This window comes from Pseudoalteromonas sp. SWXJ133, from assembly GCF_015864365.1.
Lineage (GTDB): Bacteria > Pseudomonadota > Gammaproteobacteria > Enterobacterales > Alteromonadaceae > Pseudoalteromonas > Pseudoalteromonas arctica.
Genome location: NZ_JADYXJ010000029.1, coordinates 1 through 57671, shown reverse-complemented (window position 1 = coordinate 57671; position 57671 = coordinate 1). Strand labels below are relative to the sequence as shown.

At 38.7% G+C, this 57671-nt stretch carries 54 protein-coding genes, 1 rRNA gene and 2 pseudogenes (1 of these 57 running past the window's edge); 26 read left to right on the top strand and 31 right to left on the bottom strand.

The genetic code is table 11. The features are described 5' to 3' along the window. The 4 genes from I6F40_RS17540 to I6F40_RS17525 all read right to left on the bottom strand — a co-directional run. Positions 1–566 carry the 5' portion of an AAA family ATPase gene (locus I6F40_RS17540; RefSeq protein ID WP_166377458.1) on the bottom strand. 556 nt of this gene lie to the left of the window's left edge, so the window shows 566 of its 1122 coding nt (coding positions 1–566); its start codon is at positions 564–566; its stop codon lies off the left edge, out of view. Beyond that, complete coding sequence (locus I6F40_RS17535; protein WP_166377459.1) at positions 566–1744, bottom strand: DUF262 domain-containing protein; 1179 nt, start codon at positions 1742–1744, stop codon at positions 566–568. Before I6F40_RS17535 ends, I6F40_RS17540 begins: the two co-directional genes overlap by 1 nt. A 252-nt stretch (positions 1745–1996) precedes the next feature. Beyond that, on the bottom strand, positions 1997–2248 hold the full coding sequence (locus I6F40_RS17530) for a Rho-binding antiterminator (RefSeq protein WP_166377460.1): 252 nt from the start codon (positions 2246–2248) through the stop codon (positions 1997–1999). Between the two features lie 10 nt (positions 2249–2258). Next, the gene (locus I6F40_RS17525) at positions 2259–3098 is read right to left on the bottom strand and encodes a DUF417 family protein (RefSeq protein ID WP_166377461.1); all 840 of its coding nucleotides are present in this window, start codon (positions 3096–3098) and stop codon (positions 2259–2261) included. 286 nt (positions 3099–3384) lie between these two features. On the opposite strand from I6F40_RS17525, the gene I6F40_RS17520 reads away from it, so the two are divergent. Further along, positions 3385–4851, top strand: a complete 1467-nt coding sequence (locus I6F40_RS17520) for a DASS family sodium-coupled anion symporter (protein ID WP_197193271.1) — start codon at positions 3385–3387, stop codon at positions 4849–4851. Positions 4852–5343: 492 nt separating this feature from the next. Then, a pseudogene (locus tag I6F40_RS17515) lies at positions 5344–5562 on the top strand (GNAT family N-acetyltransferase); the annotation flags it as partial. 2 nt (positions 5563–5564) lie between these two features. Here I6F40_RS17515 and I6F40_RS17510 read toward each other — a convergent pair. Together I6F40_RS17510 and I6F40_RS19765 are read right to left on the bottom strand one after the other, a co-directional pair. Continuing rightward, entirely contained in the window at positions 5565–6200 is a 636-nt protein-coding gene (locus tag I6F40_RS17510) for a trimeric intracellular cation channel family protein (protein WP_004334621.1), read from the bottom strand. A gap of 439 nt (positions 6201–6639) precedes the next feature. Then, complete coding sequence (locus I6F40_RS19765) at positions 6640–6738, bottom strand: hypothetical protein (RefSeq protein WP_231609386.1); 99 nt, start codon at positions 6736–6738, stop codon at positions 6640–6642. Positions 6739–7023: 285 nt separating this feature from the next. Between I6F40_RS19765 and xdhA the strand changes: the two genes are divergently transcribed. The 8 genes from xdhA to puuE are packed head-to-tail and all read left to right on the top strand — an operon-like array spanning position 7024 to position 16085. Continuing rightward, positions 7024–8523, top strand: a complete 1500-nt coding sequence (gene xdhA / locus I6F40_RS17500) for a xanthine dehydrogenase small subunit (protein ID WP_166377465.1) — start codon at positions 7024–7026, stop codon at positions 8521–8523. Beyond that, on the top strand, positions 8510–10849 hold the full coding sequence (gene xdhB, locus I6F40_RS17495; RefSeq protein ID WP_197193270.1) for a xanthine dehydrogenase molybdopterin binding subunit: 2340 nt from the start codon (positions 8510–8512) through the stop codon (positions 10847–10849). Before xdhA ends, xdhB begins: the two co-directional genes overlap by 14 nt. Next, on the top strand, positions 10842–11732 hold the full coding sequence (xdhC, locus tag I6F40_RS17490; protein WP_197193269.1) for a xanthine dehydrogenase accessory protein XdhC: 891 nt from the start codon (positions 10842–10844) through the stop codon (positions 11730–11732). The genes xdhB and xdhC overlap by 8 nt, the downstream gene beginning before the upstream one ends. Beyond that, positions 11729–12229: a 2-oxo-4-hydroxy-4-carboxy-5-ureidoimidazoline decarboxylase gene (uraD, locus tag I6F40_RS17485; protein ID WP_165723394.1), complete on the top strand. Its 501-nt coding sequence runs from the start codon at positions 11729–11731 to the stop codon at positions 12227–12229. The genes xdhC and uraD overlap by 4 nt, the downstream gene beginning before the upstream one ends. Further along, positions 12226–12564, top strand: a complete 339-nt coding sequence (gene uraH / locus I6F40_RS17480; RefSeq protein WP_197193268.1) for a hydroxyisourate hydrolase — start codon at positions 12226–12228, stop codon at positions 12562–12564. Before uraD ends, uraH begins: the two co-directional genes overlap by 4 nt. Positions 12565–12566: 2 nt before the next feature. Next, complete coding sequence (gene guaD, locus I6F40_RS17475) at positions 12567–13931, top strand: guanine deaminase (RefSeq protein WP_197193267.1); 1365 nt, start codon at positions 12567–12569, stop codon at positions 13929–13931. A 5-nt stretch (positions 13932–13936) separates the two neighbouring features. Continuing rightward, positions 13937–15148 (top strand): urate hydroxylase PuuD, encoded by a 1212-nt coding sequence (locus I6F40_RS17470; protein WP_197193266.1) that lies wholly within the window; start codon positions 13937–13939, stop codon positions 15146–15148. Position 15149: 1 nt separating this feature from the next. Beyond that, entirely contained in the window at positions 15150–16085 is a 936-nt protein-coding gene (puuE, locus tag I6F40_RS17465) for an allantoinase PuuE (RefSeq protein WP_166377471.1), read from the top strand. Positions 16086–16153: 68 nt separating this feature from the next. Here puuE and I6F40_RS17460 read toward each other — a convergent pair whose 3' ends face one another. After that, positions 16154–18655 carry a S8 family serine peptidase gene (locus I6F40_RS17460; RefSeq protein ID WP_197193265.1) on the bottom strand — a complete coding sequence of 834 codons (2502 nt, stop codon included), beginning with the start codon at positions 18653–18655 and terminating at the stop codon, positions 16154–16156. 575 nt (positions 18656–19230) lie between these two features. Between I6F40_RS17460 and I6F40_RS17455 the strand changes: the two genes are divergently transcribed. From I6F40_RS17455 to I6F40_RS17440, 4 genes are read left to right on the top strand one after another with little or no spacing between them, the layout of a single operon-like run. Beyond that, positions 19231–20733: a curlin gene (locus I6F40_RS17455; protein ID WP_197193264.1), complete on the top strand. Its 1503-nt coding sequence runs from the start codon at positions 19231–19233 to the stop codon at positions 20731–20733. A gap of 42 nt (positions 20734–20775) precedes the next feature. Beyond that, positions 20776–21174, top strand: coding sequence for a curli production assembly/transport protein CsgE (locus tag I6F40_RS17450; protein WP_197193263.1), 399 nt, complete (start codon positions 20776–20778; stop codon positions 21172–21174). Then, on the top strand, positions 21164–21589 hold the full coding sequence (locus I6F40_RS17445; protein WP_166377474.1) for a curli assembly protein CsgF: 426 nt from the start codon (positions 21164–21166) through the stop codon (positions 21587–21589). The genes I6F40_RS17450 and I6F40_RS17445 overlap by 11 nt, the downstream gene beginning before the upstream one ends. Next, the gene (locus tag I6F40_RS17440) at positions 21589–22362 is read left to right on the top strand and encodes a CsgG/HfaB family protein (RefSeq protein WP_166377475.1); all 774 of its coding nucleotides are present in this window, start codon (positions 21589–21591) and stop codon (positions 22360–22362) included. Before I6F40_RS17445 ends, I6F40_RS17440 begins: the two co-directional genes overlap by 1 nt. Positions 22363–22435: 73 nt before the next feature. On the opposite strand, the gene I6F40_RS17435 is transcribed toward I6F40_RS17440, so the two are convergent. The 6 genes from I6F40_RS17435 to I6F40_RS17410 all read right to left on the bottom strand — a co-directional run bounded on the left by I6F40_RS17435 (position 22436) and on the right by I6F40_RS17410 (position 27267). Then, positions 22436–23125: a response regulator transcription factor gene (locus I6F40_RS17435; RefSeq protein WP_166377476.1), complete on the bottom strand. Its 690-nt coding sequence runs from the start codon at positions 23123–23125 to the stop codon at positions 22436–22438. 247 nt (positions 23126–23372) lie between these two features. Beyond that, positions 23373–23894 carry a hypothetical protein gene (locus I6F40_RS17430; protein ID WP_166377477.1) on the bottom strand — a complete coding sequence of 174 codons (522 nt, stop codon included), beginning with the start codon at positions 23892–23894 and terminating at the stop codon, positions 23373–23375. 55 nt (positions 23895–23949) lie between these two features. Next, positions 23950–25488 (bottom strand): EAL domain-containing protein, encoded by a 1539-nt coding sequence (locus I6F40_RS17425; RefSeq protein ID WP_166377478.1) that lies wholly within the window; start codon positions 25486–25488, stop codon positions 23950–23952. 79 nt (positions 25489–25567) lie between these two features. Continuing rightward, positions 25568–26203: a GDSL-type esterase/lipase family protein gene (locus tag I6F40_RS17420; protein WP_197193262.1), complete on the bottom strand. Its 636-nt coding sequence runs from the start codon at positions 26201–26203 to the stop codon at positions 25568–25570. Between the two features lie 8 nt (positions 26204–26211). After that, positions 26212–26721 carry a DsrE family protein gene (locus I6F40_RS17415; RefSeq protein WP_197193261.1) on the bottom strand — a complete coding sequence of 170 codons (510 nt, stop codon included), beginning with the start codon at positions 26719–26721 and terminating at the stop codon, positions 26212–26214. An 84-nt stretch (positions 26722–26805) separates the two neighbouring features. Then, the gene (locus I6F40_RS17410) at positions 26806–27267 is read right to left on the bottom strand and encodes a flavodoxin family protein (protein ID WP_166377481.1); all 462 of its coding nucleotides are present in this window, start codon (positions 27265–27267) and stop codon (positions 26806–26808) included. A 76-nt stretch (positions 27268–27343) separates the two neighbouring features. Here I6F40_RS17410 and soxR point away from each other — a divergent pair, with 76 nt between their 5' ends. From soxR to I6F40_RS17390, 4 genes are all read left to right on the top strand, one after another. Then, complete coding sequence (gene soxR / locus I6F40_RS17405) at positions 27344–27829, top strand: redox-sensitive transcriptional activator SoxR (protein ID WP_166377482.1); 486 nt, start codon at positions 27344–27346, stop codon at positions 27827–27829. Positions 27830–28352: 523 nt separating this feature from the next. Continuing rightward, on the top strand, positions 28353–29972 hold the full coding sequence (locus tag I6F40_RS17400; protein ID WP_166377483.1) for a methyl-accepting chemotaxis protein: 1620 nt from the start codon (positions 28353–28355) through the stop codon (positions 29970–29972). 195 nt (positions 29973–30167) lie between these two features. Further along, entirely contained in the window at positions 30168–30809 is a 642-nt protein-coding gene (locus tag I6F40_RS17395) for a hypothetical protein (RefSeq protein WP_166377484.1), read from the top strand. Further along, positions 30799–31884 carry a rhomboid family intramembrane serine protease gene (locus I6F40_RS17390; RefSeq protein ID WP_166377485.1) on the top strand — a complete coding sequence of 362 codons (1086 nt, stop codon included), beginning with the start codon at positions 30799–30801 and terminating at the stop codon, positions 31882–31884. Before I6F40_RS17395 ends, I6F40_RS17390 begins: the two co-directional genes overlap by 11 nt. A 213-nt stretch (positions 31885–32097) precedes the next feature. Here I6F40_RS17390 and I6F40_RS17385 read toward each other — a convergent pair whose 3' ends face one another. Continuing rightward, complete coding sequence (locus tag I6F40_RS17385; RefSeq protein ID WP_231609385.1) at positions 32098–32616, bottom strand: transthyretin-like family protein; 519 nt, start codon at positions 32614–32616, stop codon at positions 32098–32100. 26 nt (positions 32617–32642) lie between these two features. Next, positions 32643–33026 (bottom strand): DUF1294 domain-containing protein, encoded by a 384-nt coding sequence (locus I6F40_RS17380; protein ID WP_166377486.1) that lies wholly within the window; start codon positions 33024–33026, stop codon positions 32643–32645. 52 nt (positions 33027–33078) lie between these two features. Between I6F40_RS17380 and I6F40_RS17375 the strand changes: the two genes are divergently transcribed. Beyond that, positions 33079–33609: a hypothetical protein gene (locus I6F40_RS17375; RefSeq protein WP_166377487.1), complete on the top strand. Its 531-nt coding sequence runs from the start codon at positions 33079–33081 to the stop codon at positions 33607–33609. 62 nt (positions 33610–33671) lie between these two features. On the opposite strand, the gene I6F40_RS17370 is transcribed toward I6F40_RS17375, so the two are convergent. After that, positions 33672–34214, bottom strand: a complete 543-nt coding sequence (locus I6F40_RS17370; RefSeq protein ID WP_165723047.1) for a carboxymuconolactone decarboxylase family protein — start codon at positions 34212–34214, stop codon at positions 33672–33674. 113 nt (positions 34215–34327) lie between these two features. Between I6F40_RS17370 and I6F40_RS17365 the strand changes: the two genes are divergently transcribed. Further along, positions 34328–34912 (top strand): TetR/AcrR family transcriptional regulator, encoded by a 585-nt coding sequence (locus I6F40_RS17365; protein WP_166377488.1) that lies wholly within the window; start codon positions 34328–34330, stop codon positions 34910–34912. A gap of 246 nt (positions 34913–35158) precedes the next feature. Here the strand turns inward: I6F40_RS17365 and I6F40_RS17360 are convergent, their stop codons facing one another. The 6 genes and pseudogenes from I6F40_RS17360 to I6F40_RS17335 form a co-directional block, all read right to left on the bottom strand. Further along, positions 35159–37279 (bottom strand): methyl-accepting chemotaxis protein, encoded by a 2121-nt coding sequence (locus I6F40_RS17360; protein ID WP_166377489.1) that lies wholly within the window; start codon positions 37277–37279, stop codon positions 35159–35161. A gap of 104 nt (positions 37280–37383) precedes the next feature. Then, the gene (gene arsJ / locus I6F40_RS17355) at positions 37384–38601 is read right to left on the bottom strand and encodes an organoarsenical effux MFS transporter ArsJ (protein WP_197193260.1); all 1218 of its coding nucleotides are present in this window, start codon (positions 38599–38601) and stop codon (positions 37384–37386) included. A 24-nt stretch (positions 38602–38625) separates the two neighbouring features. Further along, on the bottom strand, positions 38626–39636 hold the full coding sequence (locus I6F40_RS17350; protein ID WP_166377491.1) for an ArsJ-associated glyceraldehyde-3-phosphate dehydrogenase: 1011 nt from the start codon (positions 39634–39636) through the stop codon (positions 38626–38628). Positions 39637–39705: 69 nt separating this feature from the next. Continuing rightward, positions 39706–40976: pseudogene (locus I6F40_RS17345) on the bottom strand (IS4 family transposase). 89 nt (positions 40977–41065) lie between these two features. Further along, complete coding sequence (locus I6F40_RS17340) at positions 41066–41422, bottom strand: metalloregulator ArsR/SmtB family transcription factor (RefSeq protein WP_197193259.1); 357 nt, start codon at positions 41420–41422, stop codon at positions 41066–41068. A gap of 162 nt (positions 41423–41584) precedes the next feature. After that, complete coding sequence (locus I6F40_RS17335; RefSeq protein ID WP_197193258.1) at positions 41585–42013, bottom strand: organic hydroperoxide resistance protein; 429 nt, start codon at positions 42011–42013, stop codon at positions 41585–41587. Positions 42014–42136: 123 nt separating this feature from the next. Between I6F40_RS17335 and I6F40_RS17330 the strand changes: the two genes are divergently transcribed. The 3 genes from I6F40_RS17330 to astB all read left to right on the top strand — a co-directional run bounded on the left by I6F40_RS17330 (position 42137) and on the right by astB (position 45684). Next, the gene (locus tag I6F40_RS17330; protein ID WP_197193257.1) at positions 42137–42571 is read left to right on the top strand and encodes a MarR family winged helix-turn-helix transcriptional regulator; all 435 of its coding nucleotides are present in this window, start codon (positions 42137–42139) and stop codon (positions 42569–42571) included. Positions 42572–42616: 45 nt separating this feature from the next. After that, positions 42617–43705 (top strand): L-dopachrome tautomerase-related protein, encoded by a 1089-nt coding sequence (locus I6F40_RS17325; RefSeq protein WP_197193256.1) that lies wholly within the window; start codon positions 42617–42619, stop codon positions 43703–43705. Positions 43706–44337: 632 nt separating this feature from the next. Beyond that, the gene (astB, locus tag I6F40_RS17320) at positions 44338–45684 is read left to right on the top strand and encodes an N-succinylarginine dihydrolase (RefSeq protein WP_197193255.1); all 1347 of its coding nucleotides are present in this window, start codon (positions 44338–44340) and stop codon (positions 45682–45684) included. 80 nt (positions 45685–45764) lie between these two features. Here the strand turns inward: astB and I6F40_RS17315 are convergent, their stop codons facing one another. Continuing rightward, positions 45765–46619: a mechanosensitive ion channel family protein gene (locus tag I6F40_RS17315; protein WP_197193254.1), complete on the bottom strand. Its 855-nt coding sequence runs from the start codon at positions 46617–46619 to the stop codon at positions 45765–45767. Positions 46620–46894: 275 nt separating this feature from the next. Here I6F40_RS17315 and I6F40_RS17310 point away from each other — a divergent pair, with 275 nt between their 5' ends. Further along, positions 46895–47575, top strand: coding sequence for an SDR family oxidoreductase (locus I6F40_RS17310; RefSeq protein ID WP_197193253.1), 681 nt, complete (start codon positions 46895–46897; stop codon positions 47573–47575). A 132-nt stretch (positions 47576–47707) separates the two neighbouring features. Here I6F40_RS17310 and I6F40_RS17305 read toward each other — a convergent pair whose 3' ends face one another. Continuing rightward, complete coding sequence (locus I6F40_RS17305) at positions 47708–48046, bottom strand: carbon starvation protein CstA (RefSeq protein WP_165729431.1); 339 nt, start codon at positions 48044–48046, stop codon at positions 47708–47710. Positions 48047–48239: 193 nt separating this feature from the next. Further along, entirely contained in the window at positions 48240–49673 is a 1434-nt protein-coding gene (locus tag I6F40_RS17300; RefSeq protein WP_165741040.1) for a toll/interleukin-1 receptor domain-containing protein, read from the bottom strand. A 418-nt stretch (positions 49674–50091) separates the two neighbouring features. On the opposite strand from I6F40_RS17300, the gene I6F40_RS17295 reads away from it, so the two are divergent. Next, positions 50092–51405: a M20/M25/M40 family metallo-hydrolase gene (locus I6F40_RS17295; protein ID WP_197193252.1), complete on the top strand. Its 1314-nt coding sequence runs from the start codon at positions 50092–50094 to the stop codon at positions 51403–51405. An 89-nt stretch (positions 51406–51494) separates the two neighbouring features. Here the strand turns inward: I6F40_RS17295 and I6F40_RS17290 are convergent, their stop codons facing one another. From I6F40_RS17290 to I6F40_RS17280, 3 genes are all read right to left on the bottom strand, one after another. Then, the gene (locus I6F40_RS17290) at positions 51495–52292 is read right to left on the bottom strand and encodes a response regulator (RefSeq protein ID WP_197193251.1); all 798 of its coding nucleotides are present in this window, start codon (positions 52290–52292) and stop codon (positions 51495–51497) included. A gap of 152 nt (positions 52293–52444) precedes the next feature. Then, on the bottom strand, positions 52445–53161 hold the full coding sequence (locus I6F40_RS17285) for an SIR2 family NAD-dependent protein deacylase (protein WP_197193250.1): 717 nt from the start codon (positions 53159–53161) through the stop codon (positions 52445–52447). Further along, entirely contained in the window at positions 53158–54174 is a 1017-nt protein-coding gene (locus I6F40_RS17280; RefSeq protein ID WP_197193249.1) for a Kelch repeat-containing protein, read from the bottom strand. The genes I6F40_RS17285 and I6F40_RS17280 overlap by 4 nt, the downstream gene beginning before the upstream one ends. Before the next feature lie 358 nt (positions 54175–54532). Here I6F40_RS17280 and I6F40_RS17275 point away from each other — a divergent pair, with 358 nt between their 5' ends. Further along, complete coding sequence (locus tag I6F40_RS17275; protein WP_197193248.1) at positions 54533–54721, top strand: hypothetical protein; 189 nt, start codon at positions 54533–54535, stop codon at positions 54719–54721. 121 nt (positions 54722–54842) lie between these two features. Here the strand turns inward: I6F40_RS17275 and I6F40_RS17270 are convergent, their stop codons facing one another. The 3 genes from I6F40_RS17270 to rrf all read right to left on the bottom strand — a co-directional run bounded on the left by I6F40_RS17270 (position 54843) and on the right by rrf (position 57452). Then, positions 54843–55718, bottom strand: coding sequence for a sensor domain-containing diguanylate cyclase (locus tag I6F40_RS17270; RefSeq protein WP_197193247.1), 876 nt, complete (start codon positions 55716–55718; stop codon positions 54843–54845). 639 nt (positions 55719–56357) lie between these two features. Then, complete coding sequence (locus I6F40_RS17265) at positions 56358–56993, bottom strand: methyltransferase family protein (protein WP_197193246.1); 636 nt, start codon at positions 56991–56993, stop codon at positions 56358–56360. 344 nt (positions 56994–57337) lie between these two features. Further along, positions 57338–57452: ribosomal RNA gene (gene rrf, locus I6F40_RS17260) — 5S ribosomal RNA — on the bottom strand. Positions 57453–57671: the final 219 nt, after the last annotated feature.

The window sequence follows — 57671 nt, the reverse complement described above, 5'->3', positions numbered from 1 at the left end:
GAAATAGAGTTCTGATGCATTAAAGCGTTAATTGAGACTTTCTCATCGCCATGTTCAGCTAAGAAATGCGCAGTATATTCACCGGTTTTTCCAAGCGAACGTTTCTTATTAACAGCATACTCAGAAACAGAATAAATGCTTTTAGGACTAATTCTTTCTGCAGATAAATACTGAAATGATGAAGTAAATAACGCCTGTTCGAAAACATTAGGACTTAACAAGCTATTTTTTTCATCCAATGGCTGCATATCAGAATTTTCAAAATATAAAAATCTGGATTTAAGAGTTGAATTATTAGACCAGTATAATTCAATATCTACAAACTCATCCTCACCATCACTAAAAAGCAAATCCTTTCCATTACCAATACTTGCGTAATCACCGGCTAAGGACAAACCTGTACTGGGGAAAATATGTTTTTCAAACGACTGGCGAAGTAGCAATAATGATTGAAGAGCCGAAGATTTCCCCATACCATTTAAACCTGTAAACAAGGTAAGATTTTCTAAATCAAAAGTAGCTTCTTTTATTGATTTGAAGTTACATAAGCTTAGACGTTCTAACATTAAAAAATCCTCTTTGAATACTTTTCGATAATGTTTCTCATACCTTCAAATCGAGATTGAACATTATCAGTATTAGCTGTTGAAATTGTAATTGCTGTTAAGAATTGAGGCTCAAGTAACAAGCTTTTAAACTCTTGCTTAAATTGCATACTATTTGATTTGAGAATAGCTCTCTCTTCAAAATTAAGAGTCGCTAAATTCACGGATACTGTTTCAAATAATGGTTTATTAACGACTCGATTTTGATATGATTCTGCGAATGTTCTTCTGAACGCATCTCGACCAAATAAGTCATATGCATCTTCCATTGAATCTAAAAAGCTAGACTTTAACCTTATTATTTCAGTTTCACTCAGCTCACCTAACTTGATCATGGCTGAATCTAAAAATTTGGGGAGTGAAGATTTATACGTGGAGATATCAAACATTCTAAAAGCCATGTGCCTCAGCACCAGCTCTTGATGAGACATCCTCTTACTTTTGTTACCTATGACGTTTTTAAATGAATTTTCTTGAACAATTTCAGTTAAAAATTTAGAAGCAATACCCTTCTTAACTGATTGGCTCATAGCATGTCTAATTTCTTGATGATTTAACTTTAACCCGCCTGTGTTAATTCGATTAAATAGCGAATATTTCATCACTAATGGAGTCCCTGGTTTTATTAGATAAACCGATGTTTGAAATTCATCAATTCTTCTTTTTAAAGATCGTGGTAAATCGTCATAATAAAAACCTTCATACTCATTGAGGAATTCTAAATTAGTTAAGGCTAATTTTTTAGTTTTTACAAAGTTAACTATCGCAGATAACCTCTGTAAACCATCAACAACTTGCCAACGGTCTTCATTTAAGGCATCAAAATAAAAAGCAGGGATCGGTAGTCGAATTAAAATAGACTCAATTAAACGGCTTTGAGCTTGCTTACTCCACAAATCAGGTGATCGTTGAAAGTCAGGCATCAAATCTATTTCGTCGTATTTAAGCCTCTCAATGATTGCGCCTAAATTAGGATTAGATATAGATACATCAACTTTCTTTGGGTCAAATGGCTCTGTCTGATCAAATACCTCTTCAGATTCACCTAAGTCTTCATCCTCGAGATCTATGGAATTCTGTTCATCCAAATCTATTGAGTTATTAAAAGAATCAAGAGATGTAACTTTTTCATCAGCCATAACTGTATCTAATCCACTTTAAATTTAAGGTATTATATTCATTGATAGTTTTTAATAATATCATAACTTGAGGCAAGTTAATTAAACAAATATATGCCTGACTGTGGCTTTAGAAAGACACGTTGAAGCAAGTTTTGGCCTAAAACGTACTGTCTATGTGAGTAAGCCTCAACTTCCGCATAGAAAAGTGTTGCGAGCCGATTGATACAGGCTCGCTGAGATGTTTATGATAAAAACGAATGAATGAGGTATTTACTTTACATCAAAGTTCACGTGGTCAAAATATGGATTTTTCTCACGCGCTTTAAGTACACTGATCGTAGTGAGAACAATGAGTTGCAGTTCGTTATTTACGTTAACAACTATGCATTCGTCTCTATTAGCATTGCGTTTTGTGTCAGTTGCTACGCCACATACACCATCGCCATTTTTTAATATAAGCTCAATGCTTAAACGATGCATACAGGCAATTTCGATGTAGTCGTATTGGTGGCAACTGATCATAAAGTTCTCTTTATTTAGTCGGTTTAAAAATCATTAAAAAAGCGATAACAACAAGGTTGCCTACATACCATAAATCTTTAATTACAAACTGCCCTAAGCGTTCTAATAAAGTGCTTGAGCTAAATGCACCGGTTGCGGTAATTAAGAACGTTTGGGTCATCATAAACACGCTTAAACACGCTAAGCCACTTACAATAATTAGCTTTTTATTATTTAAAAATAGCCCTAAGCCTAATAACACAGCAAATAATACATCAAACCCGCCAATCACGTTAGATGCGCCTTGTACGCTAAATACCGTGTATAACCACGACATAAACGGTGAAGTTTCTACTAAACTTACAATGCCTTTTGCTTCAAACTCATAAAACTTCATGCCGCCAATCCACAGTAAAACCATAGCAACCGGTATAAAGTTTAAAAGTACATGTTGTTTGTCGGTAAGTTTGTCTTTATAAAATAAAAACAAATATAAAGGCACTACAGCAAAGTATTTAATTATGCCCTGCCCGCTACCAATGATTGGAAAGCCGCCAAGTTGCGCCATCCAACGGTTGCTGGCAAATAATGTTAGTAACGGGACGATGCTAATTACAATAGCTAACACGAGTGCCGCTGTAGGCTTTATTAATTTAAAATGCGCAGCTAAGGTTGTTGCCACTAGTGCAAGCATAGTTGAGCCCGCCAATAAGCCTAATGTATTTACACCTATTAACGCATCAAGCTCATAAAAGCTAAATGTAGCCGTTAACGTATTAGGATTTGCACCTAACGCAAACGATAAGCCAAGCAGTAGAAAGCTCAATGAGAGTAAAAAAGAAAGTGCGTTGTTTGTGTGTTTTAAGTTCATTGTATTTCCAAGTATTCGTTAAGACTTACAAAGACCTTACAAGCCGATAAAAAAATTCAAGCTAATTATTAAAAAATTAAGAGCTGATTAAGCACAATGTAAGCTCTCATAGGGTAATTTAATCATTCACTTTAGTTTATGGTTTATTACCTCTTTATTAATAAAATTAAATAAGTCTAATATTCATATGATGTGCGTCACCTTTTTTATTATTAAATGAAGTAAAATAACGTTGCCTTTTCAATACACAGAATGCATGCATTTCTAAAACCTAGGGACATTTTTAATGAAGGGTACTGATATTCGGGTTACCTCTGGACTGATTTCTATAGCCATTGTTTTATTACTTTGGTTTGCTGTACCGCCTCCGCAGGGTGTTACCGAAAACGCATGGCATTTGTTGGCTTTATTTGTTGGTACTGTAGTTGCCATTATTGGTAAAGCAATGCCGATTGGCGCCATTGCTATTTTGGCTATTACCTCTGTTGCGTTAACGGGCGTAACTAATGACAGTCCTTCTGGCGCTATTAAAGATGCATTAAGTGGCTTTTCTAATTCATTAATTTGGTTGATTGGTATTGCTATTATTATATCTCGGGGTTTAGCTAAAACTGGTTTGGGAAATCGCATTGGCTATAATTTTATTTCTCTTTTTGGTAAAAAAACAATTGGTATTGGTTACGCACTCGCACTTTCTGAACTTGTTATAGCGCCTGTAACGCCAAGTAATACCGCGCGAGGCGGCGCTATTATTCACCCAATTATGAAGTCGATAGCAACAAGCTTTGGCTCGTCCCCTGAGGAAGGCACATCTCGTAAAATTGGGCACTACCTTGCTTTAGTGAGCTACCATATAAACCCTATTACATCAGCTATGTTTATTACGGCAACTGCGCCAAACCCGCTAATTGTAAAGCTGATTGCTGATGCTACCGGTGCAAATATTAGTATTACTTGGGGTACGTGGGCGCTCGCAGCGCTTGTTCCTGGTTTGCTATGTATTGCCCTTGTGCCTTTGGTTGTTTATGCCATTTACCCACCTGAAGTTAAAAGTACGCCCGACGCTAAAACCTACGCAGAATCTAAATTAACTGAAATGGGCCCAATGAGTTATGGCGAAAAAATAATGGTGGGTGTTTTTGCTATGCTGCTTGTTTTATGGGCCGGCGTACCTGCAATGATTTTAGGGGCTGACTACGCGGTTAATACCACAGCAGTGGCTTTTTTAGGTTTGTCGGTTTTATTAGTGACTGGTGTATTAAGCTGGGACGATGTACTTAAAGAAAAGTCTGCGTGGGATACCGTTGTTTGGTTTTCAGCATTAGTAATGATGGCCACTTTTTTAAATAAACTAGGTTTGGTAACGTGGTTTTCAACACTTGTTGAGAGCAACATTGCGCAACCGGGCTTTGACTGGATTGTATCGGCCATTATATTGGTAGCTGTGTATTTTTATGCTCATTACTTTTTTGCTAGTACCACAGCACATATTACTGCTATGTTTGCCGCATTTTACGCCGCAGGTTTGGCGCTTGGCGCACCGCCTTTATTTTTAGGTTTACTGTTAGCTGGCGCTTCATCACTCATGATGTCGTTAACGCATTACGCGACAGGCACATCTCCCATAGTGTTTGGCTCAGGCTATGTATCATTAAAAGACTGGTGGGTAATGGGCCTTATAATGAGCGTTATTAATTTAAGTGTATGGGGAATTATTGGCGGGCTTTGGTGGAAAGCACTTGGGTATTGGTAGTATTGCCTTTGTTAGTTTGGCTTGCACATTTATTGCTGCGTACTTGAGTTTAGTACAAACTCAAGTACTTCAGCTCTAAAAATATAAACATTAGCGCTGTTATAAGGGAGTATCATTGTTTTTAAATTCATAAAGGCATATATTCAGACCGAGACTACTTATTAAGCCTCAGAAAACTGACTATGGTTGAACACTTAGAAAATGCCGGGTTATTTTTAATACCAATTCGCTTAATTAAGTAATCTATTTTGAGGCTGGAAAAACGTGTTGATAGCTAGGCAAAAAATTCGCTATTTAGTTGTTCTAAATGAGCATTTTTTAACGCAGGTAGCGACACGTTTAGCCCCGCAAAATGATTAAGTATTATTGCGGATTGGTATAACTGCGTAACAGCATGTTTTAAGGCTTGATAATCAATATGACTGCTCTCATCTTATAGTTATAAATGAGGTACCAATTGGTACTTTAAAATACTAAACGCACGCTCAATACGTTGAAATAATGCAATTACAAATACATCCACTGCATCAAAATAAAGGGTATGGGAAAGCGGTTATTGAACAAGTTATTACAAGTGCGCAGTCAAAACCGATTAAACTCACAGTACTTAAAAACAACCCAGCATTAGAACTTTATAAGCGGCTGGGTTTTACTATAGCGGGTGAGGATAATTACGAGTACCACATGCAAACGCGGGCTACTCGTAGCTAAAATTAGTCGCTTTGATCTCTGAAGTCTTTTTTTCTGAAAATAGTTAAATGCCAACCCCAATGCAAAGAGCCTAATCTTAAAAAAATAGTCGTGAAAAATGAGCCTAAAATACACCAAATGTAATCTACATTAAGGCTAAATAAAGCAGCATAAACTGCACCACCCGCTAAACACGCAGAGGCGTATGGTTCGCTGCGCATAACAGTTGGTACCTCACGGCAAATTACGTCACGTATTAAACCACCAAATATACCTGTAGTGATACCCATGGTAATTGCGACCACCATGCCAGAGCCATTAATGAGTGCTTTTTCTATCCCCATAATATTAAATAACGCCATACCAACAGCGTCTACCAATAAAAAGTAGTAATTATTAACGCGCGGTAAGTATCGAATAAATGCAATTGTTGCTATAACGGCCCCGTAGGTCGAATACAAATACTCCGGGGTAGCAATCCAAAATACCGGTTTGTTTAAAAGTATATCTCTAAGGGTACCGCCCCCTAGTGCTGTAACGGTTGCAACCACTACTACGCCAAAGCCACTAATGTTTTTTTCATACCCAAGCAATGCCCCTGCAACAGCAAAAAATGCGACACCGAGTAATCCTAGTACCATAAAGTATTCAGCAGTCATGGTAATTCCTTTTTAAAATTTATAAGGAGTTGTTTCAACTTACGTGCCAAAAAACATCCCTTAAAAGTTGAATTAACTTTGAAAAATACATTTAAAAACAACGCTGTAATTCACACTGAATGCAGTTTGAGGTTAGGTTTTATGAAAGGTAATATTTGAGAAGGTAATTATTTTAAAAGTAGGTATTTTTTACACGTTGTTTATAAGTAGGCCCATAAATTAAGCTAGCGCTATTTATACACTCAAAGTAAGCGAGATAGCCTACAAAAATTGACTCAAAGATTAATAGGCTAATACCTATCCAACTTGCAGAATCACATAAAAAATAACGCTGACATCTACCCTAATTTTATTGTTGACGTAGGTCGGATAAATGGCGAAGCCATGCCATCCGACAATTAATTTATAAACAAAAAGTAACAGTTTATTGTGTTGGTAATTAGAGTGAGTGTTCTCCTAATTTTTCGTTGCTTATTGGTATTATACGGCCATTAAAAAACATGTCCCCTTGGTCAGGTTTAACCACACCATAAAGCATTTTCATTAATGTGCTTTTACCAGCCCTATTTTCCCCTTTAGATTTAAATAGTAAAAGCATTCACTTTACCGTGCTTTATTTTTTAAGGCTACGCCGTTATTACCTATGCCTCGATAATTTAGCCGCCCAAAACCATTAACTGACCAAGCGGTCAACAATGGCATAGTAACTGCAATAAACTTACTAATATTAAAAAGTATTTTTGTTACCCGTGCGCAAACAACAAGAAAAAACATACGCCAAGCCTTTATGTATCAAGGCTTTATAAAAATTAAGGGGGTCTGTGTGATTCAATTTTTATTAAATAACACGCCAATTGAAGTACAAGAATGTTCGCCAAGTCTCACCATTTTGGACTGGCTACGCACCAAAAAAGGGAAAGTGGGCACCAAAGAAGGGTGTGCAACTGGCGACTGTGGCGCGTGCACAATTTTAGTGGGTGAAGAACGTATAAATGCAAACGGGCAAACTAGTTGGCAATACAAAACAATGAACAGCTGTTTATTGTTATTAGGTAATGCGCATGCAAAACATATAGTAACGGTAGAGGCTGTGACTACTGGCTTATACCCAAACTTAACCGATTTACACCCCGTACAACGTGCACTGGTGGAGTGTCATGGTTCGCAATGTGGTTTTTGTACGCCGGGTATAATAATGAGCTTGTTGGCTCTTTATATTAATGAACCAACGTACCCTGGTAAAAAAGCGGTTATTCATTCACTTGGTGGTAACTTATGCCGTTGTACAGGTTATAGCCCAATATTACTTGCAGCCGAAAAAGCCTATAGCTATGAACGTAAAGCTGAACCGTACTCAGCAATGGCCGCCCAATTTAAAGCATCACTTAATACGCAATATGATAACGATATTCCATTTTTAAAAAATGGTCCTCGCAAATTTTACTTACCACAAACTGCCCAACAACTTGTTGAGCTAAAAGCGCTTTATCCTTATGCACATTTAGTTGCTGGTGGCACCGACTTTGCCATTGAGCTTAGCCAAAACATGCTCTTACCGGATGTAATTATCTCCCTTAGCCAAGTAAAGGATCTTTGCACCTTGGCAGATAATAACGGTGAGTTACACATAGGTGCAGCGCTACCTTATAGCCAATTTGTTGAGGCATTTTATAACCATTACCCAGAGTCAAAAGAGCTATTTGAACGCTTAGGATCAAGCCAAGTACGTAACAGCGGCACACTAGGTGGCAGCATAGGGAATGCCTCTCCGATTGGCGATCCAGCTCCCCTTTTAATCGCTCTTAATGCATCAATGGATTTATTAAGCAGCGCTGGTTCGCGCACTATTAAAGTTGCCGACTACTTTATTGATTACAAAAAAACAGTTCTTAAAAGCGATGAAGTAATTAGTAAGTTCACCATCCCAAAGCGCCCAGAGTCGCTAAAACTGGCCTGTCATAAAATATCAAAACGCTTTGAAGACGATATATCTACCGTGTGTTTGGTGCTTGCTATAGAGCATTCACAAAACATGATTACTCAAGCCCGCTGCGCTATGGGCGGTATGGCAGCTATTCCTAAGCGCGCGCAGCATATTGAGCAAAAGCTGGTATCTCAATCATTACAAGTAAGTAGTTTTATAGACGCAGCAACGGCTATTAACGATGACTTTACGCCCATGAGCGATGTAAGAAGCAGTGCGCATTATCGCATTACGGTAAGCAAAAACTTATTACAACGCATTGGTATTGAGTTTTGTGAGCCGCAAGCACGCAACAATAACAACATTGCCATTACGAGGATCTCACATGCGTCACTTTGAAATGGATAAACTAAAAGCCCAAGGTGGTAGCGTTGGGCAATCTAAATATCACGAAAGCGCTATTAAACAAGTTTGTGGCAGTGCAAATTTTGCCGACGATAACCCTGAGCCTTACGGCTGCCTGCATGCCTACCCAGTGCTCGCCCCTGTTACAAGCGGCTTTATTAAATCAATTGATACAAGTCTCGCACTGGCAGTTGAAGGCGTTAAACGTATTTTATCGGCCGAAGATGTTCCGGGTAAATTAGATATTGGCCCGGTATTTCCAGGTGATGTACTGCTGACCAGTCATGAAATTCAATACCACGGACAACCTGTGCTGGTAGTAGTTGCCGACACCTATGAAATAGCGCGCCGCGCTGCACGTTTGGTGGTTATAGAGTGCGAGCAAACTACGCCCATACTTGATATTAAAGAAGCCATTAGCAAAGAGCACTGGGTGAGGCCGCCCCATTCACTTAACCGTGGTAACAGCGAACAAGCCATTAATAACGCAGCCCACCAGCTTAAAGGCGAAATAAACATAGGCGGGCAAGAACACTTTTATTTAGAAGGCCAAATAGCGCTGGCGCAACCTGATAACGACGGGGGCATTCATGTTCAGTGCTCTACGCAACACCCAACAGAGGTTCAACACTTAGTTGCTAAAATTTTAAAAAAGCCATTTAGCTTTGTAAACGTAGAAACCCGCCGTATGGGCGGTGCTTTTGGTGGCAAAGAAACCCAAGGCTCACCATGGGCATGCCTTGCAGCCCTTGCGGTTTACCACCTTGGCTGCGCAGTAAAAATGCGCCTAGCCCGCAGCGACGATTTTAAATTAACCGGTAAACGCCACCCTTTTTATAATCAATACCATGTTGGTTTTGACGAAAATGGTTTAATAGAAGGTGCCGACATTACCGTAAACGGATTTTGTGGCTACTCGCCTGATTTATCGGATGCAATTGTAGATCGCGCCATGTTTCATGCCGACAACGCCTACTACTACCCAGCCGCCACAATTAGAGGTAATCGCTGCAAAGTAAATACCGTAAGCCATACCGCATTTAGAGGATTTGGTGGCCCGCAAGGAATGATTATGGGCGAGCTAATAATGGACGATATAGCAGCCAAATTAGGTAAAGATCCGCTTGAAATCCGAAAACTTAATTTATACAAGAAAGGCCGCGACACCACGCCGTACCATCAAACCGTGGAGCAACATATTTTAATAGATATGATAAGCCAGCTTGAGAAATCGGGTGACTACTGGGAACGTAAAGAGGCTATTAAAGCCTTTAATGCCACATCGCCTATTATAAAAAAAGGCCTTGCAATGACGCCAGTTAAGTACGGTATTTCGTTTACTGTACAACACTTAAACCAAGCTGGCGCGCTGGTGCATGTTTATAGCGATGGCTCTATACATTTAAACCATGGTGGCACCGAAATGGGCCAAGGGCTCAACACCAAAATTGCGCAAATTGTGGCCCATGGCTTTGGGGTCGATTTTAACACGGTAAGTATTAGTGCTACGCGTACCGACAAGGTACCAAACACTTCACCAACAGCGGCCTCAAGCGGTACCGACTTAAACGGTATGGCGGCGCTAAATGCAGTAAACACAATAAAAGAGCGCTTAATAAACTTTATTACCGAGCACTTTGAAGTAGACAGCCAAAGTATTACATTTAAAGATAACCTCATTACTTTTAGTAAAGGGGAAATTAGCTTTAGCGAACTTGCAAATCTTGCTTACATGAATCGTATATCGCTTTCATCAACGGGTTATTACGCCACACCAAAAATTCATTACGACAGAGCTAAAGGCGAAGGCCGCCCATTTTTTTACTACGCTCACGGCGTAGCACTGAGTGAAGTAGAAGTAGATACGCTTACGGGCGAAAACACGGTAACCCGCGTTGATATACTGCACGATGTAGGCAGTTCAATTAATCCAGCACTTGATATAGGGCAAATTGAAGGCGCCTTTGTGCAAGGTATGGGCTGGCTAACAACCGAAGACTTACAATGGAATAATAAAGGCCAGCTTGCAAGCTTTGGCCCAGCCAACTACAAAATACCAGCTATTGGCGATACCCCTGCCGAATTTAACGTCAATCTTTATAACTCAGCAAATCCAGAAACCACCGTGTTTAGATCAAAAGCCGTAGGCGAGCCGCCATTTATGCTGGCCTTTAGTGTATGGAGCGCCATTCGTAATGCAATAAGCAGTGTGGCTGATTACAAATACACCGCCCCACTGGATACACCCGCAACCCCAGAGCGAGTATTGAGTGCAATTGAGCAAACCGCTAGCTGGTTTAAGGAGAATCAACATGACTAATTTAAATGAGTCGTTTCAGGGTTTTCATACTCAAAACTGGGCGCAGGCTATAAACGAGCACGAAAAAAGCGGCACTAATTATGTTATTGCCACGGTGCTTGGCACAAATGGCTCAACCCCACGCGGCACAGGCTCAAAAATGGTAATAAGCGGCGAGCATATTTACGACACCCTTGGCGGTGGCCACCTTGAATACGTAGTAATAGAAAAAGCCCGCGAACTACTTGCCAAAGGCGAAGCCGCCCAAGTAATTGAGCAATTTAACCTAGGTGCAAATTTAGGCCAGTGCTGCGGCGGGGCTGCCACCGTTATGCTTGAGTGCATGCAATGCGAGCGCTTTACCCTCGACATTTATGGCGCAGGCCACGTAGCACAGGCGCTTATTGGTATATTGGCACAACTACCTATACGCATACGCTGGATAGATAGCCGCGCCGATGTATTCCCGCAATCAATCCCTAATAATGTAGTAAAAGTGGTTGATGAAGAGCCAACAGAACAAGTAAAACGTGCGCCTAAAGCTAACAATTACTTAATACTGACCCATAACCACCAGCTCGACTTTGCACTCACCCAAGCAATTATTAAACGCGCTGATGCCAATTGGCTGGGCGTTATTGGCTCTGACACTAAAGCAAAACGTTTTAAACAACGCCTAGCACATCGCGATTTTACAGCCGATCAAATACAACAAATGACCTGCCCTGTTGGGCTTAAAAATATTGCGGGCAAATTACCAATGGAAGTGGCTATTTCGATTAGTGGACAGCTAATTGGCCTTTATCAGGCTATGCAAACCCAAGCGCCAAAACGCCAAGGCTTGCAATGGCGCACACTAAAAAATGCCTTAATTAGCACCACGCAGGAGGAAGTAGACGCATGAGTAGCTTACAAATAAATACGCTAAATGATGCACAAGCAAAACAAGCACTTGAGCATTGCTGCGCGGCCCCTAACTGGGTGGCGGGCATGGTAAAAGCAATGCCATTTAAAAGTGCTCAACAGCTGTTTGAATGCGCACAAAGCATATGGGATAGCCTTGGCGAAAGCGACTATTTAGCTGCCTTTGAAGGCCACCCGCAAATAGGTGATTTATCAACCCTTAGCAAAAAATACGCTGCTACCGCACAAAAAGCGGGGCATGAGCAATCAGGTATGAGCAAAGCAAACGAAGCCGTACTTACCAAAATGATTGCCCTTAATAAAGAGTACCTGAACAAGTTTGGCTTTATATTTATTGTGTGCGCCACCGGTAAAACAGCCGAGCAAATGCTTGAACTCATAGAGCAGCGCATACACAACACCCGCAGCACAGAGCTTAATATAGCCGCGGGCGAACAAGCTAAAATAACAAAAATAAGATTGGAGTCACTGCTATGAATAAAAGCCCTATCACCACCCATATACTCGATACGAGCACCGGAAAACCAGCAGCAAACGTTGCTGTTAAGCTATTTAAACTTACAAATAACGAATGGGTGCAACTAACCCAAGGCACAACCGATAGCGATGGGCGTATTACCGACTGGCTAAATACAGAAGTAGAATTTGCAACCTATAAGCTAGTATTTGATTTAGATAGTTATTATCAAAATCAACCTACCCCAGCGTTTTACCCAGAGGCGCAAATTACCTTTAGATTACAAGATAAAAAGCATCATCATATTCCGTTATTACTTAGCCCATTTGGCTACTCAACGTACAGAGGCAGCTAATAATGAGCACGCAAAACAATAATAACTTAACAGTAGTTTGTGCCAACATACTCGATTTTGTAGACGACCCTGCCATAGCAGGCGACAACGCCCATCGCTATTTTGAAAAAGGCGCGTTAGTTATTCAACAAGGCAAAGTAGTTAAGCTTGGTTACGAGCAAGACATACTGCCAAGCTTAGATAAATCAGCCACTATTATTCGCCACGATGGCAAATTGGTTATGCCCGGCATGATAGACACCCACATACACTTACCACAAACCGAAATGGTGGGGGCGTACGGCGAGCAACTGCTAAGTTGGTTAACCGAGTATGCGTTTCCGACAGAGAAAAAATTTACGTGTAAGCATTATTCAAAAGAGATCTCTAATCGCTTTTTAGACGAGCTACTGCGTAATGGCACAACCACTGCCCTTGTATTTGGCACTGTGCACCCGCAATCGGTTGATGCGTTTTTTAAAGAATCACAAAAACGCAATTTACGTATGATTGCCGGTAAAGTAATGATGGATCGTAACTGCCCTGACGACTTATCTGATTGCGCGCAAACAAGCTATGACGAATCCAAAGCCCTAATAAAAAAATGGCACAATGTTGACAGGCTAAGCTACGCAGTTACACCGCGTTTTGCCCCCACATCAACCCCTGAGCAACTTCAAAAATGTACTCAGTTGCTTGAAGAATACCCAGACACCTACCTGCATACACACTTATCTGAAAACAAAGACGAGTGCGAATGGGTAAAAGGGTTATTTCCAGAAGCCGAAGACTACTTAGGCGTGTACGAGCAAGCAAAGATGGTACGCAAACGCTCGGTTTTTGCCCATAGTATTCATTTATCTGAGCGCGAGCTTTGCTGCCTTGCAGATAACAATGCGGCTATATCGCACTGCCCTACCTCAAACCTGTTTTTAGGCTCAGGACTTTTAAATTTAAAAGCCTGTGAAGAGCACGGCATAAACGTAGGCATGGGTACCGATGTAGGCGCAGGAACAAGCTTTTCTATGCTACAAACAGGTAACGAAGCTTACAAAATCCAACAGTTACAAGGTCAAAAATTTTCAGCATTTAAAGGCCTGTATTTAGCAACACTCGGCGGTGCTAGAGCACTTGATTTAGAAGGGACAATTGGTAATTTTGAAGCCGGCTGTGAAGCCGATTTTATTGTAATGGATTGTTCGGCAACTTCGTTTTTAAAATTTAGAATACAACATGCCAAAACCCTGCATGAAAAACTATTTGCAATGATGATGTTAGGCGACGACCGCTGCATTGAGCAAACCTACATTATGGGTAAAAGCGTGTATAAGCGCGATGATAGCAATCAATTTTCAGACACCCGCTCACCGGTATTAGAAGAGGCTTAACTGTTATGGAAAACTATTTATTTGAGCTTGCTCATTTAGTACTGCGTTATTTTCATGTTATTGCTGGTATAGCCTGGATTGGCGCTTCATTTTATTTTGCATGGCTTGATAACAACCTACAAACACCACCGCAATGGAAAATAGATAAAGGCATAAAAGGCGATTTATGGGCCGTGCATGGTGGTGGCTTTTACGAAGTGGCTAAGTATCAAAATGGCCCTGAACAAATGCCTCATACCCTGCATTGGTTTAAGTGGGAAGCGTACACAACCTGGATCACCGGTATATTACTATTTAGCTTACTTTATTATGTTGGCGCCGATGTGTACTTAATTGATAACAGCAAAAGTGAGCTAAGTAAATTTGTAGCTATTGGCGCATCACTTGGCTTTATTGGCTTAGGTTATGGTGTTTATCGTTTATTGTGTAAAACCCCGCTCGTTGAAAACGGCAAAATGTTTATTGCTGTGGTTATTGGTTTATTAGCTCTGTGGACTTTTGGGGTTGATCAATTATTTAGCGACCGCGCTGTGTATATTCATGTAGGTGCACTTATTGGCACGTGTATGGTGGGTAATGTGTATCACATTATTATGCCAGGGCAACGCTATATGGTAAGTGAAGTAGAAGCCGGCCGTATACCCGAATCGCTCCCAGGACTAAAAGCCAAGCAATGCTCGATACATAATAACTACGCCACGTTACCTGTGGTATTTATTATGCTTAGCAATCACTTTCCTTACACGTATAGCCACAACTTTGGCTGGCTTATTTTAATTGCGCTGTTTGGTATTGGTATGTGGATACGCCATTACTTTAACTTAAAACATCAAGGCGTTAATAAACCTTCAGTACTTATAAGTGGTATTGCAGCATTTTTTGCCCTTATGCTAGCAATAGCACCTTGGCCCAGCAGTACAACAAATGCAGGCGAAAACGCGCCTTTACAAGCAAGTATTACCGACGCACAAGCGTGGGATATAATCAGCAAACACTGTACGCAGTGCCACAGCGAAACACCTACCTCTGAGCTTTTTCAAACAGCGCCACTTGGCTTTAAACTCGACTCAATTGAACAGGTGAAAAAGTCGCAAGTACTTGTGCATACTCGCGCCGTAATAACTAAAGACATGCCACTGGCTAATATGACAAAAATGACAGACGCAGAGCGCGAAGCGTTAGGACTTTGGTTAACCTTGTTAAATAAGGATAAATAATATGGCTGATCATATTAAAACTGATTACCCACGAGACTTAATTGGTTATGGCCCACATGCGCCTCATGCAAATTGGCCCAATAAAGCACGTATTGCCGTGCAAGTGGTATTAAATTACGAAGAAGGCGGCGAAAACTGCGTGCTGCATGGTGATGCAGCCGCTGAAACGTTTTTATCAGAAATAGTCAGTGCCCCGCATGTTGAAGACCGCCATATAAGCATGGAGTCTATTTACGAATATGGCTCACGCGCGGGCGTGTGGAGGCTACTGCGTTTATTTAAAAAATACGATATACCGGTCACCATTTTTGCAGTGGCGATGGCCCTTGAGCGCCACCCCGATATAGCTAAAGCCTTTGTTGAAGCGGGCCACGAAATTGCAAGCCATGGCCTGCGCTGGATTAATTATCAAAATATAGATAAACAAACCGAGCGCGAGCATATGCAACAAGCCATTGATGTAATTAAAAAGCTCACAGGTAAAAAGCCCAAAGGCTGGTATACCGGCCGAACTAGCCCAAATACCGCAGCCCTTGTAGTTGAGAATGGCACATTTTTATATGACGCCGACGATTACAGCGACGACCTACCTTTTTACAGTATTAAAGAAGGTAAGCCACAGTTAATAGTGCCCTACACACTTGATGTAAACGACATGCGCTTTGCTGCAGTGCAGGGTTTTAATGCAGGGGATCAGTTTTATAATTATTTAAAAGATGCCTTTGATACGCTATACGAGGAAGGCGATCCAGAAGGTGAAAACACCCCAAAAATGATGTCGATAGGTTTGCATTGCCGCTTAATTGGTCGCCCAGGAAGAATAAAAGCACTAGCACGGTTTTTAGAATATGCCCGATCGCATGAGCAGGTTTGGTTTGCCACGCGCGAGCAAATCGCCGAGCACTGGCTTAAAACTCACCCGTATAAAAAAGCATAGTTTATATTTTTTAAAACATAAAAAAGCCCAGCAAAGCTGGGCTTAAATTACTTTAGGAGTAGTGAAATTTATTCAAAAGAAACGGTGATGATATTCGAACACACATTTTCTGTTACACATAATTGGTAATCGTACGATGGTAATGTAGCTCCACGTACGTAATCACGGTAGCGTCCGTTATCTGCAGTGGTATCAACTAACTCACCATTACGGTAAACGCTTAATGACTCTGCACCCACTTCTTCCCAGCTAAGTTCTACACGCATCGTACCTAGGCGTGTTTTGTTAGCGCGTTTTAAGTTCAGTTCAAGGGTCACGTCACTTACAACAACGGCTTGGGTAAATGTATCTGTATTACCTTCACTGTCAGTAACAGTTAGTTCTACATCGTAACTACCCGATTGCGCATATGCATGCACAGGGCTTGAATCTGTTGATGTAGCGCCATCGCCAAAGCTCCAGCTCCATTGTGTAATGTCGTTATTGGCATCATTGCTTGTATCTACAAACGAGGCTGTTAAACCTTGCGTATCAACAGTAAAGCCTGCACGTGGCGGTTGTGCACTTACTTCGCCTATAGCGCTAAGCGTAAGTGACCAGCCATTAATTGTACCTGTATCAGCGGCTGCAGTATCTTCTACATGAAGAGTCCAGTCACCATTTGCTACTTCGCCATTGAATGCACTAGACGTGAAGCTCTTAACAATATCATCGTTACTACCACCAACATTGCTTTGCAATGTTACCTCTGTACCTTGTGCAGATATTAGTTTTACAACTAAGTCACCAGAGTAAGTATGAGTAATATCAACATCGGCGGTTGTGCCAAATACGGTTAAATCATCAGAAACATTAATTACTGAGCTAATCCCCTGTGGAGAATTATCTGGAATTGCTACGCTACCAGTACTGCTGTAGGTAAAGTCATTTAACCCTAATGGTTGTATCATTAATTCAACCGATTGCTGTTTAACAATATCACCCGCAGTGGCCGTTACGGTAAACTCGTAATCTCCCCACTGAGTATCAGTATCGGTTTCAACATTTAGTATCACGTCATCACCAGGGCGCGCTGTAAGCGATGATAAATAAGCACCACCTAATGTTGTTGATAATTCAAGCGTTACTTCCTCATCCCACTCGGCAATTGAGCCAATTGTAAATGTATAGCTTGTAGCCTCTCCAGCTATAATTTGTTGGGTAAGCGGGCTAGCTGATATTTTAAAACCAGGAGTTGGATCCGCATCAATAAGTGCTTGGTTAACATTAAGTCGCGTACCGGCTACCGTTTTCCCCTGCAGTGCAGCATTAGCATCGCCCGAGCTCATTAATAAATCTTTAAGTTCTTGAGTAGATAACTCTGGATTAATAGATAAAACTAGCGCAGCTGCGCCAGCAACATGCGGTGTTGCCATTGACGTACCAGAATACGATGCATAACTTTCACCCGGTGTAGTAGATAAAATAGCAGTACCTGGTGCGCCCATATCAACACTGGTTAAGCCCCAATGAGAGAACCACGAAATATCATCAGTTTGGTTAGTACTTGCAACCGATAGAACACTCGCATTTTCGTAATTTGATGGATAATGTGGGTTTACATCGTTATCAATAGTATCGTTACCTGCTGCAGCTACAAACAGTAGTTCGGCAGCTTCACTTGATTCGATTGCATCAGCCAGCGCTTGGCTATAGGCACCGCCACCCCAACTATTATTTAATACGCGGATGTTAACACCAGAGTTTTTTAGGCCAACCATGTAATCAATACACTTGATTGCATCTGATGTTGATCCATTACCTGCTGCATCTAAAAACTTACAACCAACAAGTGATACTTCATGATTTACACCCACTACACCCACAGAGTTATTACCACTCGCACCTATAGTTCCAGACACGTGCGTTCCGTGACCTTCATCATCCATAGGGTCGCCACTATTGGTAATCGCATTGATACCATGAATATCATCGATAAAGCCATTACCGTCATTATCAATACCATCGCCTGCGATTTCAGAGGTATTTACCCACATATTGCTCGCTAAATCGCTATGGCTATAATCAATACCTGTATCGATTACACCAACAACTACATCACGACTACCAGTAGAAATAGTCCACGCTTCTACAGCATCAATATCAGCGTCTGCCGTACCACCGGTCTGACCTTCATTATTTAGGCCCCAAAGCTCATCAAAACGAGGGTCGTTAGGTGCGCTCGCAATACTTACTCGGTAATCTGGCTCAACATATTCAATAGCTTGATGAGACTTTAAACGCTCAATAGCTTCTTTAGTGCTCATGCCAGACACTTTAAATTTAGCAAGGCGACCTGAGAATAATGATGTGAAGTTATCATCAACTTCATCATTATTTAAATCTGTAATTTTTGCTTTAACCAAGCTTCGTGCTTGTTTACGCATTTGAGGTGTTGCATTTTTTTTATATTTAACAATAACAGAGTCACTGCTTGCAGCTGCTTGTGGAAGAGCTCCTGCATCAGGTAATTTAGCCGAAGCCAAACAAGGTAGTAAAGCAAGCGTAATAATAGATAATTTTGTTTTCATTGTTCTATCCATAGTTGGGTTAGCTTAGATGGTCTAAGCGCGCTCTTTTACTATTTCGAGTACAAGGGATCACGTGGCATATGATTAGGAAACAACCAAACGAATCATTAAACAAGCTAAAAAGTTAAAACGATGTAAAAACCAGCAGTTTTGACCAGTTAATGTGCAAAAAAAACACTAAACACAGACGTTTTAATGAAATTAATACTCAACTATTTACCTAATACTTGATCATTAATTTTTACTGCTTTTTATGGTGAATTTATAAAAAACACAAAGAAACGCTATAACACCATGAAAAATAGAAACTAAAAAATTGGTAAAAAATAATGATTTAAGAAATGCTATTAGAGGAATACAGTAAATAGGCAGTTAATAATTAACAATTATTAAACGTAAGTTAAAAGACAACAAACCGCTTAGTAATAATTATTAGCTACATCGTAAATTTTACTTAAAGAGCTTTTCAAGCGGATCACAAAACATTATATCGGCACGGCATGCTGACACAGCAAATAACTTATAAAACCTATAAAATTTAAGGTATTTGGTTTTAACATTTCAAGGAGAAAATAATGACGTTGAACAAATCACTTTTAAGCTGCGCAGTTGCGATTGCAATGGGTACTAGCTTTGCATCTTATGCAGATACATCAAGCAAATCAGCATCTAGCTCAGAACTTAGTACTAAAGTGTCTGTAGCAAGTATTGAAAACTCGATGACTCTAATACAAACTTTTAATGAAAATACCGCACTGCTTACACAGGATGGTGATAGCAATACCATACTTGTAACAACGACCGGTAATAATAACGAAACTGAAGTTGTTCAGAGTCAATCAGGTAATTATGCTGAGATAACAACTATCGGTGACAATAACTTACAAGTATACAACCAAGACGGCGTTGCTAATGGTTTAATCTCTGAAGTGACTGGTAATAATAACATGCTATTGGTTTCACAATTTGGCCAAGGCATTTTAGTAAATAACGAAGCCATTAATATTGTAACTGGTGATGATAATATCATTGATGTTGAAAAAGGCACTGGTGGCCACTGGTTCTACAACATGGATATGCAAGGTAACGCAAATGAAATTACCTCACTACAAATAGGTGAATGGCATGAAGCTGAAATCACTATGCTTACAGGTGACCAAAATACTCTTGATTTAGTTCAAGACGGATATTGGAACACCTTTAAAGTAAGCAGCCTTCAAGGCAATGAAAACGAACTTGATATTGAACAAGAAGGCGATCGAAACACAGCTACATTTACTTCTATCTCAGGTGATGCTAACGAACTTTTAGTTGAGCAAGATGGCGATGTAAATGCGGTAACTTTTGCTACGGTTGTTGGCGATGATAACGAAATTGATTTAGACCAAGAAGGAGCAATGAATACCATTGAATCTAACTTGTTTGAAGGCTCAAATAACGAAGTTTCTGTAACGCATGTTGGTTCTGAAAACTTATCAACTATAGATGTTATTGGTGATAACAACGAATTAACAGCAACACAAATAGGCGACTTAAACGAAACTTATATGGGCGTGATTGGCTCTGATAATGAGTTTATGGTTAATCAAGTGGGTGATTTAAACTCAGTTCACTTAGCTAACTTTAATGGTTCTGATAACGATGTTGATTTAGTGCAATCAGGCGATGAAAATGCCGTACTTGTTCAATCGTCATATCCAGATGTATCGCTTACATCTAACGATAACGACATCGATATTGCGCAAGATGGTTCTCAAAATGAAGCAATTGTTACCCTTGCTGGTATTTTAGACAGTAACAATAACCAGATTGATATTGCCCAAAATGGCATGTTAAACCTTATTGATATGATGGTTGAAGGCAATAACCACAGTATTGATATTTCACAAACAGGTGAAGGTAACTGGGTTACTGGCGTTGAACAATCAGCATTTTTAGTTGGTGGTGAAAGCGTATCGTTTAGCGTTACTCAAATTGGTAACGACAATATTGTTGAAGGCTCTGTAATTGGCTTTAACAGCACAGTTTCTGTTACTCAAATTGGTGATGGAAACGCAGCAACAATTACTCAAATGTAATTGTTGAGGTGGGGAGAGCGACCCTCTCCCCTATTTTAAATTATGAAAAAAAATATTAACTTTAATAGTTACTTACTCACACTCTTCCTATGTTTTTCTGGGGCTGCTCATGCTGCTGATGAACTAGAAATAGATGGCTTATTACTCGACAGAAGTATCAGCCGCTTTGGTCATCAATTTTATTATGAATTTTCAAACTACTGGCGAGATTTACCCTCAACAGCTGGTTTTAATATCGAAATAAAAGAAACCGTCATACCAAAAGCGGGTACACAACTTTCTTTAATAATGAATAACCAGCTTGTTTACGCAACTTATTTAGGCCGTAGATTAGAGCCGCTCGATGAACGTGTTGAGCAAGCTGTTTTTACTGTAATAGATGCAATGGCTCGCTCAAATATGGCTGCATCAACCCCAGATATGGCTAAAGATGGATGGTAAAATGAAAAAAACAGCCCTTATAATAATAACAATATTAAGCTTTTCGCCCCAAGCGACTGAAATAATTTATACCCCAATTAACCCAAGCTTTGGTGGTAATCCACTAAATGCAAATATGCTGTTGAGTAAGGCTCAAGCACAAAACAAACACAAAGCACCGGTAATAGAAAAAGGTTACGCTGAACAATTTCAAGAAACTCTAGAGCGAACTTACTTAAATCGTATGGTAAGAGAAATTACCGATATGGCATTTGGTGAGGACATAGAAGATAGCCTTTTTAATCAAGACTCTATATTTATGAGTGGTGATTATCAAATTGAAGTTATAACCAGCACAACCGACTCTATTACAGTAAGAATAACAAATATATTAGATGACTCTGTTGTGATCATTGAAGTACCGAGGTTTGGATAATGTATAAGCTACTAATAACAATAACATTACTAGGTTTGAGCGGCTGTGCAAGTTTAGGCAACCTTATTCCACCATCACAGCAAAAAGCTATTAGCCTAGAACCGACTGAATTATTTGCAGACCTAAAAAATCTACCTAAACCTGTGGGCAGTATTCCAGTATCGGTTTACTCATTTAGAGATCAAACAGGCCAATATAAGCCACAAACTAACGTCAGCTCATTTTCAACTGCCGTTACTCAAGGGGCTAACTCTATACTAGTACAAGCACTACATGAATCTGATTGGTTTACTCCCGTAGAGCGTGAAGGTTTACAAAACATTTTAACCGAGCGAAAAATCATTCGTGCAGGCCAAGCCGATAATCCTAACCAAGCTGATTTACCTCCACTTACTACGGCTAAAATTATTTTAGAGGGCGGTATTATAAGCTACGACACCAATGTAAAAACAGGTGGTTTGGGTATGGAATACTTTGGTATAGGCGCATCAGAGCTTTACCGTGAAGATGCTATTTCAATATACTTACGCGCTGTTGATGTTCGTACAGGACAAGTATTATTAAGTGTAGCTACCAGTAAAAAAGTATTAAGCCAAGAAATGCGAGCAGGCTTTTTTAGATACGTAAGCTACAAACGACTAGCTGAAGCTGAAGCAGGCTTTAGTGACAATGAACCTATGAGTATTTGTGTAACGCAAGCAATAGAAAAAGCACTTACAGACCTTATAACTAAAGGTATTGATAAAGGCTTATGGGCCAAAAAAGTGAGCTAATCACATAGGTGTTATAACAAATATAAAGGCTACTTAAAAGTAGCCTTTATAGGGGAATTCAATGTGCAATAAGCTATTTAGCCACAGGTAATAAAACAGAAACATAGCGCTGAGCCCAATTAGCAAGCTCCACTCGATTACGTGAGTTAGTTTTTTTAAACGCACTATATAAGTGCGTTTTTACAGTGTGGTCGCTAATATTAAGTTTTTCAGCAATAGTATTGTTACTCGCACCTTGTGCAATTAGATGAATAACAGACTTTTCTCGCTTTGTTAAGTGCTCGTATTGGTCTTGCTTTAATTCAATGTTGTCATGTAGGTTATTAAACGACGATGCCACGGCTAAAATATCATTAAATGCCTTTGATATAACTTTACGTGTAAACCAAAGCTCGCCAGTATTAACCCGAACTACGCCTTTAAAAATAGCTTCTGGCGGATCAGATTTATAAAAAACACCGTTAAAATGGTTAAGCAATAAATTTTGCTCGCACACGTCTTCTTTATTTACATTAAAAATGACAACGTTATGATGTTTAGCTAAACAAATTAGATCTGCTGGAATAAGGTCTTGCCATTTGCTTTTAGCACCATCTATTAAAAACAAATCATAATTTTCTCGCTGCTCAGCTTTAGGAACAACGTCGTCCATTTTAATATCACTAAACAGGGCTTGCAGTGTTCTTAAAATAGTGGAGTAATTATGGGAATGGAAAGATGATTGAAATGTTGTTTTTACGAATACAGAGTTTATATGAGGCATAAATTTCGTCCTTGAAACATTTACACTACATTACCTAAATCAAATACAACTTACAATGAGATTTTGGTATTAAAATACAGTTATAATTTCTCATACTAATAGAGATAAAAACTAATAAAATCAACTACAAAAAACTAAAATCCGAGTTCAACAAATTACTTTTATAAGATAAATAACAGATCGGATTAGTGGGTTAATAACTCAGAAAACCTTGAGTAAATTAGTCTATACAAACATTTTGAGTGGTTTATTTTATAGTCGTTTTTAATTTATTTAGCGCATTAACCGAAAACCCTCGATCGTAAAAATACACAATCTCTCCGCTGCTATTTATGAGTACAACACGAGCATTATTTGGGCTTTGGTTGCCTGTAAATTTTTGTACTGCTTCACCATCTTTATAAATAGTGATTACCCCACCCCATAATTCCTTAGGAATGCCTTTGCGCATACCGCTGTCTATAAATGTACTAAACATCCGTGGCGCCATGCCGGCAATGGTTGGTAGTTCGTATGTAGGAAGCGTTACACCTGCCATATCTAAACCAATTAACCAACGGTCAATATCAAACTGGCTGTCTTGCTTGTATCCAATGAGTAGAAGTGTTTTATCTGCTTTGAAATCACTAGGTATAGTTACTATGCTTTGCTCTAAGCTTTCGCCGCTAATGCTTGGGAACTGCTTACCTGTTAATTGCTGGTTTGGGTACTGTGTTGTACACGCACTAAGTAATAAAAATGCAAAGGCACTTAATGTTAATTTGATCATAATAAACCTAATTTTTTATATATTATATCGATACGTTTAGTATGGCTGTTAAGATCTAAAAATGCTGATTATCTATATAATTTTTAAATTTAGATGCAGTCATAGGTTTTCCATACTTCCAACCCTGCCCGTAATGTACACCCGCCATTTTTAAAATAGCTTCTTGCTCAGTGGTTTCAATTCCTTCTGCCACACAGGTATAATTAAACTTATGCACAAGCTCCATAATATGTGGGATCATGGAGGCTTTTAAACCCTCAGTTGCTATATCTTGAACAAACGTACGGTCAATTTTAAGTTGGTGAAAACTCAAATTTTGTAAGTTTCTTAAATTCGAATAACCCGTACCAAAATCATCTAATGATAAGTTAAATCCCGACTCAACCAAGGTTCTAAAATGAGCATGCGCAATGCTTGTATCAAGGTATTCATCTTCAGTTATCTCTAAACAAATAATAAAGCGTGAATTGGCAAGCTCTATTATTTGCGGCAGCAACGACACATTACCCAGCTCTACATCACATGGAAATATATTAAGCGACACTTTAAAGCCTTTCGGCAATGCCTCTATAGAGGTTAACTCTTTTAGGGTGGTCGCTATCATTGCCTTAGTGAAAATCCATGTTAAATTATTTTTTCTAATAACCGGAATAAACTCATCTGGAAATAAAGCACCGTACTTATCTTCAAAACGTGCAAGTACCTCGCAGCCAATAAGCTTGCCACTTTGCAAACAAATAATGGGCTGGTAAGTCCAATAAAATGCTCCCTTTTTAAGCCCTTTACGAATACGCTGATTAGTAGATCGTCGTGCAGCAATTCCTGCATTAACCAATAACGCACTCGACACACCAGCTAAGCAAGTTAAGATTAAGGAGATAATTAATAAAAAATGGTTATTAGAGAAAAACTGGCTCCAAGGTAAGTACACTGCCGTGCAATAATAGGTACTCTCAGTACTACAAGCAACACTCCTCTCGTACGGTAAATAACTGCTGTCACTTATTTTACTATACGTGCCTTTGGTTCCTGCTAAATGATGCAATTCCTGGGAGTCTTTATAGACAACTTCCCAATTTTTTGACTCAATACTGGCAGAGTTAAATGCTTTTGACTCCATAATCAAATTGAAATCACCTTGGCGAACGATTACGACTTCCATAGGTCGGCCAGTGAATAATAATAAATACAACTGCGGCTCAAAACGCACGCGTACACCTTCATCTCTTCGGATATAGTCGGGCTCTCGGTCTTTTATTACACTGCTTAGTAAGCCAGCTCCAGTTGTACACATTAACTGGTTCCCAATAAAAAAACCGATATCAATTACATATTTTGAATCAAATAATGCACGCCGCATTTCAAGTAATGTAGTTTCATCGCACTGCTTGAAATCAAACTTATTAAGAGGAATAAGCACACTGCGACGCTCTAATACAGCAGCGTCCACATGTTTAATAATGTGTTTAATATCGGCATTTATTTGCATAGTGAGCTGCTGCGATGCAAAGTAGAGCAAAATAAGGCAACCAGTTACAAAAACCAACCCTCCAGTTAAAGCAGCTATAATAGATTTTTGTTGGTACTTTTTCATAGCATCCCAAAGTTGTTAATTTATATCACTACTTTATTTAGATGATTGCATAAGTAACACTAAATTCAAATAGATAGCTTTAGCAATTGTTAAATAAATATTGTACTAGCTGAGTTATTTCAAAGCTTATAGTTAAATGTTGGTTACTTTCAAAGTGAATGCCGTCGCTGTCTGTAATATTAATAAATGCATTAAAATCGATAAAAGCGCATCTATTATTAGCCGCCACGCACTTAAATACATTAGAGAGCGCTGTTGCTTTTATATCGGCATCTTCATATATACGTGAATACTTCTCTGTAACTTTTATTTCAGGTGGGCTGGCAATAATGATTTGGGGGGCTTTCAAAATGCTACTTTGCTTATAATAGATATGTATTGAATTAATTAAATCATTCAAGCCATCTGCTATTAAACTAGGTGTTAAATTAAAACGTTTTTTTAGATCGTTTGTACCAAGAGCGATAATAATAAAGTTAAGCTCATGTTTATCTAAATAAGGCTTTAGGTAGCTAACACCACTAATCACACCATCAAACGGCGGATTATGCACTAACGTACGATTAGGTTGCCCTGCCTCAATAACAGCAAAGTGACATCCTAAGTTTTTGCCTAATAACGATGTCCAACGGGTATTTTCATCAAAACGCTTACCCGTTACAGGGTTTAAACCCCAGGTATTCGAATCACCAAAGCAGAGTATTTTTTTTGTCATTTTAATCATTAAAATGGGTTAAGTGTATAACCCTGTTGTTGTAATTGAGCATGTGCTGTCATCGCCGAAAGTGACATTTGCACACCTTCAATTAGTTGCCCTGGCGCTACTTTATAATGCGTAGCCGATTGCCCGCATACAAAAACTACTGTGTTAGTGGTAAGCAATTGCTTTATTAAGCTTTGATTTTTGTTATCTGCTTTAAAACGTTCTTTATATTCACTATTAGCCAATACATCAACGCTAGCACTGCCATGTACCACTAACGCTAATTGAATGTTATCTGGTTTTACACCGTGTGCTACATGCATATTAATAAAACGTGCAAGTGAGTTCATTGAATTGTTCTGCTCACCTTTTTTAGCGCCATCACCAACATCAAAGGCTATTTTGAATACCGTAGAGTCATTTATCTGAACATGCTCCGGGAGACTATAAAAGTAACCAAAGTCTTTAATAAGGTTTTCACCCGCCTGCGAAAATGGGCTTATAAGTAAAAGCAATAATAGGTATTTCATAAACAATCCTGTGTTTTAAATAAGTTAACCTATTTATAAAACTAACAGAAGCAAAGAAAAAAGGGCAGCTTATCATGCTACCGATTAAGTGTTTTTATGATGGTGGTTAATAAACTGCATACCTAAATAGCTAAATGTTCGTTTAAACATTTCTACAAAAATATCAGGCGCTTCAAGCGATGATGCGTTTGATAACAACGAAAAATCTTTATTACGTAAAGCCCGTAACTTCGGCTTCAAGGTTTCGTCATCCATGTAATCTGTGATCCTATCTATAAAAGACTTCATTTGTACCGTAGTGTTATACCAATAAACAGGAGACGCGAACACCCAATGGTCGTACTTTAAAGCCACTTCAAATAGCGCGTAAAAGTCATCATTTTTATAGTTTTTGTCATAACAATACGGCGCAATTTTATAATCATCCAGACAAATTACGCGCACATCATTTTGCTCGGCAAAGCTATTAACATGGGCTGTGGTATTGCCGTTTTTTCGTGCGCTTGAATAAATAATAATAGTATTACGCTCAAGTTTTTGTTGCATTTAGTTAGCTCCTTTTTTAATGTGGTAGAAGCTTAAAACCTCAAGTTATATTGAGGTCAACTGAAGGATTAAAATTATGCCCGTAGGACAAAAAAAATTAACCGAAGCTAATCTAACCATTGGCTATGTAGCAAAAAGAAGTGGTGTAAAAGTATCTACTCTTCACTTTTACGAAACTAAGTTTTTAATTAAGAGCTGGCGGAATAATGGTAATCAGCGACGCTATAAACCTGATGTATTACGCCGTGTAGCTGTAATAAAAGCAGCTCAAGCGATGGGAATTACGCTCGATGAGATTAAAAACACCTTAGCTACCCTGCCCGACAACCGCACACCAACAAAACAAGACTGGTCAGCACTTTCAAAACATTGGCAAGCGCAACTTGATGAGCGAATTGCGCATATGCAACGCCTGCGCAACAAAGTAGACGGTTGTATAGGATGTGGTTGCTTATCACTTAAAAGTTGCCCAATTTACAATAAAGATGATCATTTAGGCGAAAATAAAAGCGGCGCTGTGCTTTTAAAGCCAGATCCTTTATCTATGAAAAATAAAGCTTAACTTTTAGCTAAAGTGAAAACAGATTATCAATTATATAATGATAAATATGCTTCCTTATGCGATAAACAGAGCCTTGCCCATACATATTAATTACATTTAAATTAGAGAAGATCATGCCATCTTATTTTTAGCTTAATAGTTGACCAATACAGCCAAATACATAGGTCATTAATCAATTATATCCACACTATAAATGTATCTTTTTTGTAGTATTTTGTAGTCTCGCCATTATATTTGTAACCATTTCTTTAATTAATATATTTAATCCATTTTTGTGCAGTAATTAATTTTAAAAAAGCAATATAAAAATCATAATAAACCAACTACCCTTTAAAACCCGCAGTTAAAACACATAAACAACAGCCACTTAAGAATTAAAGTAAAAGCTCTATTTATATAAATAGAAAACAACTTATAATAAAAGTTAAATAATAGAAACGCTTCATATATTAATAAATATTTAATATATCTCTATCTATAGTTTTATATTTCAAAATTATTCACCTTCATTTGGGTTTTATACATGCTTAGAAAAATATCAATCCGGCTGCGATCAGCGCTCGCCTTTAGTTTTATCGGATTATTAGTTATTATTGTTAGTCTGATTTCAATATTTAAACTGAACCAATTAAACTCCGAAATTAATGCCATTGCAGAAACCAATGTGCCAGCACTTGAAACCTCCTTAACTCTACTTTCTGACTTTTATAATTTAAGGCTGCAAAATAGTAACGTAATTAACGCAACTACAGCTAAGCAATTTTCATACAAACAACTTTTCGATAGCGCTAAACGCAAACTTCTCGACAACATGAAAAACATGGCTCTACTGCTTAAAACTAAAGATGAACAACACCAATTAGAAGTGATTGAATCTGATATTTATAAGTTTTTATCTCTACAAAATCAACAAATGAAATTGCTAACGGAAAATGATTTACAAAGAGTTGAAAGCCTTCAAGAGAATGAGATGAAGCAGATTCGCGATGGCGTAACACAAGCTATTAATAGCATTGTAGAAAGTCAGCAAGCAAATATTCGCGATAGCAAAATTAAAGCACAACACGTTTTTGACCAATCTGTTTTTTTTGCGTGGATTACATTAAGTGTCGCCATTATTTTAGTTTGGTTTTTTGCTTGGTCGCTTACCCGAAGCATTATAAAACCTATGCAAAACGTTTTACATCTAGCGCAGTCTATAGCCCAAGGTGATTTAACCCAATCGATTAGCGATGAAGGCAATGATGAAACCACAAGTATGATTATTGCATTGAGTCAGATGCAACAAACTCTCAGAAATACCATTAATAAAATTCAAGACTCGTCTCATAACTTAGTTTCTACATCAGAAGAGCTAAGCGTTGTTACTGAGCAATCTACGCAGGGTATCATTTCGCAAAATGAGCAGTTAGAACAAGCTATTTCCGCAGTTACGGAGTTAACGGTTTCAGCCGAACATGTTGCGCAAAACTCAGCCGACACATCTCGCGAGTCAGACTCAGCAAACGAACAAGCTCTAGCTGGCTTAAAACAAGTGGAAGATACAGTGACTACTATTACCGCTCTTCTTAGCGAAATAGATAAAACTCAAGACGGTATCAAAAACTTAGCCACAGAGGTCAATAAAATAGGCTCGGTCCTTGACGTGATCAGAGATGTAACCGATCAAACGAACCTACTTGCTGTCAATGCCGCGATTGAAGCTGCAAGAGCGGGTAGTTATGGCCGAGGCTTTGCTGTTGTAGCGGATGGCGTTCGTGCATTAGCTCATAGAACAAGTGAATCAACAAAAGAAATTGAGCTAATGATTCAGTCAGTTCAAAGTGGAACTAAAAACACGGTAATCTCAGTGCAAAGCAGCCACGACAAGGCACAAAAAAGCTTAGATATATCGCAGTTAGCAGGCAAAGCTTTAATAGAGATAACGACTGCAGTTGCGCATATAAACAGTCAAAATGCGACCATTGCGTCTTCTGCTCACGAGCAGGCAAATGTATCTCGTGAAATTGATAAAAACTTATTAGTAATACGCGACGTTGCTGCTGAAGTAGCTTCTGGCGCTACACAAACGAATATGTCGAGCCATGAACTTTCTCGTTTGGCCGACTCGCTAGATGACTTAATTAAAAAGTTTAAAGTTTAAAATAGTTTTGTCTTAGCTTAAATACCCGCTTTATTAGGTATTTAAGTTAAGTAAAAACATACCAGACAGCTATTTGCATATGCTGGTAAATAAACGAAAAAGTATATTCAATACAGGTAGTGGCATTGCTAACTGGTTAATTTTTAAGTATTATTGCGTGCCTAAAAAGGAAGTAAATATTCAAGGAATAAGCTGTTGGAACCAACTAATCACACTCCAGAAAACAATACAAAACCACCTGTAGTTACTCAAAAATTCACTCAAGCCCTTAAAACGGTCGATCATAAAGAACTGAAAAGCACTGGTTTTTGGTTAAATCAATTTTTTATGGTTATTTCTACTGTATTTGGTGTTTTTCTGGCGGCTCAAAGCGGTTTAGAACAAGCGCTTAAGTTTGATTCATTTAGCAAAATGGAAGATAACTACTATTTGCGTACGTCGCTGTATGACGAAGTTAATGATAACGCAAATACGGTAGCTGAGTATGCAGAACGCTTAGCGAAGAGCCCACCAAAATCAGAAATGGAATTTTTTAAACCCACACTTGAGCTGTACATATGGAAAACCATGCAGTTTTCGCCTACTACGCTTGAAACACCGAGTGAATTTTTGACTAGAATACGTCGGTTCTATTCTCGAGCTGACTTTGTCATTAATGCCGCAATAGATCGAAAAATATCTGCTAAGCAAGCTTCTGTCGAATTAGCCAAAATAACAGACTTAATTAAAACTCAAACGCTACCCGCACTAAAAAATAGCGCTAAACAATTAAAAATGGAATTACAGCAGAATGATATCTCTGTTGGTTCACTAAAGGAGCTAGAAAATGCTAACTAAAAGCTGTCCACATTGTAAGGAACATCCATTAGAAGTAACCAATTATCAAGGTGAAGAAATAGATATTTGCCGTGAATGTGGCGGCTTATGGTTTGAAAAAAATGAAGTAAACAGGATGATTTCTGAAATAAACGACGGCCCAGAGGGTGACAAATTTGAAACTCACTTTGGTGAACCATTAGGAATTTCTGAACTTGACTGCCCTGATTGTAAAAAAAGTCTAGAGCGTTTTCATTTGCTTGAAGCTTTTCATACCGAAATTGATGTTTGTAGACACTGCGACGGGACGTGGATTGATAAGGACGAACTTGAAAGTGTTGAAAATAGCCCTGAAATAAAAGCGAGTTTAGGCGAGCTAAATCAAAAAGTAAGTTGGAAAACCTACTTGTTCCAATTTTTAACGCAAATGCCTGTTGAATATAATATTAAGCCACAAAAAACCCCCTGGGTCACTCGCGGCCTCATTGTTTTAAATACGCTAATTTTTGCACTTTATTTTTTAGATCCAAGCTCATTTAGTTATGTTATTGATAACTTTGCTATGACACCTGCAGATTTGAGCGAGGGTAATGAGTTGTGGACTGTATTAACTTGCGTATTTTTACATGGTTCTATAATGCATTTAGTCGGCAATATGTACTTTTTATACGTAGTTGGCGATAACTTAGAAGACGTTTTAGGCCATAAACGCTTTCTGTTATGGTATTTAGCCTGTGGACTACTCGCTTCGTTTGCAAGCTACATTGTAAGTCCAATGTCGAATATACCCGGCGTGGGTGCAAGTGGCGCAATAGCAGGTTTATTTGGCATGTACTTAATGTGGTTTAGACACGCAAGCCTTACTTTTATGTTTGTAATTTATCAGAAGAAACTTTCTGCAGTATGGTTTTTTGCTATTTGGTTAGGATTTAACATTTTTGGTGCAGTAACAGGCCCTGATGGCATTGATTATGGTGCGCATATTGGTGGTTTTATAGCTGGACTAATTATTGGTTATATTTTGAAAAGTAAAATATTAGAGCAAAACCCTATAATTCGTTTACTAAACCAAAAAGAAGCACAGTTAAAACGTTAATCGTCATATTAAAGCCACTAATAGATGAATATTAGTGGCTTTATCAAACTTCTCACTAATTTCTATAACTTATACCAATCCGCAATAATATTTAATCATTTTGCGGGGCTAAACGTGTCGCTACCTGCGTTAAAAAATTCTCATTTAGAACAACTAAATAGCGAATTTTTTGCCTAGCTATCAACACGTTTTTCCGCCCTCAAAATAGACCACTTAATTAAGCGAATTGGTATTACAACGCGTATAAACTGTATAAAATTGACCAGTGTTTTTTATCGGTATATCGTACGTTATAGCCTCTTCACTAAGTTCGCATTCAAAGTTATTTAATATATCAGACAGCAGTGCTTGCTCTTCGGTGAACTGTATTGTGGTGTACCACAAGACTGAATCTTCATCTTTTTTGTTTTCAATATAAATACTCTGTAGCAAAGAGCTATTAAAAAACATGTTTGAAGGCTTTGAAGTACGTATTGTTTTATTATCGAAATAAAAGTAACCATTGTTATCACTTATGGCTTCATCAATATAAGTATCACCATAAATCAGCTCTCTTGTTACCTTAACGCCCTGTTGGGGTTCACCATTGTTTAATAGCCTACCTTTTACAGGCAATGACAACGTAACGTCTTGTTTGTTAAAAAAGCCAAACATGTCTGCATATCCTTGCATTGGTATTAATAAAAATAAAATAAGCGTTAAAGTCACGCCAGCCGATTTTGTATTGGTCATAAAAAATCCCTTTCCTATTTATATTTTTAGCCTAGCAATAAATCTGGAAAATAAATAGCAATAATACTGCCCCCTATATTCACTAAAATACAAAGCCAAAGTAGCACTATAAAACTGCGCTTTTGCGATTTATGACGAAGTAATTGTTGAGCAAGTAATGCACCCGGCCACCCTCCAAATAATGCAAGTAGTTGCAGTGTACGCTCTGGCGTGCGGTTTACTTTTGTATGTGAAGAACGCTTAGCTTGTCGCTTATCCCACGCGTACATTAAAAAGGTTATAGCACTTAATACACTTACATAACCTGGTACATATATTGGTATATAAACGGGTAAGTATTGCAATGGGTAAGCCAGCCAAATGGCAGCTAAATAAAGTAATGAGAACGTGATTAATATTTTCTTTATCAATTAACTACCACCTATACTGGGCTTATAAGAGCCTAACAACAAGAGTCAAATTATGACATATTTTAAATCGCTATTCTTAGTATTATATTTGTGCACATTTAGTAGCTTTGCTAATGAAACTGCCAGTAACCTTGATAAAGAGCTAGAAGTGTTTAAACCTTACTTAGGAACGTGGCAAGCAGACTTTAAAGTACCAGAAGGCGCTAAAAAAACACGAGATGTTGGCCGTTGGGAACGCGCTTTAAACGGTAAAGCTATTCGTACCATGCACACGATTAATGAGGGTGAGTATGGCGGTGAGTCAATGATTTTTTATGATAGCAAAAAAAAGTCACTCGTATTTTATTATTTCACTACGGCAGGATTTTACACTAAAGGCACAATAACGGTATTAAGCCCTACTCAGTTTGTAGTCTATGAGGAAGTAACAGGCAGTAAAGAGGGAGTGACTAAGGTTAAATCTACTAGTGATTTAAAAGACGATAAATTTATTGTATCGACCTCTTACCTTAAAAAGGGTGAGTGGACAAAGCCCGAACAACGTATTTATACACGCAGTACAAAAACGGTTAAATTTAAATAGCCGCGATTTATAAACATAAAAAAGGCAGCCTAGGCTGCCTTTTGTCATTTATAAAATCGTATTTATTTTACGTATTTTTTAAATGCAGCGTCTACTGGTGTATCAGCAAGGTGATTAGTGTAGTTGCTCATTACTTTTTGAGACAAGCCTACAATAATTTCAAGTAGTTGTTGCTTGCCGTAACCTGCTGCAAAGAATTTTTCGATTTGCTCATCGCTGATCACGCCACGTTCACGTGTCATTGCGAGTGTAGTTTCACGAAGAGTTTCTAGCTTAGGGTTTTCAAGTGGTGTTTTGTTAACAAGTGCATCAACAATACCTTGGTCAACTTTCATTGCCGCTGCAATACCACTGTGTGCAGGAACACAGTAATGGCATGCGTGTTCAACGTTAATTGATTGCCATACTACTGTTAGCTCTTCTGCATTGAATGATGTTTTTTGAAACAGCTCATGCAGTACTTGGTAACCTTTAAGTAATGTTGGTGCTTCAGCCATTACTGCATGTAAGTTAGGAAGCATACCAAATGCTGCTACTGAATCAGCTAGTAACGGTTTTGCTTCTTCTGGTGCGTTTTCTTGAGTGTATAAAGTAAATTCGGCCATGGTTAGCTCCTAATAATTAATAGTTTTAAGTAACTTCGAGATATATAATATTTGATTTTGAGCGATTGTTCAAGTTAAAATTGAGCAAATGTTCAAATTAATTGAGAAACAACATGGTTAATAAGGTGAAGTTTGAGCGCGAGACAGTTGTCCGCCTTGCAAGTCAGCTATTTTGGGAGAAGGGTTTTCATGCAACTTCGACGCGTGATTTACAAGATGTTGTAAACATGCGCCCAGGAAGTATTTATTCTGCTTTTGGTTCAAAAGAAGGACTCTATATTGAATCGCTAAAAGACTACACTGTCCAAATGGAAAGCCAGATTAAAGAATGCTTATCTACATCAGACAGTATTCTTGGTGGTTTACGTGCTTTTGTTGAGGATGTAGTCACAAAAAAAGAAAGTACGCCAAGTGCTATTTGCATGTTAGTAAAAGCTAATTGCGAGTTTGCTGATAAAGACAGCAATTTATATCAACTAAGTTTAGATTTAGCTGATAAATTTGAAAACTATCTTTCGATTCTTTTTGAGCAAGCAATTGAAAACAATGAGTTGAGTAATAATATATCTGCGCAAGAATATGCACGATTTTTTGAGGTTCAGTTTACTGGATTACGTGGTTATTTTAACCGCCCAGGTGTTGAGTCTCTAGCTCATCCTATGATCAATCAAATGTTTAAGATCATAAAAACCCTATAAACACCTTTTATCAATTATTTGAATAAAAAACGGCCGTAATTTAATTACTGCCGTTTTTATTTTATCGGAATACTAAATAATACCAATTCGCTTAATTAAGTGTTCTATTTTGAGGGAAGAAAATCGTGTCGATAACAAGGCAAAAATTTCGTTATTTAGTTGTTCTATATCAGAAATTTTTAACGTAGTTAACGTCAGATTTAACTCCTCAAATTGATTAAGTATTATTGCGGATTGGTATAAGTATTATGTTTTTAATTTATTAAGTTCTGAATCTTGTTGCGCAACAAGCTTGTTAAGCACTTCGCTGCTATCTCCCGCTTGTGCAGATAGATCAGCAAGCTGCGACGCTGCATCAGATATAAGCGTTAAATTACGATTTATTTCTTCTGTTACTGAGCTTTGCTCTTCCGCAGCAGTTGCAATATGCGTAATTTGATTCGTTATCTCGTCAACTTTAACTACAACACTGTGCAGGGCTTCAAAGGCAACTGATGTTTCATCAACGGCATCCTGTGCACGTATTACACCTTTTTCAATAACAGTAGAAGCGTTACCCACTTCAGATAATAAGCTATCTATTAACTGGCTTATATCATCAGTTGATGAACGTGTTTTAGAAGCAAGTGCACGTACTTCATCAGCAACAACTGCAAAGCCTCGGCCATGTTCACCAGCGCGTGCTGCTTCAATGGCGGCATTGAGTGCTAGTAGATTTGTTTGTTCTGAAATAGTACGAATTACATCTAATATTTGCGTTATATCTTTACTACGCGAAGCTACTTTTTCAACGGCTTGGTTAGCTTCTTTAATTTCTTCAGACATTGTTTTAACTTGCGTCATCGCTGACGATAAGCTTGACTCACTGCTTACGACCAAACTATTTATTTCATCGGCTTGCTGGGCTGATTGCTCTGATGCTCTGGCAACCTCGAGTGCTGTAGCACTCATCTCGTTCATAGCCGTTACCACACTTTCAATTTCTTGAAATTGCGATTGCACATTATGTTTGGTATCAATAGCAATATGCTGCGCTATCTCACCTTGTTGCTTGGTTTGATCAGATACATCTTTAAGCTCTGTGATTAAAATACGTAACTTTGATAAAAAGGCATTAAAGCCCCCCGCTAAAGCAATGAGCTCTGCATGTGTTTCAACATGAAGGGTATGCGTTAAATCTCCTTCTGAGCTTGCAAGGTTATCTACGCGTTGTTGAATTTGTTGAAGAGGTGCAACCACACTACCAATAACAAATTTCATTATTAAAAAAGCAATAACGGCAATAACGGCACCTGTAATTAAAATCATCGCGCCTAAGTCGTTTGCAGTGTCTGCCATGTCTTGTGATAAGGCATCTGGGCCCGCTAGAGCCAGTTTACTTGGCACCTCTATAAGTAAAGACCAGTGTGTATTAGCCAGTTTTATATTTATAGGGTAATTAACCAAGTATTCAGACGATGTTTTAAATATGCCTTTTTGGCCTTTAAATTTTTCAAGCTCTTTAAACAAGCCAGAACTAACTGCTTCTTTAAATGGACGCCCTAATTTAGATTTATAATGGCTACTTCCTACAACTAAACCAATATCACTAAGTACAGTTACTTTAGCTTCGCCATTATAAAGCTGCTTAGAAAGCTCCTCAGTCATAGCCTGAAAAGTCGGCAGTGTTAAATCAACGCCTGCCAAACCAATAAACTGGCCCGATTTTAAAATAGGCACTGTTAATGAGGTAAGCATTACTGAATTTCCTGATGGAATTTCGTATAAGTACGGCTCCATAATACAAGGCTTAATTGTGTCTTTTGCACACAAATACCAATGCGCTTCACGAATGCCAAACTCATTTAAAGAGGTTATATATTTATCGGCGGCATTAGCTACTTTTTGCTGCTTTATCGCACCATTTTGGTCGCGTGTTATATAAACTTCTAAGGTACCATCGCCATCAACAGAGTGTTTATAGCCCTTGTTAAAGCTCGAATCTTGTCCGTCAAACGCGTTTGGTTCAAACTGAGAGTAGATAGATGAGAGTAATGTATTTTGTTCTAAAATAGAGCGGTTTATACTTACTACCGTATCTCGGCTAAGGCTTTCACTTTTAGCCGCATCACCTAGTAAAGCAGCTAAAGAGTATGGCACTCGGTAAGCTTCGTTGATAAAACCCGCTATTTTTTCTCCATATATGGCCGCATTAGCATTTAACTTCTCTTCTACTTCAGCAACAATATAATTTTCTGATTTTTTTGCTAGTTCGGTATTACTTGCAGATAGCTGCCACCATAAAATGCTCGAAAGCACTAGTACAGTGATAAATATACTTCCAACAGTAAGCCACAGTAATTTTTTTGCTAGCGATATTTCTCGCATTCATCTCACCCTCTAGTTAAATCTCGTGTATAGTTTAGTAGATCTAACCAACGAAGCTATGAATATCGTTAAAAAAATTGAAATTAATACAATACGTTGAGTTTTTAGCGCTTAGCCAAGCATGCCGTTGTAATTGAGGCCATAATTAATAAACACACACTTACCCATAAACAGGCCACCAGCCCATATACTTGAAAAACCCACCCAGAAAGCACCGTACCAAGCAAACGCCCTACTGCATTGGCCATATAGTAAAAACCAACATCGAGCGATACCCCGTCGTTTTTAGCAAAGCTTACTATTAAGTAACTGTGCAATGATGAATTTACAGCAAATACACCGCCAAAAATAAGTAAGCCGATTACAAGCGTAAAATGTACCGCTATATCAAATTGCATCAGCAACGCTAAAATACTGGTTACGCCACTTAATAAAGCAACCCACCAATACGCTTTTTTGACTGTGTGTGAGTTTGAATCACTTTGTCCGGTTATACGTGGCGCTTGCGACTGCACTAATCCATAAGCAATAACCCATAAGGCCATAAAGCCACTTACCCACCAATGATCCCAGTTAAACTGAGCGGCTAGGTAAACAGGCAATGCCACTACAAACCACACATCGCGCGCCGCAAATAAACATAAACGCGCTGCGCTAAGTAAGTTTATTGCCCGCGATTTAGAAAATAGCTCTTTAAACTTAGGTTTATTTTTGGCTTTGCCAATATCGCCTTTTAAATAAATTAAACTAATAACCCACGCAACACTAAGTAAAGCTATTAAGCTTACTAGCGCACCTACAAAGCCAAATACGGTAAGTAGCAAGCCACCTAAAAAAAAGCCCACTCCTTTTAACGCATTTTTAGAGCCAGTAAGTATGGCAATCCATTTATATAATTGACTTTGCCCTGTATCGTCTTGTGGTACTAAATACTTAATAGCGCTTTTTGCACTCATTTTATTTAAGTCTTTAGCTATGCCACTCAGTGCTTGCGCTGCCATAACATAGGCAACGGTTAGCCAATCTCCAGGCACGCAGAGCATGGCCAAAGCGACAAGCTGCAGACCAAGCCCTACATTCATGGTTTTGTTTAACCCTAAATGTGCCCCAAGCCAACCACCGACTAAATTGGTGATCACACCAAAAATTTCATAAAACAAAAACAGCATGGCTATCGCAAATGCACCATACCCTAACTGATGAAAATACAGCACCACCAGCATCCGTAGCGCACCATCCGTTAAAGTAAATGCCCAGTAATTACCAGTAATTATTAAATATTGTTTTATAGAACTTGGTAAACTAGCTAACTGAGCAAACATAGCGTTAAACCTTTTTAAACGAGATTAAACCACATCACTTTTTGCAACTTTAAGCATTAGCTCAGCAGTACGGTTTGCATAACCCCACTCGTTATCATACCAAGCGTATAACTTAAGCTGAGTGTTATTAATTATCATGGTTGAAAGGGCATCTATGGTGCAGCTGCGCGGATCTGTTTTGTAATCTATAGATACAAGCGGTCTTTCTTCGTAGCCTAAAATATCTTTTAGCTCGTTATTTGCAGCGCTTTTGAACCAGTCATTCACTTCACTTTGTGTAACGCCGCGCTCAAGCTCAAATACGCAATCGGTAATTGACGCATTAGTAAGAGGCACACGAACAGCATGGCCGTTTAACTTGCCCTTAAGCTCAGGGAATATATGCGTAATAGCCGTTGCACTGCCGGTTGTGGTTGGTATTAAACTAGTCCCGCACGAGCGCGCGCGACGTAAATCTTTATGAGGTGCATCAATAATAGTTTGTGTATTGGTAATATCGTGAATCGTGGTCATTGAGCCGTGCTTAATGCCCACTTTCTCTTGCAAAATCTTTACTATTGGCGCTAAACAGTTAGTTGTACACGAAGCCGCCGTAACAATTTTATGCTCACTTGGGTTATAAAGATCATCGTTTACACCCATTACTACATTTAAAATACCATCTTCTTTTACTGGCGCCGTTACTACAACGCGCTTAACACCTTGTGCTAAATATTGGTTTAGCAACTCAGTTGTTTTCATTTTTCCGCTGGCTTCTATTACTACATCGCAATCTGACCAATCAGTTTCATTTATGGTTTTATTATTCGTCACTAAAATAGTGTGTTTACCTACACTAAATGAGTTTTCATCGCTGGTAATATGTTGTGCTAAGCGCCCATGTACCGAGTCAAACTCAATTAAATGAGCGTGTGTTTTAGCATCGCCCGCTACATCGTTTACTTTAATAAACTCTATTTCTGGCCAATCAACTGCTGCGCGCAATGTTAAACGCCCCATACGGCCAAAACCGTTAATACCTACTTTAATCGTCATAATAAAATACCTTTAATGAGTTAATTTATTTACTAATTAGTTAGTTAACAACAGCTCATAGGTTAGACATTAAGAGAGAATTGGATTCAGGCCGCATTTTAATCGTCCTTTTTCTTTATCTCTTTTTGGGTTCGCTCTTCGTGCATATTTTGACAAAAAACTGATAGTTTTTTGCCATGCTTTATTCAGTGTCGATATCACGCCTTGTGTTATCGACTCCATTAATTGATAAAACCAACCTTGGGTGTTTTTTGCTACCATAAATGTTGATAGCTCAATACCGGCAAGTTGTTGAACACTCATGCCTATTCGCCTCTTTACTAACAACGTCAATAAACTTGCCCACACCAAGCCTTCCATCATGCTCGCTTTTCTGGTGTTAAATTTCTGAAGGTTGCAATAAGACTTCCATTCTTTAAACAGTAACTCTATTTGCCATCTGAGACTGTAGAGCTTTATTACCGCTTCAGCACTAAATTTTTCTCGATTTAAGTTCGTTGCCCAATAAGTAGGCTCACTTTTTCCTTTAGGCCAGCTCGCAATCAATCGATAATTCGTTTTACCTTCCACATCCATATCGACAATAACACTACGACGAATATGCTTTTTAACGTCCTTTTACTTCTCTGTGAAAACCGTTTTAACGCGTTACCGTGACGATTAAAAGCAGCTACTACGGTTGGATTAACCGTGGTTTTAGCCCTGACAACATAAAAGCCTCCTGCTGTATCAATTGATTCAAGATACGATAACTTAAAATAACCTCTATCCGCTAAAAACAAGGTGTCGACTAACGATTTAGCATCAGGTAAAAAATCATATTCAGCTTGGCTATCAGGACTCACTGAGATTTCTTCGGGATAACCTTGAAGCACATCCCAACTCACATGAACCTCTATTGCCGCAGGACTTATTTTAGTAAAGCGACCTTTAAAGGTATCTTTTAAACTATCGTGCACTGCGAACGAACTTCCATCTTGCATTACTATGCGTTTAAAGTCAGAAAGAGTGGCGTCTGTACCGAGTATTTGTTGCTGCCATTCATTTAACGCCACATCGACCAGTGATTTCATCAATAGGCTGAATTCAGGCTTACTCAGTTGATTGTGAAACGGTTTATATTGAACATCAGTTTCCGTCAACTTCACAAAATAGCGATGTAAATCTGTCACGGTGTTTACCGATTTATCGCCTAGAGCCGTTATTAACGACATGACTAATTCGAAAGGTTTTATTATTCGTTTACGGCTACAAAAACGGCTTGTTTTACCTATTTCGTTAATATTAAAATCGTTAAGCACTTTCGTTATTTTGTTTAACTCAGTATTATGTTTATTCATGCTCTGCTTTTGGGATAGATAGTGGTTTGGCGATTACTATCAGATCAAATTCAGAGCATGTTTTCAAGTTTTATTCCTTAAGATCCAACCTATGAACAACAGCTAGCTGCTCGTTCAGGACGGTTACCCATAGTATTTAACCGCGTTAAATCATTTTCATAAAATGAAGGGTTAGCAGTCAGGGTTTGCGTTAATACATTTTTAGCCCATTCAGGCAGGGCTTTATTAATACTGTAATAAACCCATTGATTTTGCTTACGGTCGCTCAGTAATCCGCATTGTCTTAATTGTGCTAAATGGCGCGACACTTTAGGCTGGCTTAGTTCAAGTGCGGCAACAAGTTCGCATACACACAGCTCTTCTTGGTCGCTAATTAATAGCATTGCTTTTAAACGCGTATCGTCCGCTAGGCATTTATAAAATTGAAGTGGGTTGAATTGTTCCATAGTATCCTCGCAGTGTTAGTGCATAACAATAAAACAAAAACCAAACATATGGAATAGTGAATATACGATTATTTGTATATTTAAATTATTTTGCTTTAAAACGCAAAAAGCACACAACGACTACTTATCGTTGTGTGCTTTTAATAATTACGTTATTTAGTGTTAAATAACAGAAAGCTCTATTTCAATATTGCCACGTGTTGCGTTTGAGTATGGACATACTTGATGCGCTTTATCTACAAGCTCTTGCGCTGCTGCTTTATCCATATCACCTAGTGATACAGCAAGTTTTACCGCAATACCAAAACCGCCTTCAATCGCGCCAATAGACACTTCTGAATTAATATGTGTGTCGCTTGGTAAATCTATTTTTTCGCTACCCGCTACAAATTTAAGTGCGCCAATAAAACATGCTGCATAACCTGCGGCAAATAATTGCTCTGGGTTAGTGCCTTGTCCGTCATCGCCGCCTAAACCTTTAGGTGTTGATAGTTTTACATCTAAACGGCCATCATCAGATTTAGCTACGCCTTCACGGCCGCCAGTTGCAGTTGCTTTTGCTGTGTAAGCTACGTTTTGTAATACATTCATAATGAACTCCAAAGTTTAGTAATCAATTTAGTTTGTGTGCAAAATAATAGATCAAGTAATTAGCGATTGCAAATACTTTGCATGCAAATTAAAATAACATGTATCGAAATAAAGGATAAAGTTATGTCGTTTGAGCAATTAAAGTTAAAAAATCAGTTATGCCATCGGTTATACATGGCATCTAACAGCATTGCGCGTGCGTATCGCGAGCCTTTAAACGAGCTAAATTTAACTTACCCGCAATACGTAGTAATGATGGCCCTGTGGGAGCAAGACGAAATAACAATTGCAGGGCTAATAGATAAAACCGCGATAGATGGCGGTGCAATGACCCAAATACTCAAAAAAATGAGCGACAAATCATTACTGGCTGTCATTAAAGATGAGCACGACAAACGCAAACGCCTAGTGCAGCTAACCCAGTATGGCCAATCACTTAAGTTAAAAGCAGCCGATATTCCTAAAAATATTTTATGTAAATTTGATAGTGTAGATGCAGCGCAAGCGAAGCAGTTGATGCAGCTGCTCGATTTAGTAGTAAACGACTTAGCCGATTAGGCTCTTAATTTTTAAACAATAAACGTGTTTTAAAAGGTTTTTAAAATGACTCATATTAAAAAATTACTATTAGCTGCGGCGTGTAGCACGGTACTTTTAGGTAGCAACGCCGTATCTGCTAATACTGCTAACCAAAATGCTGATTTAAAAACAGTAGCCACATTTGATGCGCAGCACCCACCGGGTAACATTGCTATTACCCCATCGGGAAGAAAGTTTTTATCTGTGCATGGTTTTTTTGGCCAAAAGCAAAAAATTATGGAGCTTTTAAGCGATGGCACAACTAAGCCCTACCCTAATGAAGAATGGGCTTACGCGTACAATAACGGTAAAGGCTTTTATGATGTACTTGGCATAAATGTATCAAGCGATGGCGTTTTATGGATGCTCGACACTTCAGGGCCAGAGCGCGCTGGGCGTTTAGTGGGTTGGGATACGAATAAAGAGCAACTACATAAAATTATTTACTTGGCTAAACCTACCATTACCGACACCTCGTTTTTAAACGATTTAGTAATCGATAACATTGCCGACACAGCACAAGGCAGCCAAGCCGCCATTATTACGGTTAACCTTAAAACAGGTGTTGCACGCAGAGTATTACAAGATAGCCATTACACTACAGCCGAAAATATCGATATGGTTATTGATGGCCGCACTATGAGCCTTGGCGGCCAACCAGCACGCTTAGGTGTAAACCCTATAACGCTTGACCCTAACGAAGACTGGCTTTACTTTGGATCTATGTCGGGCACGTCGGTTTACCGTATTGCAACCAGCGCTATAAATAACGAGAGCCTTTCGGCTAAAGCACTTGAAGACAAGGTAGCCCGTTACGGCACTAAACCAATTTCCGATGGTATTATTGTTGATGGCGGCGGTAACGTATATGTAACCGATATAACCAATGGCGCAATTGGCGTAGTTAAACCCACAGGCGACTACGAAATATTATTTAAAGACGACCGCTTAAGCTGGCCTGATGGCTTTAGCTACGGAGCGGATCATAAAATATACTTTACCGTTGACGATTTACACAACTCGCCTGTACTTAATAATGGCAAAAATCAAAGCCACGGTAAATTTAAAGTAATGTCGTTCAAGCCTTTAGTAAAAGGAAAAGTAGGCCGCTAATTACTTTTTAAATGACTACATTTATTAAAGAGCCTTGCACATTTAAGTGACCCAGTTGCAGGGCTTTTTGTTAAAAACACACCACACTGGTGCATATTTTAAAAATACTTCACCGCTTTGGTGCTAATCATTAAGTACGTATTTATACTTAAATACTAAATACCTGATTTTTATTCATAAAATATTCAAGTTAATGTTGGCATACTTCTTCCTATAGACTGATGTGTTCAGTGAAAATATCAGGAAAAACCATGTTCAACTTATATCATACCCTTTACCTTTTATGGCGTTTAGACATTAGCGTTTGGCAAGTTAACGAGCCTACAAATACCCGCACTACCGCTGATAAAGAACGCGCCTATGTTAAGTAGCATCGTATTGTGTAAAGGCTTGGCATAAAGCTTAAATGTATAAACCTACTTTAGGCTAAGCTTTTGCACACTATGAAATTTATGTGTACATTTTAATTAAACTTCAAATTAATCGTTCAATATAAAAACAACCCCCTTGTAATAAACTCCACATTTAAAAACATCGAAAAAATTACTAAAAACACTGCGTTTATAACTTTGCAAGCAGCTCAATTGCATTGTATTGTTGCACCCTATTGAAAATTTTTAGTTGGAACGTGTATGAACGCTTTGGAAGTTAATTTTGATGGCTTAGTGGGTCCTACTCACAACTACGCTGGTTTATCGTATGGTAATGTTGCCTCGTTGAATAACGCAGCAAGCTTTTCAAATCCTCAAGAGGCGGTACTTCAAGGCCTTGAAAAAATGAAAGCCATGCACGGCAAAGGCCTAACTCAAGGTGTATTTGCCCCTCATGCACGCCCCGACTTAAACGTACTGCGCCGCTTAGGCTTTACCGGTAACGATGCGCAAGTCATTCATAAAGCATTTAAAGCCGACCCTATTTTATTACGCGCGTGTTATTCAGCGTCTGCAATGTGGACAGCCAATGCCGCTACGGTATCGCCATCTCCTGATACAACCGACGGCAAAGTACATTTTACTTCAGCTAATTTAAATAATAAGTTTCATCGTTCATTAGAGCCTGCAACCACTACGCGCTTATTAAAAGCCATGTTTAATAACGACAAATACTTTGCACACCATACCCATTTGCCTGACCAAGGCTTTTTTGGCGACGAAGGTGCAGCAAACCATACTCGTTTTTGTGACAGCCACGGCGAGCAAGGTCTTGAAATGTTTGTATTTGGTGCCAGCGCGTTTAACAGCCAATTGCCAAAACCCGCTAAGTTTCCTGCAAGGCAAACACTTGAAGCCTCAGAAGCAATTTGTCGCTTACATAACTTAAAAGATTCAAGCCAAATTTTACTACAGCAAAATCCAGACGTAATAGACCAAGGTGTGTTTCATAATGATGTAATTGCTGTAGGTAACGCCAACGTATTACTGTGCCACCAGCAAGCATTTTTAAACCAAGCTTTGGCACTGCAAGATATTCGCGAAGCGTATGTGGGCAATAAAGAATTTTATATTATTGAAGTACCTACCGAAAAAGTAAGCATTCAAGACGCAGTAAGTAGTTATTTATTTAACAGCCAGCTTGTAAGCCTTGCCGATGGTTCAATGCTGTTAGTGGCACCACAAGAGTGTAAACGCAACAGCGCAGTTAACACCTACATTGAAGAAATGATTATGGCTGATAACCCAGTAAACCAAGTACAGTTTTTTGATTTACGCCAAAGTATGCAAAATGGCGGCGGCCCTGCTTGCTTGCGTTTACGTGTAGCCCTTAACGAGCAAGAACTTGCTGCAGTAAACCCAGAGGTTATTTTAACTGATACTAAATACACACAACTGTGTGACTGGGCAAAGCGTAACTACCGCGACAAATTAGCAGCAAGTGACTTTGCAGACTCAGCACTTCTAACAGAAAGCTACCAAGCACTTGATGAGCTAACGCAACTACTTAGCCTAGGCTCAGTGTACGACTTTCAATTAGAGCGTTAATACCTCAGTCAATACAAAGGCTAATACAAAAATAGCGAGCAAAGGCTCGCTATTTTTATTTGTGCTTGTGCCAATAGAATTTAAACGTCTTTATTTACCGTAACTGCCGATGCCATCGACTCAGATATATGCAGCGTACGCTGCGGAAACGGAATACTCAGCCCAGCACCTTCAATAGCTTCTTTAACGCGTTTATTTAGATCCCACACGGTTTGCCAATAATCACCATTTACAGTCCATGCGCGTAATTGAATGTTCACTGCGCTTTCGCCTATTGATGTCACCATTACTTTAGGTGCAGGCTCTGCGAGTAATCGGCTCTCTGATGCAGCTAATTCTTTAAGTACATTTAAGCCAACGTCAATAGAGTCAGCATACGAAATACCCACCACTATATCCATTCGTCTTTTGCCATTACGGGTAAAGTTTTTAATATTGCCACCCCATACTTTACCGTTAGGCGATGCGATATAAAGGCCGTCGGTGGTTTTAAAAATAGTGGTAAACAAGTTTATTTCACTCACAGTACCAAGCGTACCACTGGCATCAACAAAGTCGCCTATTTTAAAAGGTCTAAGTATTAGCAGCATAATTCCTGCAGCAATATTACTCAGCGTATTTTTAAGGGCTAAACCAATCGCTAAACCTGCAGCGCCCATTAGCGCAATTAAGCTTGCCGTATTAACGCCAAAAATATCTAAAATAAATAGCCCGCCAATTATATAAACTAAATACCCAGCAATACTTGATAAAAGAGGAAGCAGCGTACTATCCACTCTTTTTAATGGCGATTTAGAGTTTTTAATCGCTTTTTTAACCGAGCGTGCAATAAGCGCACTCGCAACTAAAATCACCAACGCTAAAATCACTTTGTACCCTAAAGTGATGATTGTTTCTGAATGGCTTTGCCAAAACGCTAAAAGTTTATCTTTCATGTTTGTTCCGATAAATGTGGCTGAAACTCAGCAAAATAATGGTTAAATTTAATAAAAACCGACTTCAAAAGAAGTGGCGCGAGTATATAGAATAAAAAATTTAAACCTATCTTTTTTAATCACTTATTTCAATTTTAAAAACAACATTAAAACCATGATTTTTGAGACGCAAAGCCCGCCTATTTACGGCGAATTTATAGCGACTATTCAATGTAGGTTAATCGTTTATTGGTATGGTGATTTTAAGTTTTTAACGTTTATTAAAGAGGTTATCTATGGCAAAAGAAAAAATAGTACTCATAACCGGCGCTTCAAGTGGCATTGGTGAAGCAACCGCAAAAACCCTTGTTAATAATGGTCATAAAGTAATACTTACCGCTAGACGCGAAGATAAGTTAACTGAGTTAGTAGAGTCACTAGGCTCAAATAATGCACTGGGCGTAGCCGCAGATGCAACCGACTTTACCGCGCTTGAAAGCGTAGTTGCCAAAGGCATTGAAAAGTTTGGCCGATTAGATGTAGCCTTTGCTAACGCAGGTATCGGCGTTTCAACCGCTGGCACCGAAAAAGGCGACCCTGATGAGTGGTCAACCATGATCGACATAAACATTAAAGCCCTACTGTGGACTGCAAAATTAACCCTGCCGCATTTACGCCAAAACAAAGGTCACTTTATCTTAACCAGCTCTGCCGCTGGCCGTAAGCCAATTGGCGGCTCTATTTACGGTGCAACTAAATGGTTTGCTTACGGCTTTGGACAAAACCTTGCGGAAGAAATGAGCGAGTGGAACGGCCGCTGTACCACCATAGCCCCAGGCATGGTAAACACCCCGTTTTTTGATGAAGCTAAACCCGATAAACTCGACCCGCAAGATGTAGCCGACGCCGTACTGTTTGCTATTGAAGCAAACCAGCGCAACAGCGTACGTGAGATTTATTTAATGCCGACTAATTAACGTTGCTTGGTTTAGTTTGGGCTGTCAGGTTTAATGCCAATGGCGTTAAACCTGATGGTTATTAGTGCCTTGTTTGGGTTAGAATTTAGCAGGCAACAGTAAAGCAAAGGTATTGGATATTTAAAGGGCTTTTTAATTGCCAATGCTGCCCTTAAACCATATGTAAGCAAAATATAGAGCAACGGCAATATATCCAAAAGAAATAATTAGATTTACTTTCCAAAGGTTTAGCCAAAAATTACCTCTGAAATAAGTGCGTTCTCTTACTTTATGGTAAAACAATGCTACTGAAGAGGGTACTAATATTAACGCAGACCAACCAAGCATAGGTAACACCATAAACATAATGCCTATCCCTGCACCTCCTGCTGAAGCGTCGGATGTTTCACCATCAATTGGGGCTAGCATCACGTAGCCTAAAATAAACCCGGCAATCGCAAGTATAAAACCTAAAAGCTGAAGTGTTCGCATAATTATCCTTGGCAACTAACGAGACTGTAAAATAACGCCAACAGCCAAATTCAATTAAAAACAAGATCCTGTAATTAACTCTAAGCGTTTTTAAAGCATTACAAAATTTAGGTTGGGTGTCACTGTAATTCACATAACGTTTGCAATAAATTGCTAATTTTACTAGCAGTCCACCTAAGGGCCTGTTGTTAGCTCACTTTAAGCTATCAAGCTCTTCGATATTCATAGATGCTCCAAAATCACTTTCATAATGAAAGTTGTGCCATCTACTTACACCTACACGTATTTGTCCTTCTTTTATTTTACTTCTCAGCTCTTCCACTGACTCAACTCCTGTGATTTTTGCAAGTTTAAGATAATTCTTATGTTGCGCGGCCCTGACAAAAAATGGATAACCATTTGCATAAGATGAATAATGTAATGTTGCAGGATACCATCTAGTTTCTGGGGTTATAAAGGACATGAGAAGCGTAAGAAGATCTGCTTGTCGAATATCTGAAAAAGGGATGTCCTCTCGGTCAGCTTGCTTTTTAATAAGTTCCGCAGCGGGTGCATATAATTTTTGGTTAGGTGGTGCTAAAACCGATTGTAAAGTTTCAGAATAGCCATAGAAGCAGTCAAATTTTTCAAACTTATTATTACCATATTGATCTGATGAAGGTAATAAATAATGGGAAGTGTAAATGTGATTTAATACACCGTAGGCTCCTGTCTTTAGCAATGCAGCAACTATATAAAGAAATGTTTCATAAACAAAAACTGAGTGGGCTTCAAACCAAGAATCATTCCAGCTATTTATTTCAGCTGGTCTAGACTTCAATTCTCTAAGCTTTTCAAGCATATCTATTAATGACTCTGAAAAAGTAGATTCATCGGTAATTTCACTTTCTAATAAAACCCAATCACAAAGGTGATTTCTTACGGCTTTTAACTTATTACAATCCTCTAGAACTTTTTCACCTATCGATTCAACGTCAGGACGCTCTCTTACCCTTAAGTCATCAGCGTATGCAATGCATGATTCGATGAAATCTCGTCGATAATGATTAAGACCTTTTTTGTCTTGTAAAACAGCTTGTTTTAACGAGTTAAATTTTGCAAAAGTTTCACTTGTTGGGATTGGCGTATCACTTGTTATAAAAGTTGGAGCCTTTCCCTTTTTTGGTTTTACGTACTGTGGCTTCCCATAAAGAAGGCGAATGAGCTGTTCCCAATTCTCATTTTCAGCTTCAGAGCTAGAAAAATTAATCCACATCCGTGATTGCATAAAGGCAGGTAAAACAGGCTCACCTTCAGAAAATTCACATACGATTGGGATGAACTTTGATTGCTTCACCTTCTGATAAACTTCACCAGATATAATTTGAGATTCAGTACCTACCCCAGCCTTACGGGCATTTGCTTTATCAGCATATACCTTATCGCAAATAACAAGTACATGGGTGACTTCAGGGTCAGTAACCATACTTTCCATAAAAGCATACTTATCGTCTCCTTCTTTCAAGTCATAAATATCTAAGATAACATCGACGCCATCGGCAACAAGCCTATCAGCCCAATGTTTCACTAACTCTTGGTGAGTTTGATCTGACCAACTATACGAAATAAATACTTTTGGATCTTCCATAAACCTAGACTCTTATATTGAGAGTGATGTAGAGAGCTAACAATTTAGTCTACAACATTTGTCGTTTTACAAACCGATAAGTGTACCTGTATTACAATGATTTTATCCTAGCTATAAAATAAACAACTGTAAACAGATAGTTAGCTTCGCCTTACCTTTTCTAAATACAGAAAAAACAAAATGGTAGAGATCAGCAATACCAGACAAATCTCTGTTTAGTTGTACAGATTGATTATTAGTTAAAAGGTTATAGTTTAAATACCTGTGTTTAAACCAATAACGCGTACACCCTATAACCCTTAAACTTGTAACTCGTTATTGCTTATAAAATTAGTTAAAAATCACAATCTACTCCTATTGAATCCTGTGTATTTTTACTTCATATTAAATACTCTTATTTCTCACTTATTATGCCGTTATGTCATTTTTAAAATTTAGCCATGCACTTATCCTCACACTTGCTAGTACCTTACCGCTTACAAGCCATGCGGCGCTTGATAAAAACGAGCGTGAAATAATAAAACAGGTCGATAAAAACATTCCCCAAGCACTTAAAGAAATAGAGCAAGCCGTAAATATTAATAGTGGTTCGCTTAATATTGAAGGTGTAAAAAAAGTAGGTGCGCTTACAAGCGAGCAGCTAAAAGCCATAGGTTTTAAAGTAGAATGGCTTGATGGCAGTGCGTTTAACCGTGCAGGGCATGTATTAGCAACCCATGAGAGTAATGATCCAGATGCAATAAAAATACTGATGATCGGCCATCTAGATACGGTATTTGCCAAAAGCGATGACTTTACTACTTATAAAAAGCTTGATGCCGATACAGCCAGTGGCCCAGGCGTTGCCGATATGAAAGGCGGTAACACGATAATAATTACCGCACTTAAAAGCTTACAAGCCCTTAATTTACTCGAAAATGTAAGCATAAAAGTGTTACTCACTGGCGATGAAGAAAGCAGCGGTCGCCCGCTTAGCTTATCTAAACAAGCTATTGTTGATGCCGCAATTTGGGCAGATGTAGCGCTTGGCTATGAAAATGGCGATAACAATATAAAAACAGCGATGGCGGCGCGCCGTGGTTATACCGGCTGGACGCTAAACGTAACCGCCGATGCTGCACATTCGTCGCAAATATTTAGTGAAAGCGTTGGTTATGGCGCTATTTACGAGGCATCACGTATTTTAAATGATTTTAGGGAGCAACTGGCCACGCAACCTAACTTAACATTTAATCCGGGGCTTATTGTGGGTGGCACAAATGCCGACTACGACAGTGCTAATTCGTCAGCAACGGCATTTGGTAAAAGTAATGTAATAGCACAAACCGTGCATGTAGCAGGTGATTTACGCGCACTTTCACCAAAACAATTCGAAAATGCAAAAAGGTCAATGCAACTCATTGCTAGCAACAGTTTAAATGGTAGTACAGCAGAGCTTATTTTTGGAGACGGTTACCCGCCAATGGCATTAACTGATGGCAATAAAAAGCTATTAGAATTATACAGCGACGCAAGCCACGATTTAGGTTTCAACAAAGTAGTAGCAGCTAACCCACGTAATGCAGGCGCTGCAGATATTTCGTTTGCCGCAAACCATGTTGATATGGCACTTGATGGTTTGGGCTTAATGGGCAGCGGCGCACACACTAAAAACGAAACAGCCGACTTAATCAGCCTTGATAAAAATATAAAAAAAACCGCATTACTTATTTATAGATTAGGAAAGCTGTAAGAGTAAATTTGCTGTAAAGCTAAGCGTAGGCAAATAATCATCGCCCTACGCTTAGCGTTACTTTTAAGGCATTATTTTAAGACATTATTTTAAGACATTATTTTAAACAGTAAATCTTTTACGGTTGCTGGCTCAAATGGTTTATCACAAATTGCATCTACACCTGCTTGGGCTATGTTTGCTAAATGTGTTTCGTTAGCTTCTGAGCTCACCATTAAAACAGGAATATGCGAGTAGCTATTTGAGCTTCTAACGGCTTCTGTTAGCTCTCGTCCATCCATTTCTGGCATATTGTAGTCGGTTACTATTAAGTCAAAAGGTTGTGAGTTAAGATAATCAATTGCCTGTTTACCATCCTCAGCTTCAACAGGTGCCGGAATACCCATACCAGTTAATACTCGGATAATATGCTTACGTGCAAAACGGCTATCATCGACAACAAGCACTCGTAGTAAAGTTACATCGAAGTGTTCAAGCTCAACTTCTTCCTCAGTAATAATATCTAAAGTAGCTTTAAGTGCTCGGGTAATCGCTTCTGCACTAAAAGGCTTTGGTAAAATAGCCAACACGCCAGATTGGCGAAGTTGCTCTAGATATTTTTTATTACGCTCACTCGATACCAGCATAAATGCTTGATGTTCAGTACGCGGTGTTGATCTTATTTTTTGTAATAGTGAGTCGGCTGTCCCATCGGCCAAATACATTGCGCTTATTACTAAATCTGGCTGATAGCTTTCAAGAATTGTCAATGTTTGTGCTTGGGTAGTCGTAGTTTCAACCTGACTTACACCGCACTGCGATAATGATTTAATTATAAGTTTTTGCTGAACATCTGACGGCTCGACTAATAATATTGAAAGATTGCGTATCCCTGTTTGATCTGTCATTAATTTCTCAGTTATTTTTTATTTTATAGAAAACAAACACTACATTTATTCTTGTTATTATAGATCAACAGTCAATTATCAAAAACTAAAAAATAGCCAATGCGAACTAATATTACTAAATCCCTTCAAAACTAGGTGTAATAGTAAGTAGTCTAATTTTTTTGTATGTATTCTAATGCCGTCATTTTTTTATAGTTTACATTGGGGTGTAGAATATGAGCAGGCTCAGGATCGACAACTTCAATGGGAATATTGTAATCACGAGCTATTTCTATTGCTATTTGTGTAATATTAACGCTAAAGGAGGTACCCATAAATACGATTTTATCGGCGTTACTCATACGTTTTTGCGCTTCGCTAATTCTATAAAGCTCGGTGTAGTACTCATCAAACAATAAAACAAAGGGTTTAAAGGAGTGATTAAGCTCAGGTGCTTGATTTTTAATATTAAACACTTTAAATAATGAGTTGTGCAAGCAGCTTTCATCGACTTTTTCCCACGGAGCGGTAAATGGGGTTACATCATCGCTTTGCTCATGGAATAAGGTCATTTGATCGAGCCTGCCATGAATAGCAATGTAGTTTTTATTACCTGCTTTACCATCAAGTCCATCTATATTTTGAGTAATTAGGTTTTTGTCACTCAGCCAAAGGTGCACGTCGTTTGGACCATGGTTACGATACGTTGCAAAGCGATGGTAATACCATGCTAAAAACTCTTTAGGGGCGTTTTGATACATTGCGCGCGTTGCCATTTCCATAGGCGTATAATTTTTACTGCCTATAGTCCAGTAACCATCCTCCCCTCTAAAAGTGGGAATACCACTGGCTGCGCTGACTCCTGCCCCGGTAATGTAAAGGGTGTTCATTTTTGAACCTCGTAACCGAGTACGTTAGCGCTTACTTGCTGAGTGTTATCAATGCCGCCAATTCGATATAAAACCCCACTGTGCTCAAGGAAACCACGATGATCCATACTCTTTACTTCAACTGGGGATAAAACCTGCCATTCGTTTTTATAAACATTAAAGCGCCAAACATGATCACTTGCTAGTGCAGGTTTACCGTCGTAGCCTATTGCGCTGTAGTTATATGGGTTATTAGAGCCTGCCATCATATATATATTGCCATTATAGTTAGTGGCTGCCATTCGATAGTGAGCGGTGCCCGTTGGATGAGGCAACGTACGCCAATCTATTTTTTGTGGATTAGTTAAATCTATTGTGCCTTTTAAGCACTGTGCCACACCTACAAACGAGCGACGCGAATCAGGATTAGCTTGTGTTTTAACACCATCACAAATAACAATGGTATTACCGCTAATTGCAGCAGCTTGGCCAAATACGGGCTCACCTAAAAATGGCGAGGCTTGTTGCCATGTATTATTTTGCGTGTCGTACACTTGCACTAAGTTTACGTTGCCGTCGTTATGCCAACCGCTAATTAGGTAAATGTAACGCGCTTTGTAGCTCAGCGCTACGCTATCGTCTACAGGTACTGGCATGCTTGCAAGATGAGTGTAGGTATCTTTTATTACGTCGTATCGGTATACGTCGGGGCTTGAAACTTCAGTATGATCCTCTGCTACCGTATAGCCGCCAAACACATAGGCGTAATCGCCTAAACCGACTGCGGTGCTTGCTAAGCGCCCTTTTAGTGGCAAGCTTGAAGGCACACCAGTTTTAGATTGCCACTGTGAATCGCCAATTTTAAGCGCCCACACTTTGTTATGCACTGACGAGTATTGTTTATCGCGGCCCAGCCCCATAAAGCTTAAAAAATAGGTTTGGTTTTGTACTGTAACTTTAGCCACAGCATTATTAGCAACTGGCTCTGGTAAAGCAGGAAGGCTTGCTAACGCAAGAGAAAAAAGAAGGCTCATAAGGCAAATAATTTAATAAGAATTAATACGCTCAGATTAAATTATTTTAACCTTGTGAGCCAGTATTGTTATATCTAAATAATCAAACGCTTTTGATTAGTAACCATATTAGTAGGCAATACTAATATGCTAATTTACGTGCGCCGCATTTTGCGCTTCATCAACCATTGCTGTTGCGTAATCAGTGACCAAACCTAGCTTTCGCCTGCCTCAGTAAACTTATGTATATAGACAACGTTCCGCGCGCTTCAAAAAACCTATTTAGCTAAATAAGCCCTTAAACATAATTACTTAGCGTATAGCAGCGGCTAAATGGCGAATATTACCGAGTAAAAGTGATGAACAAGTAGTGGTGAGCGTGAATTTGCAATCAAACGAAATGACCGCATTAGTCAAAGCTGTGGTTAAAGGGACAGGAATTGCTAATATTTCGTGTGATTTAGCCAACCCTTCTTTAAAAAGAGCTGAACAGGCTGAGGTTCTACTTGAGTATTATTCATCAGGGCATAATTTATGGACTGTTTATTTATCACGTAATTATCAGTAAGCAGTAGTGCGTGCTTTCGTCGACTTTTTAACGCCGCACTGGCAAACCCATTTTAAAAATGCGATTACAAGCAAGGTATTGTAATTTTGAATTAGCTAACTGCGAAAGATTATCGTAATTATTAAGGTAAATAGGTTACGTTGTCTAAGCCTTGTTGTTTATTTTTGTACATAGCTTGGTCCGCATACTTTATGAGCTCGTGCTCTGTTTGGCCATGCTCTGGGTAATTTGCAATTCCGATACTGGGTGAAATATTTAATAGAACGTCATCTAACTTAAAGATGGTCCTAAACTCACTAAGAACTTTATTTTTGATTCTGACTGTTTCGTGGCTAGAACTTAAATTATCTAAGATAATTAAAAATTCGTCTCCGCCTAAACGCCCTACGGTGTCGTAATGTCTTACTGACGCTGAAAGCCTTTTTGCTATAGCGCATAAGAGCTTATCGCCAATTTCGTGTCCATGAGTATCGTTTACTGTTTTAAAGCCATTTATGTCTATAAACAGTAAAGAAAAAAATGTGTTGTCTCGGGTTGCACTAATAATTACTTTTTCTAATCGATTCATCAATAAAGATCGATTAGGTAGGCCGGTTAACACATCGTGCCGTGCCATATAATGGAGTTGATCTTCCATTACTTTACGTTCAGTTATATCGTGCGCGACAGCAATTCTGACTTGATGTTGCTCTGACCAACGAACAGACCATAATATATGAACTACTTGACCATCTTTTCTCATCCAACGGTTTTCAAAGCGAGGGTTTATCATTTCGCCAGACAATAGCGAAGTTACGGCGTTATGTGTTTTATGATGATCGCCTTCGTGAACATAGTTAATCATTTTTTTACCAACAACTTCATCGGCCGTATAACCAAAAATTTGCCCAAACGCTGCACTTACAAAAATAAATCTGCCATATTTATCAACCACACACACTGCATCAAGCATTAAATCGAGTACTTCTTCTACGCTAATAAACTCATTTTTCATCATACTTTGGTGCCTTTTAAGCAAAACCAAGTAAATTTTAGTATTCTATATACTGTCAATAAAAGCAAAGATAACCGTCCTAAAACAAGCGTTAATACAAAGTTAAGCTTATGCGCCCCCGTAAACAACCCTAACTACCAAAACACATCCAAACTAGACTGGCAGGCTCAAGTCTGAGGCGCATAACCTTTAAGCAGCTATAGCTACCATATGTTCAGCCATTTTTTGAAAGATTATAATTGATATAGCAATTGATGGGTTTGGGTATTAACCCCTTGCATATTTAATGCGTTTAGATATTTTAAAAATAGATCGCTATTTTATTCAAGACATTGAAGCAAACGATGATAACACCGCCCTAGTTAAGGCAACATTATTAGAGCGCATAATCCTGATGTACTGGTTGTTGAAGAAGGCGTGGAAACTCAAAAGCAGTTTTACTATTAAAAGAACTGGCATGCGACTACATACAAGGTTACATATTTTCAAAGATATTTCTAAAAGTGGATTAATTTCGAAATATATAAAGCACCAAGTTACAATTTAACGAGTAGTCTTTGTGTTTTTTTAAGCTTACAAAATTAATAAAACGACATTTATTAAGCAGCGAATTTATAGATTCGTAAAAGCTAAGTTATATACTTATAGCCAACGAGGTACAAGCTGCTTATATTGCAGATACTCTTCTGAAAATGATTGTGTTAAATGTTTCTCTTCTATTACGGTTTGTCTGTACAGGGCAGTTAACCCTACAAGCAAGCAAACTAAACTAAACAAGCTTGGCAGCGCTAAAAAGAAACCAATCTGAGCAGCTGCAACACCTAAATACATTGGGTTGCGCGAATACTCATAAAGCCCCGTTGTCTTAAGCTCTTTTGGCCCACTAGGATCAATTCCTGAACGCCAAAGGGATGCCATATTAAAATGCACAAACATCGTTAAAATAAAACCTGCACTTAATAATACATTACCAAACATCACTCCAGGCCAACCATTTAAGGGCTCAAACAATATTAAGTAGCCATCGAACTCAGGAATAAAAACCCTTACAACACAAACTAACCATATAGCAGCTCTAAAAAATTTAAACGTCATATGATTCCACCAACTTGCGCAAAATTGTTTTCCAGGGAAAATAACGCCAGAGGGTGTAGTTCGATTTTTATAAGCAATTCTATAAGTATAAAAAGCAGCTACAAACGTATAAAAAATAGCAAGATAAATACGCGTAAATTCAATCAGCGATGCAGAGTCATCTATAAAAGGTTGATAATTCATTAATGGAAGCCCAGTGCCTTTATTACAATACTAAGATAATAAATTCATCTTAGTATTCATGCCGTTAATTAACAAGCAAAGTAAGTGAAATATGTATAAGTTAGTTAGTTAGTTAGTTAGTTAGTTAGTTAGTTAGTTAGTTAGTTAGTTTACAGGTTTTGTTATATAAATTAAATCAAAGCTTACTTTTCGGCTAGCACCGAGATCTCTACAATGTGAAGTCGCTTCGCTCGCCCGACCTACGTGATAGTTGTTGAATGAGAGTGCGTTAATTGTGCACATTTCACTTTTCTGCAGACGTAAAAAAGCCCGAATCGTTAGATCCGGGCTTTCTACAATTTGAAGCCTGGTAATGTCCTACTTTCACATAGCAAATGCTACACTATCATCGGCGCTGTTTCGTTTCACTACTGAGTTCGGCATGGAGTCAGGTGGGTCCAAAACGCTATTGTCACCAAGCAAATTAGGTGCAAAGAATCAATGACAAGCACGTAGTGCTACCATTTTCTTTGCGCAAGGTGCCTCAACTTTAACGCTACGCGCTAAGAGTCACCTCTTGAATTTGGAAAATATCTGATAATATTTTTTAAGTCTTTCAGTAATATCTACTTTAGTCATATTAACTTCTGTCTAAACTGTCGCATAAAACGCGTTTGGCGTTGTATGGTTAAGCCTCAC

Bases quoted from the DNA above. Each gene is read 5' to 3' on its own strand.
- I6F40_RS17375 (WP_166377487.1), top strand. From the start codon at position 33,079: ATGACATATTTTAAATCGCTATTCTTAGTATTATATTTGTGCACATTT.
- I6F40_RS17530 (WP_166377460.1), bottom strand. From the start codon at position 2,248: ATGATCAGTTGCCACCAATACGACTACATCGAAATTGCCTGTATGCAT.
- uraH (WP_197193268.1), top strand. From the start codon at position 12,226: ATGAATAAAAGCCCTATCACCACCCATATACTCGATACGAGCACCGGA.
- I6F40_RS17305 (WP_165729431.1), bottom strand. From the start codon at position 48,046: ATGCGAACACTTCAGCTTTTAGGTTTTATACTTGCGATTGCCGGGTTT.
- xdhC (WP_197193269.1), top strand. From the start codon at position 10,842: ATGACTAATTTAAATGAGTCGTTTCAGGGTTTTCATACTCAAAACTGG.
- I6F40_RS17290 (WP_197193251.1), bottom strand. From the start codon at position 52,292: ATGACAGATCAAACAGGGATACGCAATCTTTCAATATTATTAGTCGAG.
- puuE (WP_166377471.1), top strand. From the start codon at position 15,150: ATGGCTGATCATATTAAAACTGATTACCCACGAGACTTAATTGGTTAT.
- I6F40_RS17430 (WP_166377477.1), bottom strand. From the start codon at position 23,894: ATGATCAAATTAACATTAAGTGCCTTTGCATTTTTATTACTTAGTGCG.
- I6F40_RS17445 (WP_166377474.1), top strand. From the start codon at position 21,164: ATGGATGGTAAAATGAAAAAAACAGCCCTTATAATAATAACAATATTA.
- I6F40_RS17535 (WP_166377459.1), bottom strand. From the start codon at position 1,744: ATGGCTGATGAAAAAGTTACATCTCTTGATTCTTTTAATAACTCAATA.
- I6F40_RS17350 (WP_166377491.1), bottom strand. From the start codon at position 39,636: ATGACGATTAAAGTAGGTATTAACGGTTTTGGCCGTATGGGGCGTTTA.
- astB (WP_197193255.1), top strand. From the start codon at position 44,338: ATGAACGCTTTGGAAGTTAATTTTGATGGCTTAGTGGGTCCTACTCAC.
- I6F40_RS17295 (WP_197193252.1), top strand. From the start codon at position 50,092: ATGTCATTTTTAAAATTTAGCCATGCACTTATCCTCACACTTGCTAGT.
- I6F40_RS17385 (WP_231609385.1), bottom strand. From the start codon at position 32,616: ATGACCAATACAAAATCGGCTGGCGTGACTTTAACGCTTATTTTATTT.
- I6F40_RS17300 (WP_165741040.1), bottom strand. From the start codon at position 49,673: ATGGAAGATCCAAAAGTATTTATTTCGTATAGTTGGTCAGATCAAACT.
- I6F40_RS17400 (WP_166377483.1), top strand. From the start codon at position 28,353: ATGCTTAGAAAAATATCAATCCGGCTGCGATCAGCGCTCGCCTTTAGT.
- I6F40_RS17270 (WP_197193247.1), bottom strand. From the start codon at position 55,718: ATGATGAAAAATGAGTTTATTAGCGTAGAAGAAGTACTCGATTTAATG.
- I6F40_RS17455 (WP_197193264.1), top strand. From the start codon at position 19,231: ATGACGTTGAACAAATCACTTTTAAGCTGCGCAGTTGCGATTGCAATG.
- I6F40_RS17285 (WP_197193250.1), bottom strand. From the start codon at position 53,161: ATGAACACCCTTTACATTACCGGGGCAGGAGTCAGCGCAGCCAGTGGT.
- I6F40_RS17330 (WP_197193257.1), top strand. From the start codon at position 42,137: ATGTCGTTTGAGCAATTAAAGTTAAAAAATCAGTTATGCCATCGGTTA.
- I6F40_RS17410 (WP_166377481.1), bottom strand. From the start codon at position 27,267: ATGCAACAAAAACTTGAGCGTAATACTATTATTATTTATTCAAGCGCA.
- xdhB (WP_197193270.1), top strand. From the start codon at position 8,510: ATGCGTCACTTTGAAATGGATAAACTAAAAGCCCAAGGTGGTAGCGTT.
- I6F40_RS17420 (WP_197193262.1), bottom strand. From the start codon at position 26,203: ATGACAAAAAAAATACTCTGCTTTGGTGATTCGAATACCTGGGGTTTA.
- I6F40_RS17510 (WP_004334621.1), bottom strand. From the start codon at position 6,200: ATGACTGCTGAATACTTTATGGTACTAGGATTACTCGGTGTCGCATTT.
- I6F40_RS17425 (WP_166377478.1), bottom strand. From the start codon at position 25,488: ATGAAAAAGTACCAACAAAAATCTATTATAGCTGCTTTAACTGGAGGG.
- I6F40_RS17520 (WP_197193271.1), top strand. From the start codon at position 3,385: ATGAAGGGTACTGATATTCGGGTTACCTCTGGACTGATTTCTATAGCC.
- I6F40_RS17310 (WP_197193253.1), top strand. From the start codon at position 46,895: ATGGCAAAAGAAAAAATAGTACTCATAACCGGCGCTTCAAGTGGCATT.
- uraD (WP_165723394.1), top strand. From the start codon at position 11,729: ATGAGTAGCTTACAAATAAATACGCTAAATGATGCACAAGCAAAACAA.
- I6F40_RS17435 (WP_166377476.1), bottom strand. From the start codon at position 23,125: ATGCCTCATATAAACTCTGTATTCGTAAAAACAACATTTCAATCATCT.
- I6F40_RS17360 (WP_166377489.1), bottom strand. From the start codon at position 37,279: ATGCGAGAAATATCGCTAGCAAAAAAATTACTGTGGCTTACTGTTGGA.
- I6F40_RS17325 (WP_197193256.1), top strand. From the start codon at position 42,617: ATGACTCATATTAAAAAATTACTATTAGCTGCGGCGTGTAGCACGGTA.
- I6F40_RS19765 (WP_231609386.1), bottom strand. From the start codon at position 6,738: ATGCTTTATGGTGTGGTTAAACCTGACCAAGGGGACATGTTTTTTAAT.
- I6F40_RS17265 (WP_197193246.1), bottom strand. From the start codon at position 56,993: ATGAATTATCAACCTTTTATAGATGACTCTGCATCGCTGATTGAATTT.
- I6F40_RS17440 (WP_166377475.1), top strand. From the start codon at position 21,589: ATGTATAAGCTACTAATAACAATAACATTACTAGGTTTGAGCGGCTGT.
- I6F40_RS17315 (WP_197193254.1), bottom strand. From the start codon at position 46,619: ATGAAAGATAAACTTTTAGCGTTTTGGCAAAGCCATTCAGAAACAATC.
- I6F40_RS17470 (WP_197193266.1), top strand. From the start codon at position 13,937: ATGGAAAACTATTTATTTGAGCTTGCTCATTTAGTACTGCGTTATTTT.
- I6F40_RS17415 (WP_197193261.1), bottom strand. From the start codon at position 26,721: ATGAAATACCTATTATTGCTTTTACTTATAAGCCCATTTTCGCAGGCG.
- soxR (WP_166377482.1), top strand. From the start codon at position 27,344: ATGCCCGTAGGACAAAAAAAATTAACCGAAGCTAATCTAACCATTGGC.
- I6F40_RS17370 (WP_165723047.1), bottom strand. From the start codon at position 34,214: ATGGCCGAATTTACTTTATACACTCAAGAAAACGCACCAGAAGAAGCA.
- arsJ (WP_197193260.1), bottom strand. From the start codon at position 38,601: ATGTTTGCTCAGTTAGCTAGTTTACCAAGTTCTATAAAACAATATTTA.
- I6F40_RS17340 (WP_197193259.1), bottom strand. From the start codon at position 41,422: ATGGAACAATTCAACCCACTTCAATTTTATAAATGCCTAGCGGACGAT.
- I6F40_RS17525 (WP_166377461.1), bottom strand. From the start codon at position 3,098: ATGAACTTAAAACACACAAACAACGCACTTTCTTTTTTACTCTCATTG.
- I6F40_RS17450 (WP_197193263.1), top strand. From the start codon at position 20,776: ATGAAAAAAAATATTAACTTTAATAGTTACTTACTCACACTCTTCCTA.
- I6F40_RS17460 (WP_197193265.1), bottom strand. From the start codon at position 18,655: ATGAAAACAAAATTATCTATTATTACGCTTGCTTTACTACCTTGTTTG.
- guaD (WP_197193267.1), top strand. From the start codon at position 12,567: ATGAGCACGCAAAACAATAATAACTTAACAGTAGTTTGTGCCAACATA.
- I6F40_RS17335 (WP_197193258.1), bottom strand. From the start codon at position 42,013: ATGAATGTATTACAAAACGTAGCTTACACAGCAAAAGCAACTGCAACT.
- I6F40_RS17365 (WP_166377488.1), top strand. From the start codon at position 34,328: ATGGTTAATAAGGTGAAGTTTGAGCGCGAGACAGTTGTCCGCCTTGCA.
- I6F40_RS17280 (WP_197193249.1), bottom strand. From the start codon at position 54,174: ATGAGCCTTCTTTTTTCTCTTGCGTTAGCAAGCCTTCCTGCTTTACCA.
- I6F40_RS17390 (WP_166377485.1), top strand. From the start codon at position 30,799: ATGCTAACTAAAAGCTGTCCACATTGTAAGGAACATCCATTAGAAGTA.